Below are 57,671 nucleotides of genomic sequence, written 5' to 3'. Positions count from 1 at the left end.
TTGGCTAAAACCAATCATTTTATACACCAGCCTAAGTTCTAAACGAAGAAATAAATAGCCACTTCACTAACACTAAAGATATGCTAATTTTAGTTCAATAACGACACTTGACAAATAAATTATAATTCCATACTTTCACCGCTGAATATTAACTTTATTTAAAAATTAAAAACACAAACATGAAAAAAATATTATTTGTAATTGTCATAATGACTATGGTTTCGACAGTCTCTTTTGGACAAAACGAAAACATCCACTACGGTGGTGGACTAACACTGGGAACTGATTGGTCCATAGATGGAGGCATGGGCGTTGGCATAAATCTGCGGGGAGAATATGAGATTAACGAAGATTGGTCGATAACACCCGGATTTACCTTTGTATTCCCAAGTTCAGAGGCTGATTATAAATTAACACAATGGCAACTCAACGCTGATGCCCATTATTATTTTCACGAAGAAGGCGAATTTAAGATTTATGGCCTGGCAGGATTAAACTACTCCCACACCAAACTTAAATATGATGGTACAAATAGCAACTATGTTCTTTGGGGAGAGATCAACGATAGCGAAGTAGGTATAGACCTTGGTGTTGGTACCAACTACAATATGTTTTTTGGTGAATTAAAATATGATACAGCATTTGAACAACTGGGCATCACTGTAGGTGTACGTTTTTAATAAAATAGAACAATCAGAAAAAAATGAGAGGCTAGCTTACACAAAGCCAGCCTCTTTTAATAAAAACTTAATGATCCATTAGAACTTCATAATGCGTGATAAAAGTTCCATCAAACATATGTTGAAATTGATCATAGACCACTATGAAGCAATTAAACAAGTTATTACCCAATTCACCAACTAAAAGAACTTGGCAAGCCATTTCATTTTTAGTTATCATTTTACTTCCCAAACATCACCGGAGTTCACTAGTTCCTCGAAAGTATGTATACTGGTTTTCTCCTGAACATCCTCCACTTGTTTTTTAACGCTCTCATCATAGCTAAGTCCTTCGGCAGATCGAATAACACCCAAAGCCACGGGCAATTCCGGGTAATCCATATTCGCTAATTTACGATGCATTGAAACATGCTGCGTTTGAGCATCATGCACTAAGATATCATCCATAGTATAGCCATCCTGTCCAATGGTAACAGCCTTTATATCCATACCATCCATTACCAATCCCTTATCGCCATTGGTACCAAAGATCATTTTTTCACCATGCTTTAATATGATGGTTCTATCTAACTTATGCTTTTTATCCGTGATAGCCTCATGCGTTCGATCATTATATATAACACAATTTTGTAAGACCTCAACAATAGAAGTACCTTTATGCTTAGCTGCTTCCTCCATGACCTCAACCGAAAGCTTCAATTCTTTATCCACTGTTCTCGCAAAGAATTGTCCACGGGCACCCAGCGCCAATTCACCTGGACGAAATGGATCTTCCACCGTACCAAAAGGAGAGGTTTTAGATATAAAGCCTCTTTTGGATGTAGGAGAATATTGCCCTTTGGTTAGTCCATAGATCTGATTATTAAACAAAATAACATTGATATCTATATTCCTACGGATAAGATGTATAAAATGATTTCCACCGATGGCCAATGCATCTCCATCACCCGTTATCTCCCATACATGCAAATCGGGATTGGCCACCTTCACACCCGAAGCCACAGCTGCTGCTCGACCATGAATAGTATGAAAGCCATAGGTATTCATATAATACGGAAAACGTGACGAACAACCGATTCCAGAAATAACAGCCACATCATGTGGTTTCACCTTTAAATTAGCCATGGCTTTTTGTACCGAATTAAGAATGGCATGGTCACCACAGCCAGGACACCACCTTACACTTAAATCACTTTTATAGTCGCTAAATTTTAATTCACATTGTTCACTCATGATGCTAGTCCTCCAATAATTTTTTAAACTGCTCTTTTAATTCCAAAACGGTAAAAGGTAAGCCCTGTACCTTATTATACTGACGATATAAGATATCAGGAAAATTCATACGCAAATGATTGGCAAACTGTCCCATATTGAGTTCACAGACCAATATTTTTTTATATCTTTTAAGCACATCGTGTGTATTTTTAGGCATTGGATTTATGTAATTAAAATGTGCCAATGCCACGCCCTTACCTTCATTCTGGAGTTCCTCTACCGCAGTAAATAGATGACCAAAGGTACCACCCCAGCCAATCACCAACACCTGACTATCTACATCCCCTAATATATCTTGTTCCGGGATACAATTTTCAATATTTTTTATTTTGTCACGGCGATAATTCACCATTTTCTGGTGATTTTCAGCATCATATGAAACACCACCCGTTTCTTCATCTTTTTCCAAACCTCCAATACGGTGCATCAGCCCCGGTGTTCCCACAGGCGCCCAACTACGAACCAACGATTCCGGATCGCGAACATAAGGCATCCAATTCTCTTTTTGCTCTTCCGGAACACGCTTGGCTACAATCTCCGGGTAGTCAGCTAAATCAGGGATTCTCCATGATTGTGTACCATTGGCTAGGAAACCATCCGTTAAGAGAATAACAGGTGTCATATGTTCTACAGCAATTTTTGCAGCATAAAAGGCATATTCAAAACAATTAATTGGCGATGATGCAGCCATAACCACACACGGACTCTCTCCATTTCTTCCATGTAAGGCCTGCATCAAGTCACTTTGTTCTGTTTTAGTTGGCAATCCTGTAGATGGACCACCACGCTGAACATTTACGATCACCAGTGGTAATTCAGCAATAACAGCCAATCCAATGGCCTCACCCTTTAATGCCAATCCTGGACCAGAAGTGGAAGTCACCGCCAAGTCACCGGCAAAACTAGCACCAATAGCTGTACATATACCCGCAATTTCATCCTCAGCCTGAAACACCTTCACTCCTAAATCTTTACGAGCCGACAATTCCTGCAGAATCTCAGTTGCAGGTGTAATAGGATAAGAACCCAAAAATAATTCCAGGTTGGCTTTTTGCGCTGCAGCAATCAGTCCCCAAGCCACTGCTATGTTACCATTTAAGTTTCTATATTTTCCTTTCTTAATGGATGCAGGATTAATATGATAAGAAGGCGTCACCGCCTGAATAATCACACCATAATCATAGCCCTCTTTGAGCACTTTTAGGTTGGCCTCTACCACCAAAGGGTTTTTGGCGAATTTTTTCTTAATAAACTCCGAGGTATGGGCCAATGGTCTATCAAACAACCAGTACACTAGACCTAGTGCATACATATTCTTGCTTCGCAGAATACTTTTATTATCCAAACCCATATCCTTCAGACTCTCTTTAGTCAAAGTGGTAATGGGAGCCTTTACAATATGATAATCCCCCAGCTTATCTTCTGTAATGGGATCATTCGTTTGATAACCAGCTTTTTGCAGATGCTTATCATCAAAACTATCCACATCCATAACAATCGTTCCACCGGGTTTCACCCACTTTGAATTTGCCCGCAGTGCAGCCGGATTCATAGCCACCAGCACATCGGCATAATCGCCTGGTGTGTAAACCTCTGTGTGGCCAAAATGAACTTGAAAACCAGAAACCCCACCAATGGTGCCCTGTGGAGCCCTAATTTCTGCCGGATAATCAGGAAATGTTGAAATATCGTTTCCAAAAACCGCGGAAGTGTTTGAAAACAAGGTTCCGGTTAACTGCATACCATCACCTGAGTCGCCCGAAAACCGAACAACCACCTCGTCCCTCTCGATTACTTTTGAACTTCTGCCCATCATTTTTATAAAACTTTTATCAGGATTTTTCAATAAAGCCGTAAGGTCTGCAAACAAAACAATCTCCGCTCTATTTACGAGTGAAGATTTACTTTTTTGAAATACACAACATTACAAACTTGTTAGCTTTAAACTACCAGTAAAGGTAATCGGTATATCATAACAAAAGCTTGACAGACGTCAGTATTTAAGGTGAATACCAATATTTTAAATTCTTTTTTCCTTGCAACAAATACCAATCCAAACATGTTTATTCAAAGATAACTAAAGCAATATATACAGATTATGCGAGCTATTGATAATATAACAAATGCTTAGCAACATATTATTTGCTGGCAAAAAGCGTAAATTTGCATCCTGCTAAGTAAAAACAATAACCATTAAAATAAATACAATGGCACTAATAAAAGAAGTAAGAGGATTTAGCCCCAAAATGGGTGAGAATGTATTTTTGGCCGAAAATGCCACGATTGTTGGAGACGTTGAAATGGGTAACGACTGCAGTGTTTGGTTTAATGCTGTACTCAGAGGGGATGTAAACTCTATCCGAATAGGCAACAAGGTTAACATTCAGGATGGTTCTGTTTTACACACCTTATATCAAAAATCAACCATCGAAATAGGAGATAATGTATCCATAGGTCACAATGTCACCATTCATGGTGCTAAGATAGAGAATAATGTACTGGTAGGAATGGGTGCTACTATACTTGATGATGCAGTTATCGGAGAAAACTCGATTATTGCAGCCAACTCATTAATATTAAGCAAAACAAAGGTAGAACCTAACAGCATCTATGCCGGTGTCCCTGCAAAAAAAGTAAAAGATATTGAACCAGAACAAACCAAGGAGATGATTCATAAAATAGCCAATAACTATTTAATGTACTCCAGTTGGTATAAAGAGTAGTACACAAAAGGCTCATAAACACCTAACAGGTTTCCCCGGCATCAAGATTCGGGGAAACCTCATATACACAATCACTTCTCAATACTTTTATCACTCTTTCAACCCATTTACAATCCTGCTAAAAGAAAAGCCCTCCCCTAGCCGAACCGTCCTACTTCAAAGTTGTATATGATGTACTTCAATGTCTTCCTGCAAAAAGTAACCTGCCGTTTGTTTAAACTTATCCACATTTTCTGTGGTATAAAATAAAGTCTCTCCTGACTTGGAACATTGGGCATCCATTTGTGGATGACGCTTCAAATAATCTTCCAAACTACGGGCTACAATATCACCCTGAGCCAAGATCGTACAAGAATGTGGCAGATACTGCTTTATTTTATTCATCAATAAAGGATAATGAGTACAACCTAAAATCACCGTATCAATATCCTTATCCATTGCCAGCAATCGATCCACATGTTTTCTTATAAAAAAATCGGCACCGTCCGATTCGGCCTCTCCATTTTCCACCAGCGGAACCCACATAGGACAAGCCTCTTGATAAACCTTCAATTTTTTTGATTGCTTTTCCAGTTCCATCCGATAAGAATCAGACTGCACGGTTCCAAGCGTTCCCAACACCCCTATTTTGTTTGTCAATGTATACTTGGGTATTACCTCTACACTTGGTCTGATAACACCTAAAACACGCCTATTTGGGTCAATTCTTGGGAGGTCATTTTGTTGTATCGTTCGCAAGGCTTTAGCCGAAGCCGTATTACAAGCCAGAATAACCAAATGTACACCCATTGAAAATAGTTTTTCGACGGCCTCCAGGGTATATTCATATACCACATCAAAAGAACGGGTTCCATAAGGCGATCTGGCATTGTCGCCCAGATATAAGAAGTCATATTGAGGCATCCGCTTACGCAACTTTTCCAATACGGTAAGTCCTCCATATCCCGAATCAAAAACAGCAATTGGCCCTGATAAAGTATCCATATTATTAAATAAAAAAAAGGATGGCTGTAACAAACAACCATCCTTCAAATATATAATATTATATCTTTTCTTAGTTTGCAGAAACAGCTAATTTAGCTTTCACCAATTCTTCCACATCAGTACTCTGCTCTGAGTGATAAATAACAACCCTTGAACTCACATCAAAGATATAAATAAACCCATTTTCTGCACCTACTTCATCAATCGCTTTCTGAACTTTTTCGATGATAGGTTGCAGCATTTGCTGCTCTTGTGTTTGTAGGTTTTGCTGTGCTAACATTTTAAAGTTTTGCAAACGTTGCTGCAATTCCTGAATCTCTTTTTCTTTGGTAGCAACAATAAGCTCCGGTAAAGTATCTCTCTTCTCCATGTAATCGTTGTACTTAGCCTCCAACTCTTCATTCATCACCTTCAGGTTTTCCTCTAACTTTTGGGCTTCGCTCTGCAATTTCTTATCGGCAGCTTGTTTCTCTGGTAGTTCAGTAACTAACTTTTGAATATTAACATGTCCGAATTTTAACTCTTGAGCAATTGCGCTTGAGCTAAACACAATGGCCACAACAACTAATAGTAATTTTATCGATTTCATATATTTATTTTTTTTATTCTTAGATTTATTATCTAATCGACTATTGTTTTTATTGAATTCCTAGTTTCTTTTTTACCAAGTCTGATACATCCATACTTTTTTCAGACTTATAAACGGCCAGTCCACCTGCTTCCTCAAAGATATATAGAAAACCATTTTCAGCTCCCACTTCCTGAATAGCATTACTGACCTTATCATAAATAGGCTTTTTCAGTTCCTGTTCTTTCTGCTGCAGCGACTGCTGCGATGTCTGATAAAAGTTTTGAACCTTGGCATTTGTTTCCTGCAACTGCGTTTCCAGATTAGCTCTTTCTTCTGGAGCCATGGTTCCTGCCTGTAATTTTGTAAGATAATCCGTTTGAAGTTTTTTCAAATCTTCCTGCATGGTAGTCAATTGTCCTTCCAGCGTTTCGTATTCGCTTTTTAACTGCTGGTCAATTGTTTGCAATTCAGACATGGTTGACAATAGTGCATTTGTATTGACATGTCCGAATTTAAAATTGGATTGTGCCGACACCATGGTAGTACTACCCATCAGAGCCAATCCAATAAAAAGTTGTTTAATCAGTTTCATAAATTAAGTATTAATATAACATACACTCCAATGCGCCTATGTCACTTTCTATTTTTTATATCCCAGTTTTTCTAAAACATCGTCGCTAATATCGTATTTTGAATCGGAAAATAAAACAACACCGCCCGATGCTTTATCAAATATTGCCGCATATCCATCCTCTTCTACCATCTCACGTATGGAATTATAGATCTCATCTTGGATCGGTTTAATAAGCGCTTCGCGTTTCTTTCCTAGTTCACCCTCTGGTCCAAAGTACTTTGTTTGCAGCTGACGCGCTTCTTTTTCTTTGGCAACAATTTCTTCTTCTTTTTTAATTTTCATCTCATTCGACAAAAACACACTCTCAGTTTGATAGTTCTGATACATGGTTTCCACCTCTGCATAAATGGCTTCTATTTCTTTCTGCCAGCCCTGCGAAGTCTGGTTCAATTGTTCATTAGCTGCCTCAAATGCTGGTATATTCTTTAATATATACTCAGTATCCACAAAAGCATATTTTTGCGCTTGTAGCGCAAAGCTCATTCCAAGTATTATCGCAATAAAAACTATTTTCTTCATGTCTATAATTATTGGTTAAACACTACATCTAGTTTTTTGTATCTCAAAAATCAATCCACAATTAAAATTGCTGTCCAATCACAAAGTGGAATTGACTTCCATTGGAACCTTGAACTTGTGCTTCATCAAATCCGTAACCCCAATCTATCCCCATCAAACCAAAGATAGGAAGAAAGATACGCACACCAACACCAGCAGAACGTTTTAGGTCGAAAGGATTATAATCTTGAAAATCGCTCCAAGCATTACCGGCCTCGAGAAATCCCAATGCATACACCTGTGCTGATGGCTGTAAGGTCAATGGATATCTCATTTCAAAGGTGAGTTTATTATAGATGTTACCATCATAACTACCATATCTGTTTCTGGGCGTTAAGGATGAATTTTCATACCCTCTTAAACCTACAGTTTGGCTACCATACATACTATAGCCCGACATTCCATCTCCTCCCAGCATAAATTTTTCATACGGAGAGCGAACATATTCGTTGTAATACCCTAAAAATCCCATCTCGTATTTTCCCATCAATACTAACTTTTCAGATTTATCAAGAGGGGTAAAGATAGATCCTTGGGTGGTCCACTTATGATATTCGATATAATCGTATAATTCTTCCTGAGCATCAGCTCTCTCATCCGTATCCCCAGAGATAGTCGTATTATACAGACTCTTATAATTCTTATCAATCCAGGCCGAATAAGGAGGTGTAAATTCTACGCCGAAAGAAAAATTAGATCCTCTACGTGTATACAATGGATTATCAATAGAGTTACGTGAAAAAATAAATTTAAAATGTAAATTCTGTGACACTCCATTTTGCATGATAAAATACTGCCAATCCAGTAGGTCATAGTGTTGATAACTCACTTCGGCGTATAAAGAGAACCAGTCATCAGGCCATGTCAAACGTTTTCCAAAACCAACTGATATTCCAAATATTTTCATATGCTGATCAAAATCAGAAGCGTCATATTGTGAATATCCATAAGTATTACCGTAGCCCCCATATGAACCGCTGCTAAAGTAACTGTTATAATTACTATAATAACTATCCGAAACACTCGATTGAATAGAGCGGTAAGCCGAAACGGTTAAGGAATTTGGTCTTTTCCCTCCCAACCAAGGCTCGGTAAACGAAAAGCTATATGATTGGTAATATTTTCCATTCGTCTGCGCCCTTAAGGACAATGTTTGACCATCACCTGTAGGTAAAGGACGCCAAGACTCTTTGTTAAATATATTACGAACAGAGAAGTTAGAAAACTTAAGACCTAGAGATCCCACAAACATACCTGCTCCCCAACCTCCTGAAAGTTCTATCTGGTCGTTGGCTTTCTCTTCGAGGTTATATACTAGGTCAACAGTACCATCCTCAGGATTCGGTTGTACATCAGGTTGGATATTTTCCGGATTAAAATGCCCCAATTGTGATAGCTCACGTATGGTACGAATCAATTCTGATTTACTAAATAACTGTCCCGGTTTGGTACGCACTTCACGACGAACCACATGTTCATGCGTTTTGGTATTACCATTAATAACAATATTATTTATAGTAGCTTGTTTTCCTTCATACACTCTCATCTCTAAATCGATGGTATCACCATACACATTTACTTCAACAGGTTGAATATTCGAAAACAGGTAACCATTATTCATGTATAAATTATGCACCGCATCATCATCCTGAAACAAGCGCTCATCCAATAATTTTTGGTTAAAAACATCTCCTTTTTTCAAACGCAGCATAGCACTCAGATACTCCCCAGGGTAAATACTATTTCCAATCCATGAAATATCCCCTAAGTAATACTTAGCTCCTTCTTCAACCTTAATTTTAATATCTACTGTATTATCATCATTTTTAGCAATGGAGTCATAATCGATAATCATATCACGATAACCAAACTCATTGTATTTATCTATTACAGCCACAAGGTCTTCCTGATAAGTTTCGTTGATAAACTTTTTGGTACGAAAGAAATTCTTTATTTTTCCTTTAGCATTGGTCTTCTTCATGGTTCGGTTCAACTTACTATCTGAAAATACAGTATTACCTAAAAACTCAAGAGAACGAACCTTTACTTTCTCTTTTTTATCTACGGTAATATCCAGATAGACATGGTTTACTTGGGTGGTATCATCCTTTTGTACTACACGAACCTCAGTATTATAAAAGCCTTTGGCCACAAAATAATCAGTAATATATTTCTCAGATCGTGTAATCAAATAAGGAGTTACTTGACTTCCTTTCATCATGGCTACTTTTTCAGAAACAGTTTCAACTTCCGATTTTTTCAGGCCATAATAATTGATATCTGACAAACGAGGTCGCTCCAACAGTTGAATTTCGAGCCATATTTTTCCGGATTCAATTTTAGTGGCTACAATTTTCACATCCGAAAAAAGTCCATGTTCCCAATATTTTCGAATAGCTTCCGATATTTCTTCACCTGGAACATTCAGTTTTTGTCCAACCCGAAGTCCTGAAAGGTTCACGAGGATTTTTGGATCATAATTTTGGATACCTGTGACGTTAATTTCAGCTATCTCGTATTTACGGGGAGTTGCCGAATAGCTTATAACGGGCACATTATCCTGATTTTGAGCAAATGATAAAGTGGGGAGTATAGTGAGAATGATAAAGAAAAGTGTAAAATGTTTCAGCATTATATATTGAATCTAAATATTTCTATTTTGTTAATTGTTCGCTTATTTTTCCAAATCTTCTTTCCCTGCCTTGATAATCATTCAAAGCCTCATAAAAATCTTCCTTCTGAAAGTCGGGCCAGAGCGTATCACAAAAATAAAGTTCGGCATAAGCCAACTGCCAAAGCAAAAAGTTACTTATGCGTAATTCACCACTTGTTCTGATCATTAGTTCAGGATCGGGTATATTGGCAGTAGTTAAGTTATTGGAAATTATCTCGGCATTTACATCATCAGGTTCTAATTCATTATCTTTAACCATCCGTGCTATCTTACGAACTGCATCGGTAATCTCCCAACGAGAACTATAACTCAAGGCTAAATTTAAGGTGAGACCATTGTTTTGTGACGTTTTTTCCATGCACTCCATCAACTTACGATGCACATCTTTGGGTAAGGTATCCACACAACCAATTACACCTAACTTTACATTGTTTTCCATCAATGTTTTTGTTTCGGAGCTAATGGTAGAAACCAACAACGACATCAAGGCATCCACTTCGCGTTTGGGACGGTTCCAGTTTTCGGTGGAAAAAGCATATAATGTAACATACCCAATACCCAATTCTGCGGCAGCTTCTGTTACTGCCCGAACGGCTTTGACGCCATTCTTATGCCCAAAAACCCTTGAGTTTCCTCTCTTTTTTGCCCAACGTCCATTGCCATCCATGATGATGGCCACATGCTTGGGCAATCTTTCCTTTATCAGTTTATCCTTTACTGACATATTATAATTTGTCTTTGCCTTTTTTTTAAAAACCACTATTACACTGTGCCTTTCTTCTAAATAAACTAAACGTCAGATGCACACTCGCAACCGAGTAAATATCATTATTATGTATTTTTCCTTCATTATCGAATCCATACGGATCCGCTGTATTTACTGGCAAATCTGAACCAACCACATCTAAATCGTCAACAAAAGTTTTTCTGAAACTCCACTCCGCTCCAACCCTTATCCACCTGTTTATTTTATACTTGGCACCAATACCGAAAGGCAAAGATAATATAAAAACCGTTTGTTGTGAATTATTTCCAGTTTCTGTCGAAAATCTTTTATAAACACTTGTACCAAAGCCCAATGAAATATACGGTGTAAAAGTAGTTGTACTCACAAAAGGATGATCGTACGACTTAAAATTAAATTCCATCTGTACCGTTCCATCGGCCACCTTCCTTTCAAAAGAATAAGGCACTTCACCTTCGGGAAACAATACATTATTATTTGGGTAACTTCCTTTTAAACCTGCTATTCCAAGGGTGCCTTTTACCGCATATCTATCATTGAGTACATAACGTGCTATCCCTCCAAATGACAAACTGGGTTGGTAAAATTGTTTTTGAGGATTCAGATCACCCATATAATAGGATGTGCCCATATACCCTCCCACCTCAAATTTATCCTGCGCTCTGCTAAAAGTAATAGCAACAAACAGTCCCACAAAAACATATGCTATCTTTAACCTAAGTTTAACTTTATATCTTGACTTTAAATACATGCTTTAAACACGCTTGTGATTTAGTAATTCAACATCCCCTCTATAGGCAAAAGTAATATTTAATTGTTTGAGACAATTGTTTTTTAGACAAAAGGCATCATTGTTCAATCAAACAATCACCTGGCTTCATTCTATCTCCATCAATCAAACGTATTTTTTTTAAATTATTGTGACAAAAACACAGGCTGATCGTATAAATACAGTAAATAATTTTCCTTCGTGAATATACATAGTGACTGCAAGAAAACGACCGTTTTTTCTGTCTTTGATAAGAAAGCTTCAAAGACAAGACTTTCAATAGAACAGACGAAAATCTTCGTTCATCTGTTTGCTTTTTTACTTGCATTACCTTGCACAAATCATTTTTTTAGCCGCCTGAACTTTCTAATTTTGAACAAACTTTAATATCAAATACTATGTACGGAGATTTCAAAGATCACCTTATTCAGGAACTTGATCAAATCAAAGAATCGGGTTTATATAAAAATGAAAGAATTATTACCACGGCTCAAGGTGCAGACATTCAAGTGAGCACTGGCGAACATGTATTGAATTTCTGCGCCAACAACTACCTGGGACTCTCATCGCATCCCCGAGTGATAAAAGCGGCGCAGGATGTGATGAATACCCACGGTTACGGGATGTCGTCGGTCCGTTTTATCTGTGGCACACAAGATATTCATAAAACACTGGAACAAAAGATCGCTAAATTTCTTGGCACAGAAGACACCATATTATATGCGGCATGCTTTGATGCCAACGGTGGTGTCTTTGAACCATTATTAGGTGCTGAAGATGCCATTATCTCTGACGAACTAAACCACGCTTCTATTATTGATGGAGTTCGCTTGTGTAAAGCAGCTCGTTACAGATACAAGCACGCCAACATGGCCGATCTGGAGGAGCAACTTAAAAAATCTCAAAAACAACGCTACAGAATCATCGTTACCGACGGCGTTTTCTCAATGGACGGCGATATTGCTAAATTAAATGAAATTTGTGATTTGGCCGAAAAATACAACAGCATGGTGATGGTAGACGACAGTCATGCCTCGGGTTTTATTGGCACAAAAGGCCGTGGAACTCACGAGTACCACAATGTAATGGATCGTGTTGATATTATCACCAGTACTCTGGGTAAAGCACTGGGTGGTGCTTTAGGCGGGTTCACCAGTGGCAAAAAAGAAATTATTGATATGCTTCGTCAACGTTCTCGTCCTTATTTATTTTCTAACTCCTTGGCTCCAGCCATTGTAGGGGCCGCATCTGAAGTGTTTGATATGCTCACCGAATCTACGGAGTATCGCGACAAAGTAGTTGAAAATGCTGCTTATTTTAAAGAAAGGATACAGGCAGCTGGCTTCGATATCAAACCCACAAATTCTGCCATTGTAGCTTTGATGCTTTACGATGCAAAATTATCGCAAGAATTCGCTGAAAAACTATTGGCAGAGGGTATCTATGTTATTGGATTCTATTATCCGGTAGTACCCAAAGGACAAGCACGAATTAGAATTCAGATTTCAGCAGCACACGAGAAAAAACATTTAGACAAGGCCATTGATGCCTTTGTTAAAATAGGAAAAGAATTAAAGGTGATCTAATAAACACATGTGCTAGTAAAAAAAGCCCCATTTTTGAAATGAGGCTTTTTTTTTACTAAAACATATCTTTCATTCTACTAAAAAAATTCTTTTCATGCGATGATGGTTTCGGAGTAAAACTATCCGACTCAGCCATTTTTTCCAGCGCTTTTTTCTCATCACGAGAAAGGTCTTTAGGAATCCACACATTTATTTTCACCAACAAATCCCCTCTTCCATATGCGTTCACCTCTGGCAATCCCTTACCTCTAAGTCGTAACACTTTACCCGGCTGTGTACCAGCTTCAATCTTAACTTTTACACGACCTTCCAGTGTTGGTATTTCTACTGGCGCACCTAAGGTAGCATCTGGGATACTAACAAAAAGGTTGTATAACAAGTCTCTTCCATCACGAACCAACTCCGGATGTTCTTCCTCATGTATAAGCACTAACAAATCACCATTGATTCCACCCCGACGTGCGGCATTACCTTTACCAGATACCGACAACTGCATACCCTCTTCGACTCCAGCAGGTATATTAATAGGAATTACCTCCTCATCCTTCTCGATACCTTCTCCTGCACAATATTTACACTTATTGGTAATTATTTTACCTTCTCCTCCACAAGTAGGACAAGTAGATGCGGTTTGCATCTGTCCCAGTATGGTATTTGATATTCGGGTTACCTGCCCAGAGCCATTACACGTAGTACAAGTACTGTGCGAAGCACCACCATCAGCACCAGAACCTTTACAGTGCTTACAAGGCACATATTTCTTTACTTTAATTTTCTTTTCAACCCCATTTAGTATCTCATCCAGGGTAAGAGTCACTTTCACGCGCAGGTTAGATCCTTTATTAACACGCTGACGACCACCGCCACCATTAAAACCACCAAAACCACTAAATCCACCGAATCCACCACCTCCGAATATATCGCCGAAGTGCGAGAAAATATCGTCCATAGACATACCTCCTCCGCCATAACCACCGCCGGAAGCTCCACCAACACCTGCATGACCATACTGATCGTAACGTGATTTCTTTTGTTGATCGCTCAACACCTCATAAGCTTCGGCAGCCTCTTTAAATTTTTCTTCTGCTGCTTTGTCACCTGGGTTCTTATCTGGGTGAAATTGGATGGCTTTTTTCCGATAGGCCTTTTTAATTTCCTCCGCTGTGGCGTTCTTAGATACTCCTAGTACTTCGTAATAATCTCTTTTCGACATAACTTAATTATCAGATCCTGTTTATTCTCCTACAACAACTTTTGAAAAGCGCATCACTTTATCATTCAACATATAACCTTTCTCAACGCAGTCCATCACTTTTCCTTTCATCTCCTCTGTAGGAGCGGGAATTTTGGTAATCGCCTCATGCAAATCTGTATCAAAATCTTTTTCTTTGGCTTCAATCTCAACCACACCATTCTGTTTTAAAAACTCCTGAAATTTATTGTAGATCAAATCTATGCCTTCTTTTACAGCTTCCAAATCAGAGGCTTCGTCTAAATGCAAAATTGCCCTGTCAAAATCATCCACCACGGGTAAAAGACCTTTCAACAGTCCTTCTCCGGCAGTCTTCATTAACTCCATACGTTCCTTCAAAGTACGTTTACGGTAATTATCATACTCTGCCGTTAAACGCAGATACCGATCGTTTAATTCAGAAACTTTTAATGACAGTTCCTCTATTTTCTTTTCTTCTTCACTCATTTCTTCCTCGCTTTGATCTGACAGCTCTTCTGTGTTTTCTTCATTCTCATCCTTATCTACACCCTCCTCTACCGTTTCTTCTACTTGCTCCTCTTGTGCATCAGTATCATTAGCGGTTACCTTCTCTTCTATTTCTTCCTCCTTCTGATGTTTTTTTGATCCTTTGTTTGCCATTATATTATTTTATTATTATTTCGTTTATTTGGCTTTGGCTTAACAATAATTTTGCCATCGCTGCTTTTTTGGACAAATTGACAGCGTTTTAAGATGTTTTTACTAAAATGTCATACATACAACTAACAATGGCAGTACATACTCTCGATGCACTGCCATATATTTGTGTAAGATAAAAGATATCTCTATTTCTCAAGCTTCTTAAGAGCAGCACCTAAATATGGGCCTCTTAATCTTTTTGCCACAATAATTCCATCACCATCAATCAAAAAATTATCAGGTATTCCTCTCACTCCATATACCTTGGCTGCTTTAGAACCCCAACCTAAAAGGTCACTTACATGGTTGGTCCAGGTGAGCTTATCGTCTTCAATGGCTTTAACCCAACGCTCCTTTGACTTATCAAGAGAAACACTGTAAACCGTAAATCCTTTGCCATTGACAAATTTCTTGTCTTTATAATCATTATACACCCCTACTACGTTAGGATTTTCATGACGACAAGGTCCACACCATGATGCCCAGAAATCAATTAAAACCATTTTTCCCTTGAGAGACGAAAGAGCAATCACCTCACCTTCGGGCGATAACAATTTAATATCTGGGGCCTTATCCCCTATCTCAAGCCCCACCTTAACATTATCCTTTGCACTCATTTGAATGCTAAATAAGAACAATGCCATCAGTGCAATGCCGTACTTTCTTAACTTCATATTCTTCATATCTATATTTATTTAATTGCTAAATAAAACATACATCAAACAGCTGTACTGTTGTAAATGTTTAAGGCTTATTACAAACTTAAGTTCATCACTAACAAGAATCTTGCCTAAAATTTAAAGGAAATGATTTAAGGATGCAAATCACCCCCAACCAAATCCTTAAGCAAACTTAGTTATTTGTATATTTTTAAAAAAAATATTGAAAGAAGAAAATTAATTTCTGTGAAGGTACTCCAGTGACTCAGCCACTTTGTTAATACTTGAGCCACGCGCCACCAAACGGCCGTCTCCATCAATCAGGTAATTGACTGGCTCCTTTACTTCAAAGCTTTTTGCGATAGAAGATTCCGCTCCTTGATAGTCGCAGATATGCAGGGCATTGATTAGCCCATCTTCCTTAATAGCTTTGGCCAAAGGCGATTTAAATCTGTCGAGAGAGATTGAAACAACAACAAAACCCTCTCCATTGTAAAATTTACTATTCGCAAATTTCTTTTGAAGCATCATCTTTTGATGATTATCTACGCGAGACTCTCCATCGAACGAAGCCCAAAAATCAATTAAAACCATCTTTCCTTGTAACGATTTTAAATCAAAGTCGGAACCGTTCAGTAACGTAGTTCTTAACTCAGGTACCTTATCTCCTATCCCTAAACCTATTGAAGGCTCTGGTATTCCATTGATAAATGATAAAAATCCTGGTCCTGCTAAAACAACTAATAACAATAGTTTTAGCTTTCTCATACACACATAATTTTGGTTTATACTCACCCTGCAAAGTTTAAAAAATTTGCAGTACCTTTAATCTTAAATTAGATTAACGTATCCCTTTTCATGACAAATGTTAGGAAAACGATTGGCGAAAGTATTTGCAAAATCATTACAATCCAAGAAAAATCACTTGTAATTAATTTTTTATTGATTATCTTTAACGTTTTGCCCTTTATATCGGCGTCTATTTCTGTCCATCTAAAAGACAATATATTGCTAATACACAAGCACATGCCCACGATTATATTTTACAGAAAGCAGACCATCATTTGTATTTGTTAAATATAGTTAACCGGTGTCGTTATTAATTCAACAACCACAAAAAAAAGAGATCCCACATTTATTCTGCCATAAAGTAGCTCTGTGTAACAAAGTTTACTTTGACTATGCTGAATGTAACAATAACTATGGCGTATAGATCCAAATATAAAGTCAATGGTATTACATATGATGGACGATATTCCGTAAATATGCGGTCTGCTACATATTGCAAAGTAAAAAAATGCTCCAATCCGGATGTCGATTTGAGCGTTGGAATTCTCTAAGTTTTACTGGAATCTTTTGGAATTAATCGAAATTAGTGGGTGTTTTTTGGAATATTCTGACAACTATTAGACTTTTTCCAATTATGCGGCAAAAGATCAGCCAAGTCTAAATCATAATTGCTGCATTTTCTGCGGCATCATGGTTACTACAAAAAAGAAGGCTTTTCTGAGACGAGCCATAGCAACTACTATGGTGAGTTGAAGAAAAGTAACGTAGTGACTTCTTTTGAAGCCATTTAAAGACGTAATAGATTTTCTAATGCATTTTCCGCGTTACAGCTCTCGCCGCCGACCACGGCTATTGTTCTGGCCAACCCTGCGCTCGTTAACCTGATAGTTGAGCTTTCAAATGAGAATCACTCATTGATTGAAAATTATCGTCATGTCCTTTTTGTCATTGCCACAAAAAGGACCAAAAAAGTCTAGAACAATAGATCGCTATCAACCCGCACCGAGCTCCAATTCCATCCTGCACTCTCTTCTTTCGCGCTAGGCCAGCCACACGACCTCCTCGAGTGCGCCCTTGAAGCTCTCTCGCCAACGCCGGCCCCGGGGCTATTGTTCTGGCCTGCCCTGCGGTCGTTTTATTGATAGTTTAATATTCAGTAAATATGCGGTCTGCTACATATTGCAAAGTAAAAAAATGCTCCAATCCGGATGTCGATTGGAGCGTTGGAATTCTCTAAGTTTTACTGGAATCTTTTGGAATTAATCGAAATTAGTGGGTGTTTTTTGGAATATTCTGACAACTATTAGACTTTTTCCAATTGTGCGGCAAAAGATCAGCCAAGTCTAAATCATAATTGCTGCATTTTCTGCGGCATCATGGTTGCCACAAAACAGATAGCCTTTTCTTCCAACTGCTAACGGCCTAATTGCATTTTTAGCTCCGTTGTTGTCTGGCAGATATCGGCCATCAAGATGATAGCGAGACAGGCGTAGGAAAAGATTGTATGTATAAGCCAGCGCCTTACTCATCTTTCCTCCTTGTAGCGCTTTGGGGTAATAGCCTTCTATCCATTTTTCAAAAGCACGCATGATTGGACTACTACTTAATACACATTTATTTATCAAAGCTTATTCCTTTCGGTGCTCATGATTTCTCTTCGTTCAATTCTGCTATCCTTACGGAATCACCCATTGGATTATCTGCCATCCCGCTAGCGGGCTTTGGATGGGTGGGAATTACACCCACTGAATATCTATAGCCAATTTCATCTCTCGATTCCCAAGGCTCTCGACTTATGAAGAGATTTACTTATAATCGCCTCTCTTCTCTCGGCGTACACGGTAAATTGTATGAGTAGTGGCAGGTTGCGTGGTTGTTTCCTGTCAAACTACTATTTTGTTTGAGCGGGCTACAAACCTTGATATTTAACACTTTGCCTGCCATTACGTTTACAAAATGTTGTGCTCTGGCATTGCTATATTTTTACAAATTCTCTAAAATTATTCCTGTCAATCACGTGCCCCTCAGCTTCATATGTAGCTATAAAATTCTGAGGAAATCTAGTCTTTTTATTATTCCACTTAAATTCAAATCCAGTAATTTGTCCATTACTCTCTTCTACAAAATCAATTTCCTGTTGTTGTTTTGTTCTCCAGAAATACATTTTTGCAAAAGTATCTTTGTACATATTTTGTTTTCTCCTTTCTGACACGAGAAAATTTTCCCATAAAGCGCCTTTATCAACTCTCAAATCTAATTGGTTAAAGTTCCCAATAATCATATTTCGGATACCATTGTCATAAAAATAGATTTTCCGATTCTGCTTAATTCTACTTTAACAGATTAAAATGATCACTGAAAAAACGATAATTTAGTATTGTTTTTCTTTCGTAATAAACAGTAAATTAGTATATTGCAATTGAAACAAAGAACAAAACTCAAGTTTGCAATGGGTAACGGGCGAAAAACTTAAAAAAATATACGAATAATGGTAAAACACTGCTAGCGGTCAACAACCGACTTGAAGTGTATTTATCTGAATTTCAGCACCATTTTAAAAATAGAACAAAATCCAACTTCGACAAAGCTACTCAATACGTCGAAGGTCTAGCTTTAAGCGATTTGAAAAACATCGAACGCATCACTGAGACATTAAACGCAGACTACCATAAGATGCAGCATTTTATCACCGAATCCAATTGGGATGCAAGAGCTGTCATCGACCAAATAGCAAATCAGGTAGACCAATCACTCCCAAACCAAAAATTAAAAGGATTACTCATAGACGAAAGCGGATGGGTGAAAAAAGGTGACAAAAGCATTGGTGTTGATCACCAGTATTGCGGGAACGTTGGGAAGACTGCAAACTCGCAGGTTGCAGTTTTTGGTTGCTTGTGCACGGACAAATATGCAGCGTTGGTCGACACGAGACTGTACCTTCCAAGGTCATGGTGTACTAACAACGCCAGGTGTGAAACTGCTGGCATCCCCAAAGAGGACAGGGTTTTCAAGACAAAACCGGAGCTGGCTACAGATATTGTGAAGCACCAACTGGAAATGGGTATCGAGTTCGATTACGTTGGGGGGGGATGGACTTTATGGCAATGACCTTGCGTTTACCCGTTCGGTTGAGGATATGGGTTTGGTGTACATGCTTGACATTCATAGCGATCAAAAAATCCACCTTGAAAAACCAGAACTACATATTCCAGAGCGAAAGAGCAATCGTGGGCGCCCACCCAAAAGGCCGAAGGCAAGCACCCCATCGGTAAACGCTAACGAATATATAGAAACGCTTACAAACAAGGACTGGAAAAAGCTTGACATTCGTGATTCTGCCAAGGGAAAGCTGAAGGGATTGTTCCATTTTAAGACAGTTTACATTTGGGATAAGGTTCAGAACATTGTTGAGAAACGGTTGCTGGTCATTTCGAAAAGAAAGACAAAGCAGGGAGTAGAAATAAAATATTCGTTCACTAACGCAGAACTTGCTCAATACACGCATCAGGCGCTGGCATACATGCAGGCACAACGCTTTTTCATTGAGCATAGCTTCAAAGAGCAAAAACAGATAGTAGGCTTGGATCAGTTCCAAACCCGCAAATGGCTGTCATGGCATCACCAAGTAGCCCTCAACTTAATGGTGGGCAGCTTTATGCTGAAAGAAAAACTATTGAATCAAGACGAAGTCCCATTGTTGTCGGCAAGAGACATTATGGATTTTATGGTATACAAATTTTATCGTGAAATGACCGATGAACGGATGCTGGAAAAACTGCAGCAGCGACATGAAAAGCGACAGCGTGACATAGACCTCTGTTATTCAAAGCAATAAATCTGTTAAAGTAGAATTAATTTCATTTCTAATATTTCGGCTAAAGCTATTAAGTTTAAAAACAATATATCCTTTTTCTAGGATGTCAATGTATTTTTGAACTGTAATTTTATTAATTCCAATCAGTTGAGATATTTCATTATAATTCACCTCGCTTCCCATTTGTAAAGCCAAAGCTTGTAATAGTTTATCAAGGACTTCAGGTTTTCTGATATCTGAAAATGCTAAAATATCACGATACAAATAGCTATTTACAAGATTTTTCAAAGTCTCCCGCTCTTTACCTTGATTATTAATAACCTCGGGATAAAGCCCATAGAGTAATCTGTTTTCTATTTGCTGTTCTGATTTTATGAATCCGATTTTATTTTCGTATTCTTCCCAAGATATTGGAAACAATTCATATTCCCATTTTCTGCCCGTCAATGGCTCATTCAATTCATTTCCTAAATCAAATGATGAAGAACCACTTACAAATAACTGAACTTTTTTGAATTGGTCAGTAATGATTTTTAAAGTCAAACCGATTCCTGCTATTCTTTGAGCTTCGTCAAGAAATATGTATTTGTAATCGCCAATAAATGTGCGAATTTGTTCTGTCGTTGGGCTTTGTAATAGATTTCTTGTTGCAGGGTCATCAGCGTCAAGGAATAAATAATCTTTGTCTTTTAGAATCTCGTTTAGTAAAGTTGTTTTTCCTACTTGTCGTGCACCAACAACAACGATAGCTTTCCCACTGTTGATTTTTTCCTTTATTGTGTTTTCAATTGTTCTATCAAACATCTTTTTATTTCAAAGATACGATTAAATATCATAATGACCAATAGTCATGTCTTTAGGTCATCCAAATGTCGAAATGTCGTTTCTTTTGCTTGTGCAGTAGAGTAGAGCCTGATAGCTTACTCCCATTATTACTTCTAAAAGTAGCAATAATAAGTAAACTATCAGCGCCCCCTTCATCAAACCGTACGTGAAGTTTTCCCTCATACGGCTTACCGATAGAGTTCTTCATTGAGCTTTCGCAAGGGTTTTCAAGCGTGCATACTTTTCCAAGTCTAACAGCCTTTTGCTTTGTACAAAAGTACTGTATGGTCGCTGGCGAAGCGACTTGTGCGCTTTACGTCCTTTGCTTTTGAGCCATTTAAATAGTTTATAATCCAAGTGTTTGATGATAACCTTTATGGTTTCCCAAATGTGCGTTACCTTACTTATAGAGAAATAATTAAGCCAACCTATTAATAATGAGTTGAGCTTGTAAAGCAAAGGTTCAATCTTCCAATGCCTACGTTTTGCTAAAAGCTCACGAATGTTGGCAAAGAGTTTACTCCTTGATTTCATACTCGGGCGGACGTTGGTATAGTTCTTCCTGTTCCAAGCGAATTTGGAGCGGATTACCCTGAACTCAAACCCCAAAAAGAATAGGCTTTTCTTATGCACATGCAAAATAGTTGTCTTTTCCTTATTGATGGCAAGCCCCATCCGTGTCATTAATGAATCGATATGTGCTAATATTTCTCTGCTGTAATAGTAAGTTCCCATAAGCACAAAGTCATCGGCATAACGCACAATTCGTATGTTTGCTTTGGAGAATTTACTCTTTGAATTATTGACTATTCGGTCAAAAGCATGTAGGTAAATATTCGATAACAATGGACTAATAACCCCTCCTTGCGGCGTACCTGCTGTACTCGACAACAACTTTCCGTTCTTTAATTGTTTTGGGGCTGTTAACCACTGTTCGATAATATCCAGAATTCCTTTGTCACTGATGCGTTCTTTAAGCAGTACAAACAGTTTATCGTGAGGAATGGTATCGAAGTATTTCGATAAATCTGCATCATAGATGAAATGATGTCCATCGTAGATATTCTGTTTGATTTGCTTGATTGCATCCTGTGCCCCCCGTTTGGGTCTAAATCCATATGAAGTAGTAATAAAGTCGGCTTCCCAAAGTGGCTCAATCAGCATCTTAACAGCCATTTGTGCTACTCTGTCTTTTATGGTGGGAATACCCAACATGCGAAACTCACCTTTCTTCTCCTTCGGGATTTCTACCTGACGAACAGCCTGACTTCGGTAGGTATTGGTACGAAGTTCTGTTTGCAACTCCTTGAGGAATTTGGATACACCATATTTCTCAATATCTGCAAACGACATCTTGTCAACTCCTGTGCCTTTGGAATAATTCTGTTTTACTCTTGTAAATAGAAACTTTGTACCATCAAATTTTCGCAATTGAAAATCATCATTTGTAAAGATAAAAAATAGCCTTCATCTTTAAGTTGCAAAACAGAAACGAAGAAGGCTATGAATAAAAACCAAAAAGTTTTTATGTGGTACAAAGTTAAAGAATTATCATCACAAGGACTAAACCAAAGTCAAATCAAATTAGAGTTAGGTATCGACAGGGGAACTGTACGTAAATACCTTTCCATGAGCGAAGCACAATTTCTAGCATGGATTAGTACTCCACGGCGAATGCCAAAAAAACTAAATGAGTATTATAATTTTGTCAAAGAATTACTGGAGAGAGGCCCCTATTTATCAGCAGCTCAGATTGAAGATAGATTAAAAGAACATTATTCTGATCTGCCGAATGTAAGTAGTAAAACAGTCTATAATTTTGTTCAAACAGTAAGAAAGGAACAAAATATACCCAAACATAAAGAGAAACTTCCACGCCAATACGAGAAGCTTCCCGAAACAGAATATGGAGAAGAGGCACAAGTAGATTTTGGATCATACCGAATGCTTAGTAGTGGAAGTGGCAGAATTAAGATTTACTTTTTTACAATGGTACTTTCCCGTTCCCGACAAAAGTTTGTTTACTGTCAACGAATACCATTTACTACAGAGACAGCAAATTATGCACATGAACTGGCATTCGAATATTTTGAGGGAATCCCCCGTCGAATAATCTACGATCAGGATCGTGTTTTTGTAAAAGATGAAAATCTTGGCGATGTTCTTCTTACTGATGGATTTATGCAGTTTACAAATGCACATCCCTTTAAGGTAATATTTTGCAGAAAAGCTGACCCTGAAAGCAAAGGAAAAGTTGAAAATGTAGTAAAATACGTAAAACACAATTATCTGAAAGGAAGAGTATTCCAAGATATTGACAGGTTGCAAAAAGAAGTTTTACAATGGCTTGATCGCACTGGAAATGCGAAGATACATGGTACAACCAGGCGTATTCCAAAGCAAGAGTGGGAAAAAGAAAAGCAATACCTGCTGACTTATAGTGGAAAACCGGAAAAACCATTTTTAAACTTGCCGATATATCCTGTGAGAAAAGATAACACGGTACTTTATCGAAGTAATTACTACAGCTTGCCTTTGGGTACATATCAAGACAGGGGTGCCAATGTTTTACTGGAAGAAAAAGAAATGAAGCGTTTCTTTTATACGATTGATAACCAGTTGCTGGCCACACATGAGCTGTCTTTAGATACAGGTCGGATTATTAAAAATAATGACCATGCAAGGGAAAAGTCAAAGACTCTGCAAAAAACCTATAAGCTGGTTTTTGAAAGCTTAAGATATATTCCTCAAGCCGAACAATATTTGGCAGCAATAGAGAAAGATAAACCCCGGTATTTTCATGATAATCTCCGAGTTATACAAAAGAACATTGAAAGTTCATCTCAGGAAATAATCAACTTAGCCCTGCTTTACTGTTATGAAAATCAGATACTAAATGCCAATCGTTTCGCCGAAGTTCTGAATTATTTTGAAAATGAGCAAGCTCTAAAGAATGTAAAACACAATGTTTGTATAGAAACCGGCAATCTGAATAAGCAACAAAATGCTGATATGCAACCTCAGAAAAGTGATATCAATGAATATGAATCAATAATGAATTAGAAAATGAAGCTATTAGATCAAATTAAAAACTATGCCGATATTTTACGGCTAACAAAGATGAAAAACGAACCAGAAGCAGTGCTTCATCAGGCACAGATAGATAAACCATCTTATCAGGAATTTGCATTACAGCTCTTGCAAAGAGAGGTGCAGCACAGAAAGAAAACAGATCTTGACAGGAGAATGAAATTAGCCCGATTACCCAAAGATCACAACCTGGACAAGTATGACTTTAACATGGCAAATGGTATGACTGTGCCTCAACTGAAACAATTACGGGAATTATTATGCATGGAACAAAATTATAACCTGATACTAATGGGCCCCTCAGGAACAGGAAAAACGTATGTGGCGGCAGGACTGATTAACGATGCTGTAAAATCTGGTCATAAAGCTTACTTTATCACAATGGAGGAACTAATAACGGTGTTAAAAATGAAAGAAATGATATCTGGTGCGCTTAACACTTATAATCGTCTTTTAAAGGCTCATTTAGTGGCTATAGACGATATAATGCTTTTTCCTATTAAGAAACATGAAGCAGTTGCATTTTTCAACCTGATAAATCATCTGCACGAACAAACGTCTGTAATAATCACAACAAACAAATCCCCTCAGCAATGGGCAGAAATGCTCGATGATGAAGTCTTGGCAACTGCTTTGTTAGATAGATTATTGTTTAAATGTGAAGTTGTAAAACTCGAAGGTAAAAGTTACAGAATGGAAAACAGAAAAACAATCTTCGAGCAGCAATCAACCCTCTGATTGCCTCAGTCGCTAAGCTCCCTCAACAATCAGAGGGTTGATTAATATATTTTTTATTGTAGAATGATGGTTTACTGTTACGAAAAATTGATGGTTTTAAATTTGCTATTTTCATTCTAGTGGAACAAAGCTATCTGGCTCATGTGCTAATGCCTCTTCCAATTTGTTTCGCCAATAGTAAAAAGTGGAAGGAGCCAAATCTTGGTTGGTACAGAAATCTTTTATGTTCAAACCTGATTCCTGGTAATCCTTATACAAAGTAAATATGCGGTCTGCTACATATTGCAAAGTAAAAAAATGCTCCAATCCGGATGTCGATTGGAGCGTTGGAAATCTCTAAGTTTTACTGGAATCTTTTGGAATTAATCGAAATTAGTGGGTGTTTTTTGGAATATTCTGACAACTATTAGACTTTTTCCAATTGTGCGGCAAAAGATCAGCCAAGTCTAAATCATAATTGCTGTTGTATAACGCAATCTTAGAAAATACATCTGTAAGCCATTCGCGAGGATTTACATCACTGGCTTTGCAGCATCCCAGTAGTGAGTACATAATTGCTGCATTTTCTGCGGCATCATGGTTGCCACAAAACAGATAGCCTCTTCTTCCAACAGCTACCGGCCTAATTGCATTTTCAGCTCCGTTGTTGTCAGGCAGATATCGGCCATCAAGATGATAGCGAGACAGACGTAAGAAAAGATTGTATGTATAAGCCAGCGCCTTACTCATCTTTCCTCCTTGTAGCGCTTTGGGGTAATAGCCTTCGATCCATTTTCAAAAGCACGCATGATTGGATAAGCCAAGCGCTTTCGTAGTTCAGCTCTTTGCTTGTAATTCATGTTCTGATCGGTGGCCATTTGCTCAACTTGATAGATTTTAGCAATTTGTGCCAATGCGTATTCAGCCCCCGTTTTGTCTTCTTTTAGACTTTCGGAGAATTTCCTGCGCGCATGAGCCCAACAACCCAGAAGTAAAACACCTTTCTTTTGCTCATAGATTGAATATGCCTGATATCCATCGGTTTGAAGAGCTCCCTGAAAATCCTTTAATAAAGGAAGTATCACTTTTTGTGCTCGGGAGCCTTTGTCGTAGTGAAAGAAAACCAAGTTATTCATTACTGATCGAGCCATCCACAGATAAGCCTTTTGTGCTTTGTGCTTTTCGTTGCTAATAACAGGAATGGTACTTTCGTCAACCTGAATATAATCAGATTTTAGAACGATTTCTTTTAAACGTGCATAAAGAGCTCTTAGTAAATCACAGCTTCCTTGAAACCAACCATTAATGGTGGATGCAGGTAATTTTATACCAATCATTTTGAACATGGCCATTTGGCGATTAAAAGGCTGGTGGAAATAATATTTATTCATCATCAGCTCGCTCAATAAAGAAGGCCCTGCATTGCTGCGTGGCAAAGGCAATAATGGCATTGAACCAATACGGATAGCTGATGCTTCTTCGGTGTTTTGATCTGTAGCAATATCCGGTGATACTGATTCTTGCTTTACTGCATATTTAGGACGTTCTATACGACGTACATATACCTCTCCGGGCTTGTGTTCGAGTATTTCTGTTACTTCTTCGCCAATACGCACCCAGTTATCTTGTTTACCTTCCGGTTCAATAACTTCTACCTCTCGTCTAAGGTGGTCAGGAAGTGGTTGACGAACTGGCCTCTGCTTGTTTTTTACAGGCTTGCGGCGCTCATATTCGATAAGCTCTTTTTCTGCGTTTTCAATGATAGCTTTCTCTTCTGCAACGACCTCCAGTCCGTCCCAATCGATCTTTCGTTGATCGGGATCTTCGGCAATATGCTTTTCACTAGAATTGCCAAAAAACTTATGGCGAAACCAAGCGAGCTGGTCGATCAGCTTTTTAATTTGCTGCTCTTTTTTAGCGACTATAGCCTCTAATTTTTTGTTTTTAGCTTCCAAAGTGTCCAGAACCCTATTGTCATTTTTTCGCAAGCGGGAAAGCTCCTGAAACATCTCGTCACGTTCCTGGAGAAGCTCCTGTATTAACACATCTTTATTGCTTGAAAAATCGCTCATTTATCACTGCTTGATTACGAGCTTAAAGATAGTAAAATCAAGGCTTATAGCCAATTTTATCAATCTAAAAATCCTAAAAAAATGCTTCTTTTTGTCACCTCTTTAAGAGCCTTTTTTTAGGCTTCACATTCTTTACAATCAACATTAAATCGTGCCAACTTATAATGTGAGATGTGAGGCTTTCATCAAATGCAGGAAGTTTGAAAACACCACTATCGAGCTTCTTATGGTAAATTACCAACCCGCCGTGTTCTAGATGAAGTATTTTCATGGTGGTCAGCCTACGGTTAACAAATATAAAAACTTCACCGTCCTGAACATTACGCTTCATCAAGGAGCTTACAATGCCGCTGAGTGTGTAAAAGCTTTTACGCATATCCACTGGTGCCGGATATAGAAAGTATTTAAGTTTATCGTGTAAATGAAACATCAGACTTAATCAAATAAGTGAACAATTGTTTTTAATACTTGCGTGTTTATATTATCCCTTAGTAGCATCTTGGTGCCATTGGGAAATACGAATTCAATGGGAGCATCATTATTTAAAGTAGGCTTACTCTTGATGATAGATGGACTCGATTGATTGTTCGTCGCTAACGGATTACTGTCAAATTCTAGTGGAACAAAGCTATCTGGCTCATGTGCTAGTGCCTCTTCCAATTTGTTTCGCCAGTAATAAAAAGTGGAAGGAGCCAAATCTTGGTTGGTACAGAAATCTTTTATGTTCAAATCTGATTCCTGGTAATCCTTATACAAACGCTTAAATGTTGTTAATGTCATTCTCATTTTTTGCCATCAAAGAAACAGCGCTAGTATGAAGGTCGCAATATGTGAAAGACCGAAGACTTACGGTAGTTTCTAATTGAGAAATTAATGCTCCGTTCCATTTATCACATGCCTTTGTAGCTGCATCAGTATAATAGGGTATAGGCAAAAATTGACCACATAGCATAGCAATGCTGGCGGTTCCGTGACATAGACAAGGATCATCATAGTTTTCAATCGATATTGAATAGTTAATTATATTCTTAGCAAGCTTTCTTGGTTCAAAACAACTCAATGAATCCGAGCACAATTCGTAACTTTTTTCTAAAGCAAGACAGATCGGAAGCATACCTTTGCTCCAGGAAGTCGTTCGAATTTTGTGGCCAGTTCGAGATTGGAAGATATTGTTTTCATCCTGAACCTTTCGAAGCACCATTTTTTGCATATCATTAAAGAAATCATAATATGCACTTTTGACTTTGTGGTTCTTTTGGGCAATTTTTAACGAAAGAAGAAATGCACTGCCCCAACCATGTGCAACCCCGGGGTTGTTATCTATTATAAAATTTTTAGATTTAAAATCAGCAAATAACTGATTCATAAAAAGACCTTGCTGAGGTTTACTCTCTCGAAGGTAAAAATATAACCCAATTGTAGATAATCCAGAGAAGAAATCATATTTATTTCTTTTCGAAGAATTGAGAACGTGCTTTTCTAATGTAACATCAATTGCATGTAGAATTTTTTCTATGTTATTATCTTCTCTAAATTCAATTTGCATTATTTGAAGCGCTATTCCTAGTTGAATAATTAATAATATTTTATCGCTATCAATTACCCTAACTAAACACTTCGGTTAAAACAATATTTTCAACACTCTCATATAGGGTCAATTCTTTGCTATATAATTCTGCATAATATCTACAAAAGAGCAAATCCCCAAGCATTCCAGAATACAAACCAGGCTTGTTAATTTGGTTTTTTTGCAGCTTCTCTATAATTAGCTTATTTGTTGATTCTAAAAATGAATCAATAATAATCTTCTCATTTGAGCAACAACGCTCTTTCCCAAATTGAATCACCTTTAAAATTTAAGTAGAGTTAAAATAATTCCTGTGGAGCCAGAAAGTAAATTTGCATTTCCTAAGCTAATGTCTTGTTGTTTTAATCTAGAAACTATTTCTGCAATCATTTGTAGAGAATATAATGAATAGTCAGGTTTATGTTTTAAAATAAAATAATAAAGAGCCCCAGTAAAACCATGACAAAAAAACGGATTTGTGTAGTTGTTTAGGTTTATACTATTGTATATGAACTCATCTATCTGGACAATTTCCTTATTTAATGAGATAATATTGATGTGTTCATTAATTCGTTTAAGTCCAAAGTATATTCCTATTTCGCTCATACAATAAGTAATATTGGATCGGGTATCATTAAATCTATTACTATTGCTTAGGTCAATGGCGATTGGAAAATAATTGCCTTTAGTTGCATATCTAGTTGACATTAAAAACTTTAAACCTCGACTAGTTAAATCATCGATCTTAACTACGTACTTCAAACTAAGATACCTTCTGGCAATGGATAAAAAAGTTAAAATTGAAGTTAATCCATGCAATTGTCCAATACATATGCTTAAGCCATTTTGATTTTGCAAATAGTATTTCCAGAATACACCATCTTCTTTTTTATTGCAACTATCTATAAGCCAATCAGTAATTTTAATTAATATGTTTCTCGAGTCAATCTTATTGTTTAGACATTCTATTGCATATATTCCCAGCCCTATTGCCCCTTGTTGTAAGTCATAATTCTTTTGTTTGAATAAGTTATTAAGGTATTCGTCAGCAAGTGACAAATGCTTTATTTTTAGTTCTCTGTCAATCTTTATTACTTTTTCTCTGTTTAAAGACAGCAAAACAAAGAGCACTCCAAATACACCACTGCCAAATGATAAATCAGAGTAATCATTTATATTCTCCTTAATATCATCAGCAAAGATCTGTATATTATTCAGATTTTGCTGATTAGATTTTAACCTATATAATTCAAATAATATTAGAAGTTTTGACGAATTTCCTTTGAATAAAGAATTATCTTCTACAATTGAAAAATCATACTGATCCAATAATGTTCCTAAATAAGATAAAACATCATTTCTAACTGAGTTGTAATTCATTAGGTTAATGTTGTAAGAATGAACTTTACTGTGCACTAATGCCCCCTTTTATATCTTTATTGACTATTTTCTTTCCACTCTTTCTACTTTTTATTTTATTGTCATTAAATGAATACATAACTGAAATTGAAAATGTTCTACCTAAAATATATTTGTCTGTTTGCATATGAAAGAAATCTGAATCAATAGTCTTACTATACTTTCTATTTTCCCAGAATGGGTGCTCCATTGTAAAACTAACGTTCAATCTGTCATCAAAGAAAACTTTGGTGGCTTTAGCTCTAAAAGAATAATAATTGTAACTAATCCCTTGAGCTAATATTCTAGGAAACCTATACATCCCATTTAAGTTAATATTGTATGCTCTTGGAAGTTTGAAATAGGCACTTGCATATACCATACCCGTAAAGCCTGAATTAGATTCATTTTGTGTACTGATATTGACGTAATCTAGACTGCCATTTAGTCGTGAGTTAAGCCATGATGTAAATCGAGCGCTAAGGTTTATAAATAGACTGAATTCTTTGAATTTACCATCATTAGTATAAGTGGTGTAATATGTGTCATCTTCTATGTAAGAATAGTTTTGGATAGTGTTATTTGATAAAGAATATGAAAATTGAATAAAATGTTTTATCAGGTGCAAGTTATTATTGTAATCAACACTGATAGTGCTTAGATATTCTGAGGTTAATTTCGGGTTTCCAAAATAGATACTATTTGCATCAATGACATATAAAGAAGGATTTAATGCTTGAATACTTGGTCTATTAATCTTTGAGTTGTATGCGCTACTTATAATGATACCCGAGGAAGTTTTCTTAGATATTAGTATATGCGGTAATAGATTGGTATAACTTGAAGAAAATTCTTCAGAACTGTTAAAGTTTGCGTCAATATTTGTTGTTTCAAAACGTAAACCAGTATGCCATTTATATTTCTTCGGTAGATTAAATGAGTATTCTGAGTACAATGATAATATTCGTTGGCTATTATCAAAAGTAATATCTTCCTCTACGGCATCTGCATCATTTTCCCAAACTCTACTGCTATTAGAATTGTTGTCACGAAAAACAAATTTTGATCCAAGATTAAGCTTATTTGAATTGTAAAGATTCCGGACAAAATCAATTTGTAAAGAATTTTCATCTGACTCCTCATCAAGAATAGTTAAATAGTGAATATTCTGATAGTTTTCCCCTTCCAAAACAACTTGATCCTGGATCCGATTTATGTATTCATTATCCTTTAATAAAGATAGATTAAACACATTTTTCTTATTTCTTGATATACTTTTGTAATTGAATGATAAATCATAGTTCCTCCAAATGCTCTTGTGCTTTTCATCTAGGTTGTAGGAATATATTAGGTCGTCATTTATGTTACTCATTTCATTGAATTGAGCAGTATTATTATTCATTCTATTGTGGTAATAACTTGTTGTAAATGACAACAAATTTAATGAATCCAGATCGTAACTAGTTTCTAAAGAATATCTGTTTACGATCTCAAAATCTTGTTTGGTTTCACCACTTTGGACTAAGTTATGGAATTCAGCATCTTGCTTATTTAGTCTTTCTAAAAATTCATTAGAGTTAAAATTTTTTCCATTTCCATAGCCTACACTAGCATTTAGAATAATTTTTTTGTGCTTAAAACCAAAATCGAGTGATGAAACGTATCCCGTGATACTATTCAATTGGCTTCCAACCGATAGTGATTTATTGTCCTGTTTTTTGTATACTATATTAATAACCCCACAATTTGCATCTGAGTTAAATTTTGAACCAGCTAAAGTAATTACTTCAACTTTTGAAACTCGAGAAGCAGGCATACTACTTAAATAGAAAATTGGATTTTTATTAACCGCTTTTGACTCCCTTCCATTTATTAAAATTAACGGTGTGCAATTATTTAGCAGTACTCCAACTTCGGGGTCAACATTTATAAGAGGTACTTTTTCTGTAATTGACAATAAATCTGAACTTAAAGACATAACATCATCAGAAACATTATATACCATCATATCTGGATGAACTTCGACTAAGGGTTTTGAACCGATAACATTTACCACCCCAATTTCAGCGTTGCTATCCTCCATTTTAATGTCCCCTAGATCAGTGAAATTATCAGTTGTTATATCCGCTCTAATGATCTTACTCTGTTTACCAACACATGAAAATGATAATTGATATTTTCCAGAATGTTCAAGGTTTATTTGAAACATTCCTACACTATCAGATATACATGAGTATATTGGTATAGTAGTTAGGCTATCTTTAAATACTTGGATGGTAACAAAAGGTATTGGCTTTTCATTATTAGCTTCCTTTACTGATCCAACTAATTCAAAAGAACTAATTCTTGCATAAACAGGAATGAAAAGTACACTCAGATATACAAGGAACAAACTCCTCTTTCTATTATTCATGTTATAATATAATGATCCTTATTGTAAAATATTGGCTGCCATATATAATGACAGCCTCATAGTTTGATTTAACTACTAACAGCAGTTGCGATGTTCTGTAAACTCTGTGTTAATGCTATCATCTCCGCCAGTTTCAGCAACAGGTGCATTTTTACCACCTCTTAAATTATTGGCTTCTTTTTTTTCAATTTTCGCTACGAAATTTTCAATTAGCTCCAGTTTTGCCTCGCTTTTAGCATTCTTTTTGATAAGATTTTTCATTTTGTAATAATAAATTTGTTAATAAAATTTGCAATTACTTAATAGTGTGATTAGCTAATTCACCTAATGTTGCCCTTGCAAGTTGACAACCTTTATATTCTATAGTCTATAAATTAAAACACTACAATGAAGAATTATGCTGGTTAGCATATTTAATGTTCCGTCATTGTTTAAATGAAATTAGAATCCCGAGAATTAAATTGCACTATCATATGCAACAAGCTCAATTAGTTTATATTGATTCAATACCTCTCGAAACGCTGAACTGTATTTATTAAATGTAATTTGGATGTTCAGCGGTTTTAACTGCCTTTAGATAAGGTGTATATTAAATTCAAAAATGATATATAGAACAGCTGATATACTTATAGTACTGTTTAATGAAATGCTTAAATAATTAAGTTGGCTTTGCTATCATTGTTTATCTTTTGTAAATTAGATTAGATTTTATGTCGTTGCAAATATAATACATTGTCAATAAAAAAAATTATTGACAATGAATATAATTATTAACTACATATTAATTACTCTGTTGTACTGATATATAGTCTCGGCAAGAAAACTTATGTTTTCAAAAATAGGCGAGTAGAATATCGCCAAACGTGAACTTTATTTTTGTTGATGATGGTGATTTTATGTGTCAAAGCTGAGTTTTATAGCAAAACACGCCCCTGCGTATAATATTTTGCCAATTTTGTTGACTATTGGGCATAACTCTTCCATTTGTGTTACGTAAAACACATATATTCAGAACATTACTAGGCTGCCAATTTGTTCTGCTCGTCTGTATTGGAACTATTCCGTGCTCGATAGATTAATTCGGCACCAATCTTTCTTAGATTGTAGGCGCAAACGGCCAAGCCAACATACCTTTTGAAGTTGTGGTATCCGCGATCCGGACAGCGATCTAGTCCCCTGTGCTCCGACTCGTTAATGTTTGATTCGATGGCGCTATGTTTGTTGCGCAGCTTCTTGAAAACGGTTTGACGCTCCTGCTCTGCTTCTTCTTGGTTACATTTGCCTTTCTTGGGAAGCACAAGGTTCTTAACCGATCCCAACAATAATGTTTTATTGTTTTTGTTCCAATATCCCTTATCGAAACTCCAACTTTCTATTGTAAACTGTTTCGATAGTCTTTTTGTTAACTGCGGAACAATCTCTGAATCAGATTCATGATCCATTATCTGGTAATCGACAATTAAATTAAACTGGTCGGTGGTTATTCCTGCTTTTTTGCCCAGTTCGATATTCAGACGCATTTTACCTTTGGTCACCCATTCGGTATATTCTTCGAATATGGAAAACATTTTCTCGCTATGGGGTATGGCTTCCCCTTTTATAGTCCGCCTTTCAAGCAAGTTGATATGCTTAACCAATAGCGACATGAAATGTTCGAGCTCTATCACTGTTACCTGATCTGCAATATCTTCGTGTGGAAAGCTGTCTTTTGAATTTTCTAATTTGTTCAGCAAAGCTTTAGCTTTTGCAAGGTACATTCGCGCTGCGGTTTTTATTCTCTCTTGTTTCCCTTTTCCGCCCGATGCGCTTGCCCGACCTAGTGCCCGCATTTTGTTCTTCAAGTCTTTACGCCAGTCATACACCTTGCGCCATCCATGCAGATCGTGATTTTTCTGAAGCTTGTTGACCACGTCGATGCATTTTCGCGCACAGTCCCATAGCAGGTTGTAGTCAGTAGGGAAGTGAACATTGCTTTCTACAACAAAACTATCGGTTTTTAAGGACAATGCTGCCGCCTCTTTTTTTTTAAATACCTCGTGGCCAAATGCCACAATAACATTGTTGAGTTCTTTTACTATTTCGTCCGTTAGTAGACCGACATTGTCAATAATACACTGATATCCAATCTTTTGTTTTTCATACCCAAAGCTGCTCTCGATGCCCATTATTTGGCGTATCAATGTATGGTGATTGGCCATGTCGTGTAGATTGTCATAGCTAATATTTTGACAAAGACGCACTTGTGACAAAACAAAGATTTGCCACAGGTCCATTCCGGGACGACCTGTATGTTTCTTTTCCGAGCGTATCGCCTTGTCCAATATCTCAAAGACCTTCTCGTTCCAGTTTGGGTTGGCAAATATTTCTTTTAACGCAGCACATAGTCCGGGTAGAGCCCCACTTCTTTTTGCTGTCGGTATGATCGTTTCTTGAATTGGAAGACTTCCCAGTTTCAATTGTTGTTCGAATCTTTTTCTCATGCTTGAACCTCTTTGTGCTTTAGCTCCGAAATAACCAAATCTAAAACCATTAATAGGTTGAATATCTGCAAAATAACCCAACTACACAAGCTATATTCGCTAAAGATTCAAACAAGTTTTCAACATCAAGAACCAGATTTACAATTGATTATACGTTTTCTTGCAAGGACTATTTATCAAAGTTCCAGAACTCCATGAGTTTGAGGAAGTCCCCATAATGAATAATTTAACGGTAGAACTAATAACTCCACTGCGAATAGGAATATTTTCATAGTTTGGGTCATTCGCATTTATATGACAATCTTCTGCTAAGCCCCATCTTTGTGAATAAAGGATGGATAGATTTGAGAAAAAAATTAGTGATAGGATAAAATATTTTTTCATAATTTCGTTAGTATAGTTTTTCAATAAGGAATGATGACATTTCGTATAATCTACCATTTACTTTGTAACTAGCTAATCTTATATAATTATCTGAGGTTAAAAAACAATCATTGCATTTCTCTGATATAGTAGATATTTCAGTAATCTCATAAGTCAAATCCAAACGATGAAAGAAGAGTTTATAGTCAAACTCAGAATTAAATACAATCGGAACTGTTATAATTAAATCATCATCTATATTACCTGAGTAAGTGCGAGATTTAGTAAATGCACTATCAATAGCTTTTGTAAAACCGCTCCCTTTTGAATACGAACATATTGATATATCACTAGTTTCGTCTAAGGAAAAGCCATCCAGTTGAATTTCTTTTGAATCAAATGCACTTGCGCATTCTTTCTGAGTACAACAAGAGTACCCTAGAATTGATATTATTATTAATAATAGTGGGAATCGGATATCCATTTTAGTCAAGGTTTACAGAATTAAAAAAGCTGTCCTTTGTTCCACCTGCGCTTTTTAAATTTGTTTCGATTCCAGTCCAAGTAAAAGAAATAAAATTTCCATCCATCATATAATAGCGGACAAATGTATGATATGGAATTTCAGTTTGAAGCGATTTATAGGTAATCCCTATTTCCAAACCTCTAACTCCATTGGTAGTAATCTCTTGTATAGCTGTTAATTCACTATCTGATGCCAAGAGCATTAATCTTTCTATAGCTCTTAAGGTATCATTGTTTTCTTGTGCTAGAGCTTCATTAAACACAGGGTCTGAATTTGTAATATCTGCATTCCTGAAAATATGCACTTGCACCGCCTCGGTTGAATCTATTTCACCACCATATAATGTCGTATATAGGGAATCAAAACGGGCTGTATTCTCAGGAGATGAAAATTCTATACCAGTTTCAGGGTCTGTAATTACAGTCCAATTAGGTGATTGGCTCATCCCTTTTATTGAGATTAATCCAAAAATCAAATAAATTAAAATTTTTCGTTTCATATGTATGATGTTGTTGATTATAATTTTTGCGTAGAGTAGAGCCTGATAGCTTACTCCCATTATTACTTCTAAAAGTAGCAATAATAAGTAAACTATCAGCGCCCCCTTCATCAAACCGTACGTGAAGTTTTCCCTCATACGGCTTACCGATAGAGTTCTTCATTGAGCTTTCGCAAGGGTTTTCAAGCGTGCATACTTTTCCAAGTCTAACAGCCTTTTGCTTTGTACAAAAGTACTGTATGGTCGCTGGCGAAGCGACTTGTGCGCTTTACGTCCTTTGCTTTTGAGCCATTTAAATAGTTTATAATCCAAGTGTTTGATGATAACCTTTATGGTTTCCCAAATGTGCGTTACCTTACTTATAGAGAAATAATTAAGCCAACCTATTAATAATGAGTTGAGCTTGTAAAGCAAAGGTTCAATCTTCCAATGCCTACGTTTTGCTAAAAGCTCACGAATGTTGGCAAAGAGTTTACTCCTTGATTTCATACTCGGGCGGACGTTGGTATAGTTCTTCCTGTTCCAAGCGAATTTGGAGCGGATTACCCTGAACTCAAACCCCAAAAGAATAGGCTTTTCTTATGCACATGCAAAATAGTTGTCTTTTCCTTATTGATGGTAAGCCCCATCCGTGTCATTAATGAATCGATATGTGCTAATATTTCTCTGCTGTAATAGTAAGTTCCCATAAGCACAAAGTCATCGGCATAACGCACAATTCGTATGTTTGCTTTGGAGAATTTACTCTTTGAATTATTGACTATTCGGTCAAAAGCATGTAGGTAAATATTCGATAACAATGGACTAATAACCCCTCCTTGCGGCGTACCTGCTGTACTAGACAACAACTTTCCGTTCTTTAATTGTTTTGGGGCTGTTAACCACTGTTCGATAATATCCAGAATTCCTTTGTCACTGATGCGTTCTTTAAGCAGTACAAACAGTTTATCGTGAGGAATGGTATCGAAGTATTTCGATAAATCTGCATCATAGATGAAATGATGTCCATCGTAGATATTCTGTTTGATTTGCTTGATTGCATCCTGTGCCCCCCGTTTGGGTCTAAATCCATATGAAGTTGTAATAAAGTCGGCTTCCCAAAGTGGCTCAATCAGCATCTTAACAGCCATTTGTGCTACTCTGTCTTTTATGGTGGGAATACCCAACATGCGAAACTCACCTTTCTTCTCCTTCGGGATTTCTACCTGACGAACAGCCTGACTTCGGTAGGTATTGGTACGAAGTTCTGTTTGCAACTCCTTGAGGAATTTGGATACACCATATTTCTCAATATCTGCAAACGACATCTTGTCAACTCCTGTGCCTTTGGAATAATTCTGTTTTACTCTACGATAGGATTCCTCTATCACATAGTCTAAGCTCATCTTGTCGCTTAAACTATAAGCTTTAAATTCCTTGTCTTGCTTGGCTCTAACGTATAGCTTCCTTTGGAATTCACGAACTCTTTCATCGGTCAGAAATGACGATGGACTTACTAATAGACTTGCGTCAATATAGGTCGTTCTGTTTTCCATATAAGCTTCTCTAAAGTAGAGCCCCTTCCCTATGCAGCGTTTTGTTGTCGCTACAGTCTGTGGTACTATGGGCTCCTCCGACTTCTCTTGTTTCCTTGCTGAATTTCGCTATGCTTATATCAGCCTGTTTAAGATTGCCAAACTTTAAAACAAGAGACCTCCCACGTTCCGTAATAATCCATCTATAACCACGCCATCCCTATGACTCCGGTAGACCGTTGTATTTCAAATTGCTGTTAATTCATACAACGTAACAGGGTTCGAAGACCGTCAAAACTCTCCCCATCTACTGATACACTTCTCGAAGCTACCACGGGTTCACGCTTGCGCATTACGGCTTGGTCATTTGAACATACCGAGCTTCAGCGAAGACCCTCACGGGCTTAACTGTCGGCAGCTCTTCTAAATGAACAGCAATTATTGCCATAAGCGAACGCAGAGCCAAGTTTACTTGGGCTATGCTGAGCGAAGCAATAATCTTTTAACAAAATTATTTAGGTAGGATTTACACCTACTGGATTACCACAGCTTCGTGGCACACAAACGGTTTTGTGTATGAGCAGTAGCGGACTTTGGTCTACTACTTTTCAGCTAACAATATACTTTAATTTATACAAAAACGATTCAAATTTAAACCTGAACCGCTATTGCTTATACACGGTGTTGTACAGCGTTTTTATTCGATTGGTATGCAAAAGTCAACTATAGCTTTACTTTCGGGATGCTCATTAAAATTGTTATGATAAATCTCAAAAGGTTCCCTATCAGCTTTTTTATATCCGTTTTCGTTCATCCATAAAAATAAACCCGTCCAAGACTTCTCAAATTCATTTAATCCAATTTCAAAATTGCCAACTATGCACTTTCCGTTTTCTATTGAGGTCGTTCCAATTTCGCCTTTGGTTTCGGTAGGTTTGTTCAACAAAATACAGGCACTCATTCTTACTTTATCCGCTTGGGTAACTTTAAAACTGTCGTGGTAAATTGTTACCATTTTAGTTTGGTCATTCATCAGACCTTTTAGTGTTGCCCATTGCATTAGCTTTCCATAAGCTTTTTCAAGATTTTGAGGTCCAATACTCGACACATAAGCCAATTCCATTTTAGGCATTTCTTTGATTTCGATGTTTGCATTCATTTTTATCCAATTTTTGAGATTTTCAATGATGCAAATGTATTTCTCGTATTCAGGATAGTCTTGTCCGTTCTTGCTTTCAAGTTGACGTATCTTGCTATGTCTGTTCGGATTTTGCTTTTTGAATTCGGTCGGGCTAATTCCGAAATATTTTTTGAAGGTTCGAGAAAAGGAAGAATTATCACTAAATCCAAATCTATGTGCTAATTCTGTTGTAGTTATTTTCTTGTGCAACAAGTCCAAAGATGATTTCTCGATTTTTCGTCTTGTTACATATTCATTTAGGGTTTCGCCTGTTACAAGTTTGAAAACTCTATGAAAATGAAAAGGTGAGAAAAAAGCAATTTTGGAAACAGTCTTTAACGATAAGTCCGCATCCAAGTTTTCATCAATAAACTTAAAAACTCGGTTGATACGATTTCGATAATCTGCTTGTATTTGTTCTTCTGTTTCGGTCATTTGTCAAATGCTGTACAACTTATAAGGATTTTATCCTTTGTTCGACCAAGATAAGTAAAAAGTTGAACATTGATAAATATCCAAAATTATGATTGCTAATATTTATTAGTCATGAAGGATAAAATTACGTTGAACGAAGGCGGCCTAACCTATGCACATTTCATTTAGTTCTTTTTCTTTGTAAACGCTCTGATCCTAATATTTCTCTGTTATTTATACAACATTCTTTCATCAGCATGTTAATTTCGTTTGGTTTAAGGCATAACAATCCCGTTACACCCACATGAACGGTTGTTTTATTTGCATCCATGAAACAAAGAACGTTTTATCTGCTTAATGTCATTCTAGTTGGTGCAATATCCTTGTGCGAACCATTATGCCTTTATTGCATTTGGGGCATATGCAAGGATCCTTTCCTATTAATGCTCTTAACACTTCATATGAGGTAAGGCCTTCGAGGTTTGACAACCACATATTTTCACCCACTAGTGCAATTACCTGTTCTCGTTTACCATGTATATGTACCGTTGCAAGTATGCCAACATATCTGATTTTAAAGAATCCGCTAGGTAAGACGTGATGTATAAAACGCCTCACAAATTCAAGTTGATTTAAGGTCATTTGTTTTTGCTTGCTATTTTGTCTGTAATCTTTATAGGTAAAGCTCACTTGCTTGTCCGATAAAGATGTTAGCCTATTATTAGATATAGCTACCCGATGGGTGTATCTGCCCAAGTATTGTAATACACTGTTGATACCCCCAAACGCCTTTTTACAGTATACATTCCATCGTTTACTGTACAGTTCTGATTTCAACATTTGAGCTCCTTCAAACTCCTTAGGTAACCTCAGTTTTTCCTTGATCAGTAGTTTTTCGAGTTGCTTAACTAGTATACCTCTAAACATGCCAGACAATGCCTTTACGGGCACAAAGAACTTCTTGGGCGAAGCAACCCATTCCATACCATCCGTAGACAGGCCGCCAGCGGGAACCAGCATATGAATATGGGGATGATACATTAATGTTTGCCCCCAGGTATGCAGTACACATAGTGCTCCAACATCAGCACCTAAAAATGAAGGATTGCGTCCTGCATTTTGTAAAGCTTGGGAGGCAGAACGAAACAGTAAGTCATAACATGCTTGTTGGTTGATGTAAAACAATGGATGTAGCTCCCTTGGTATGGTAAATACAATATGAAAGTAGCGTCCGGGCATTAATCGACTAGTGAGCTTATTGACCCATTGCTGCTGCTTTAAATACTGACACTTGGGGCAATGTCTATTGCGACAAGAGTTATAGGACTGTTGACTGTAACTACAGCTGCTGTTATTACAATACGCAATATGACCGCCTGCTTCTGATGTACGGCACCTTGTTATAGCTTCAATAGCTTTTTGTTGTTCTTTGTTCAACCTTAACTTGGTAGCAATATCATCTTGACAGCTCCTCACAACATCGGCCACTTCTATTTTCTGTTTACTATTTTCGGTGTGACTCATGGCTGTGCCTGTTTTATTGGAATTAACAAATTGGGAACTTCGCCAAGGTAAGGGTGAGCCAAATGAAGATAACCTGAGGTTGTTTTTAGTGAACTGTGTCCCATCAGTAACTGCAACCGTTCCAAATTGATACCTCTTTCAAGCATATGAGTAGCAAAACAATGTCGTAACACATGAGGCGATACGCCCTTATTTATACCTACTGATAAGGCAGCACGTGATACTATCTTACGAAAACTTGTTGCGGAATATTTCTTCCCTTTTTAAAGCCCTCAAAAAGATACTTCGAAGGACGATACTGTTTAAAATAAATTCTGAGTTGTTCTAATATATCCTCTGGAAGTGGTACTTCTCGGCTTTTATTACCCTTGCCCTTTATGCGTACAACCAAACGTGCCGAATCTATTTGCTCAGGCAACAAACTTAGAGCTTCTTCGCACCGCATGCCCGTTGCATAAGTCAACATCATTAATGTACGATGTTTGACATTATATGAACTTGTCACCAAACGATAGGCATCTGACTGAGACAAAACCGTGGGTAGTTTCTTCGCTACTCTTGGACGCTTTATCTTAATGCCATCCCACTTGTTCCCAAGTATATCCACCCAAAATATTTTCCAGGCACTAATCATTTGGTTGATGGTACTGTTCGAAAGCTTTTTTTCTTGAAGAAGATAATAGCAGAAATCTTTTACTTCCTGATGACTAAGTGTTGACGGAGACCTCCTGTAATACTTTGCCAAAATCGAGAGCATAGATACATAAGTATCTACAGTTCTCTCACTGTAACCGCGTAAGCGCATTTCTTGAATGACCTGCGCGCGTAATGTTTTTTTTTCATCTTATAAAGTATTAATGAATAATACTTTAAGTTACCACTTTTCTAATTAGCGACGAAGGAGCTTTCGTTCAACGTATGTGTAAATGCATATTGTGTTTATATCTATTATGTCGACATTTGTTTAATTATCAGTTATTGAGTTATTTATGTTCTGTAATTTGGTCTAAAGGGCTTTTTATATTTGCAAGAGATCGTTTGCTTACGTGTGTGTAAATTTCTGTTGTGGTACTCGATACATGACCTAAAAACGTTTGAATGTATCTAAGGTCGACACCATGTTCTAATAAATGAGTTGCAAATGAGTAGCGTAGCATATGTGGAGTCACCTTTTTGTTTATTCCTATTTTTACAACATCCATCTTCCGGTGTTGTGCTAAAGAGAGGATTATTTTGGGCTTTACAGGCATCAAATCATGTTTTTATATATACAAATATATAAAATCTGTTTATATGCAAGTGTTTGTAAATTCTATTTTTGTGGGGTGATGAAGTTAATCTCTGTCGTCAATTTGGAAAAAATGGTCTATACCCACCCTGTGAAAACGGCCATACCCGTTCACTTTTTTAAATCAGCTATGAATTTACAAAAAATTATTAATTCTGTTATTTACGCCTTGTATCTCCTTTAAGATCGAAGCGGTATGCGGTATGTACGATTCTACCCATAATGGCAAATTAATTAAACCTAAATCCAGAGGGTCAGCATGCTCCGTTTTTCGAAAAGCATTTGTTCGCGAGAGGGGTCAACATGCTCCGTTTTTTTTGATCACCGAGCAATATTATTCCTTCAAAAACATTTTAAGGGGTCAACATCCGCCGGAATGTCATGCTGAAAACATAACTTTAACCAACGTTTGGCAAGTAGGTCAGCTTGCTCCGGAATATCCAAGGTACAACCATTACGGTGGAAAGACTCCAAAAACGAGATTACATTCCCTTAGCTTCTATGTACAATGAAATAACTTCTTCTTTACCTTCAAGGGATAATTCGCTATTGGCTCCGCCGATCTTCGATTCCCCATGATGTAAGGAACCGCCGTATATGCTCGAATAAATTAAAATAGTATTTTAATTTATGAAGAGGAATAACGAAGTTACCCGTACTTACTTTTTATGGAGTAAAAAGTCGTGCTGTGAGAGCTTCTCCGCTAGGCTATGCGCCTAGCGGCTGGCTACTCGACTATAGGGCGTTATTCATTATTTGCCAGTTTTCTCAATCTTCTTTCTGTAAACTGTCCCCACGATGGTCGTTCTGCATTATAATCCAACAGCTGACCTTTCTTGTCAAAAATCATATAAGTTGGTACTCCATTAATTTCCATAAAATCTAACATCTTTGAACGAAATTCATTCTTAAAAACATAATGGTTTTCTTTAGTCAAGGTTGTTTTGAATACTTCGTTCCACTTTTTACTGTCTGATGCTTCAACCGATATAAATACAAAAGCAATTGGTTCATCTTTTAATTTTTCTTTCAATTTCTTGGAATAAGGCATTTCAGCAACACATGGACGACACCTTGTTGACCACAAGTCTAAATAAACGATTTTCCCCTTGTGTTCTTTCATCATCTCACTAAATGTAAGTTCTTGATTCATCGTGTCAAGTAAAATCGTATTTGCAAACTCTGGATGGAGAGGTGTTTTTATTAATCTTTGTTTTTCAACATGTTTATCCATTACTCTGTTAAATTCATCAGTTGACGGTTTATCTGAATTAAGAGTTTTAAATTTATCAACAACAAGGGTGTCATAACGACTTCCAAAATTCAAATCACTTCTAATGCTATTTAGTAATGCATAAGCCTGTGTTTGTCCTGATAAGGAATCAAACAAAATAATATGTTCGGCATCTTTGAATTTTAATGTCTCATCTATTTTGCCTAATTCTTTTGCTTTAATTCTTATCAAATAATCAATCATGTTATGGTATTCCCTTGTAGATAATTTTGAATCATCTATCATATTGGATAGTTGAGTAAATTTTTCATATTCTTTCGGTAATACAAAGTTTTCGTTCTTTTGTTTGTATCGGTTTGGATACATAACAAGCATGAGATTGAGTGTGTTCTCAGAATGCAGCTTGTAAAAATTGATAAATTCATCACTTAACTTAGAATCGTAACTTTTTAGTAATTGAATTCGTTTTTCTTTCATTCGATTCATCTCTGTGAAAAAACGTTGGGGATTTATTTTTCGTTTATTTAGTCTTGAATAGTATGCACTTTCATTGACACCATTTTTCTCAGCGTAAAATAAAAAATTATTTTTTTCGGCTCCTTCTCCGCTATAATAGATAGTATCTCCTAAAGGCTTATCAAGCTCTATTCTGTCTGAAGGCTGTAAACAAAAATCATAGTTGAAATTTCCAATACTAATTCTTCCAAAACGAATTCCTTTTATCGGTATTTCAAATGAGAATTCCGAATCTCCATCAAGTTCGGTAACATAAGTATTGCTCCTTGCTTGTGGAGGAACATTATACAATACAATCTCAATTCTATTATGTGTATTGGAATTTACTTTTCCTGTAACAATGGCAACTTCGCCTTTCTTAAGGTTTGTACAAGAAGCTAAAAGAAAGAATAAGCTAATAATAAAAAAATCTTTTTTCATTTCTATTTTATTTTTGAGTAGTTGAGTTTTTTTAATGCCTAACCGGGTAGCTTACGCCCCCTAAGAACCGTGCGTGCCAGTTTCCAAGCACACGGCTCAAGCACTTTAAAGGCTTCTCGGCGAAGAGTCACCCAGCTGTTTTTTGTTTAACATTATTACTACTTACGAATGTAGTCTTTTGTTTACATTTTTTTGCAAGATCTTCTCTCCATTTAGTCCGCTGATAAAAATACTTATCGTATTCTGACAAGTAAGGATTGGCTTTACTCTTCACTTTCACATGATACACGATCGGTATTTTGGATTTTTCTGCAGACAGGGTAAGACCTCTCTCTTTTAGAAATTCAATGACGAAGGGTTTTATTTCTTCTTCAATGATTTCTTTACTTTTGGCAGTAATTACAAAATCATCGGCATATCTCACGAAGTTTACCTTCTTGGCGTGCCATCTTGGAAACTACTTAATGATAGCTGATTCCATAGAGTTCAGTACCATATTCATCAATAGGGGTGAAATCGTGCCTCCTTATGGTGTACCTTTATGTGTTGGAAACAATTGTTTCTTTTCGATAAATTCACATCCTCCTTCATTTGCTTTCTTTCATAAGCAGGTTCCACAATATATTTTGCCATAAAGTACCAGATGGAGGTGGGCAGGCTTTAACCCGTGGTGATGTTGCCTAAGCGCAACCACTATTCAACCCATTACAGGAAGACATTCGCTTGTTCCATCCTCTCTGTCCGACATTTCCTGATGCCTTGCGGTTACGGTTTTATCCACCAATGGTGGAGAGAGTGTCGGGCTTACACGTTCCGTGTAAATGACAAATACTGTGGATTTAGGTTCATCCTGTCTGCCGGCTGATCTACATTTCCGTATGGCCTGCAGAATAAATGAGACTTAATAATGTTTTGTGTTTTCTGATAAATATTTAATATAGAATGTTTTGTGTGTATTACTCCACTTTACACCTAGTAGCTTCTTTAAGTGAATCCTTATTTCATCATTATATCCAAATTTAATAGCAACCTGTTTCTCATTCCTATAATCAAAAGAAATTAGCTTGACTTCTTTCATAAATGTAATTTGATTCTTTTAAACTATAAATTATTTTCTATTTATCTAAAAATATAAATTTTAATTAGTATTCGTTTGATGTTTGCTTTGGAAACTAAATTGTAGAGCAGGAGGCTAACACGCTGCGCGATGTAACGTTTTCTTGTTCCTCTGGAGCACCGCTAAAATATAGAGCTTTGAAAGGCTGTAATTTTTTGTACTTTATTTACAGTGTTGGTTTTTTAGAAAAAAGGCATGAAAAAAAGACCTTGAAAGATGGCTTCATGTAATGAAAAAAGGTGAAAAAAACCTCTGAAACAGCTGAATTTACCGACTTTTATAATTTTCAAATTGGTTAAAATTCAGCACGTTGAGTCATCAAAACAACTGTCCATCGTAAAGCTCTCTCGCCTACGCCGGCCCCGGGCTATTGTTCTGGCCAACCCTGCGGTCTCTTTATTGGTAATTGGGTATTTAAATGAGAATTACTCATTTATTGAGAATTACGAAATATGGTTATGGATAAATTGTAAAGACTTTCGTTATACTTGAAATTGTTACTAACAATTGAAAATATTGTTTCTTTATAGAGAGGATAACTTGATTCTTTTGATACATACCCTGCTTTTGCTGCTTATCGATATGTCCTTTTTACTCGGGAAAGTATATATTAAAAGGCCCTCATGAATAAGCTTCGCTAATTTACTCGGGAAGGCTTGTTTTCAAAGGCCCTCATGATAACTTCATTATAGTCATTGCCATAAAAAGGACCAAAAAGGTCTAGAACAATAGATCACTACCTCCCCTGCATCAACCTCCAATTCCGTCCGGCGCACACTTCCTTCCCTTCAAAACCAGCCGCACTATCACCATCACCTCAAGTGCGCCCAGAAACCCGGATGATGTATTAGAACTTCGTTATGAGCGTTGAAATGGCAATAAAAGAAGACTTTTCTGAGACGAGGCATAGCACCAGCTATGGTGAGTTGAAGAAAAGTAACGAAGTGACTTCTTTTGAAGCCATTTAAAGGCGTAATAGATTTTCTAATGCATTTTCCGGGTTATAACTTCTCGCCAACGCCGGCCCCGGGCTATTGTTCTGGCCAACCCTGCGGTCTCTTTATTGGTAATTGGGTATTTAAATGAGAATTACTCATTTATTGAGAATTACGAAATATGGTTATGGATAAATTGTAAAGACTTTCGTTATACTTGAAATTATTATTAAAATCTAATATCAACATATTTAATTACAAACTATTAGCTTCAAAGTGTCAGTGCCAAAAGTTGGGTGTAAATGTTGTTTATAGTTGTCATGCAAATATTTTTGTTAATATGAATAAAAAGAACTTTACATCAACAACACCTCTGAATTGCCTTCTGAAATCCTTTACTTTTGCATTGAAAGATTCTGCTGCAGCATTGGTACTTCTGTTATCGAAGAAATTAATGATGTTCTGAACATGAAAACGGTCGATTACCCTGATAGCCTTTGAAAAACAATTTTCAACAATTTGGTTCATGTTATTTACCATATCTAAGGTCACTTCCTTAAGCATACGTCGTTGCTCGTCAGTGAAATTTTCTTTAATCAATTTGATAATATCCGCTGCATGCGTTCCTTTAAAGATCCCCACTATGAATCCCTTTTTTCCTCTCTAGGCTTTATTGCTAAGGATTGTATATCATTCTCCATTGGATAGCGCTGTTTCGTCTATTGATAAAGAATAGCCTATATTTTGGGGATATACCAGACCATCTTCGTCATGCTCCAGTTGGTTCCAATCATTATAAGCACTCAGCTTATTCTTGTACTGGCGCTAAAAGTTACGACCATTCACGCCCAGATAAACTTCAAGACTCTGACAGCTTATGGCATTAGAATCGACTAATTTCTTTTAATTTTAGCCCCCAACTTGCGAAGTCTTTCATCAATATTTTGATACCCCCGATCTATTTGCGCAATATTTTGTATCGTGCTCTTTCCATTGGCAGACAAAGCAGCTATCAACAAGGCTACCCCAGCTCTAATATCAGGCGATGTCAATGTGGTTCCCCTCAAAGGAGTTTCTTTATTTAAGCCAATTACAGTAGCCCTATGTGGATCACATAAAATAATACGTGCGCCCATATCAATTAGTTTATCCACAAAAAACAACCTACTCTCAAACATTTTCTGATGAATCAACACACTACCTTTGGCTTGGGTTGCAATCACCAAAAAAACACTTAACAAGTCTGGTGTCAGACCCGGCCATGGCGCATCCGCAATCGTCATGATTGAACCATCAATAAAGGTTTCTATCTCATACTCATCCTGTTCTGGAATATAGATATCATCCCCTCTGCGCTCCAACTGAATACCCATTTTTCGGAATGCATCAGGTATAACACCCAATTCATCATAGGCCGTATCCTTAATAGTTATTTCAGAACCAGTCATAGCGGCCATACCTATAAAACTACCGATCTCAATCATATCGGGCAAGATACGATGTTCACACCCGCCTAAGGACTCCACCCCTTCAATATTCAAAAGATTAGAACCAATTCCTGAAATCTTAGCGCCCATACTCACTAACATCTTACACAACTGTTGCACATAAGGTTCACAGGCCGCATTATAAATTGTTGTTTTTCCTTGAGCAAGTACGGCAGCCAAAACAATATTCGCAGTACCTGTCACAGAGGCCTCATCTAACAACATATAAGTACCCTTCAAGTGTTCAGCCTCCACACTATAAAATATCTCACTGGGATTATAGTGGAATTGTGCGCCTAACTTTTCAAAGCCAATAAAGTGGGTATCTAATCTACGGCGTCCAATTTTATCTCCGCCCGGCTTTGGAAAATAAGCTTTACCAAAACGTGCTAACAGGGGTCCCATAATCATAACGGATCCCCTCAACGAAGAAGCTTTCGTTCTGAATTCCTGACTCTGAAGGTAATCCATATTAATATTTTCGGCTATAAAGGAACAGCTAGCTTTTCCAAGCCTTTTTACTATCACCCCTATATCACCCAATAAGTTTATCAAATTATTTACATCAACAATATCTGGTATATTGTTGATAATAATTTCTTCTTTCGACAGGAGAGTGGCACATATAACCTGTAGCGCCTCATTCTTGGCCCCTTGCGGGGTAATTTCACCGGAAAGCTTGTGCCCTCCTTCAATTTCGAAACAGTGCATTCATTTAGGATTAAATAATTAGCTTTTTTGTAGAACTACATTCTGTTAGCTTTGTCCACACAAATTACAAAGCAACAACATTAGGTTTTAGTTTCTTCTATCGTCGTGACGTTTAAAAGGACGCTTTTTCTTATTTCGGCTTTGAGGTTGATATCCTTGGTTCTCTTTCTGTTCAGGTATCTTCATATCGTCACTAATCTCCAGTTTCCCATCCGACATTTTCCTCATATCATTAAAAATACGCTCATCACCAGGAAAGTCCTTATTCCAAGTAATCAATGACTTCTTCATATTATTGGCAATCAACATAATTAGATGCTGCTTATGCTCACCGTCCTCCATTTCTCCTGCCTTATCAATCATATGTTCGATGGTACGTCCGTAATGACGGTATCTAATACGCTGATTATTATAGGGCATTTTCTTGGGTTTCTCATATAAAGTTTCCTTCTCAGGAAGTGCAAAAGGTGTTTCAATCTCCAATTTAAACTCTGACATAATAGCCAAATGATCCCACAATTTATGTTTAAAATCATTTACATCACGCAAATGAGGAAACATATTTCCCATATTTCCAATGATGGAGTGTGCACACTTTGTTCTTTCTTCTTTATCCTGAATGGAAACACAATGATCCACCATTTTTTGAATATGACGCCCATATTCAGGTAAAAGTAACTTTTTCCTATTCGAGTTATAATCCATAATTAATAAAAAAATCTCTTCTCTAAAATGTATATTTTGAGATGTTATTTAAAACCCTTCCTATCTAATAAGTACAAATTCTTAAATTAAATCAGTCCGGATTTTGGGGGTATTCATTCTTAATAGTGCAGTAAACATGTCAATATCATGCAGTACCATGGGCACAAATCTAACCCAAAATTTTAAATTTGGCAAATTTTAAAAGTAATTGTTTAAGTCCCGCATTTTCAAAGTCTACCGTAGCTTTTGCATTTGGCATTTGCCCTTCAACACTAACCACCTTACCTTTACCAAAGCGAACATGTTCTACGGTTACTCCCGGCTGAAGGTTACCGTTGCCTGTTCCTTTAAAGGCGGCCGACTTAGGAGCGGCTTGTTGCTCTCCAACTTTCTTAAAATTATATCCGGGTTTTTGAATCTGTTGCGATCGTCCTAATGATCTTCTCTCGGGCTGTTTAGGTGCAAATTTACCAGGTTGATCCACTATTTTAATTTGCTCCCCGGAGAACTCCACAAAAGCCTCATCTATCTCTCCTATAAAACGACTGGGTCGGCAAAAAGCTGATTCTCCATATTTATAACGTGTACGTGCAAAAGAAATGGTGGCATTATCTTCTGCTCTGGTCACTGCCACATAAAAAAGCCTGCGTTCTTCTTCGATACCCTGCTGACTATCTTTCGTCATGTTAGATGGAAAAAGTCCTTCTTCAACCCCGACAATATAAACATTCTTAAATTCCAATCCTTTGCTGGAGTGTATCGTCATCAAGGTGACTTTATTTATATCATCTTCCGATTCATTATCTTGGTCGGTCAATAAAGAAACTTCCTCCAAGAAATGAACCAGTCCTGTTTCGCCACCTTCCTCCAGTCGATTATTGGTAAACTCCTGTATTCCATTTAACAGCTCCTGGATATTTTCCTGACGAGCAATCGCTTCCGGTGTTCGGTCATGATATAATTCTTTCATCATTCCACTCTGGGTGGCAATCTCCATGACCAGGTCATAGGCCGATTGCTGATTCATAGCGGCTGAAAAACCATTAATAAGCCCCACAAATGAGTTCAGTTTTTTTTGTGTACCCGCATTAAAAAGCTGAGCCGTTTGTTCCAATGACACCATCACTTCCCACATGCTCTTACCGCTAGCTGAAGCTGCCATCTCAATTTTTTCCAATGTTGTTTTTCCGATTCCTCGGGCTGGATAATTAATGATACGCTTCAATGCCTCTTGGTCTGCGGTATTCACTGTGAGACGACAATAGGCCAGTAAATCTTTTATTTCCTTCCGCTGATAAAAACTCAGTCCCCCATAAATTTTATAAGGCATATTACCTTTTCTTAAGGCCTCCTCAAAAATACGTGATTGAGCATTGGTGCGATAAAGAATCGCAAAATCCTGAAATTCATAATGCTGCTTAAGCCTTTTATCCTTAATATCATTTATCACAATATATCCCTCTTCAATATCAGAATAGGCATTATGAATTTTGATTTTATTACCGATATCATTCTCCGAGAAAACAGCTTTTTTAATTTGCTTTGTATTTTTCTTTATAATACTATTGGCTGCATTCACAATATTTTTAGTGGAACGGTAATTTTGCTCCAACTTAAAAAGTTTATAACCAGGATAGTCATTTCTAAAATTCAAGATATTCTCGATTTTTGCCCCCCTAAAGCTATAAATACTTTGGGCATCATCACCGACAACACAAATATTACCATGTTTTTCGGCCAATTTTTTGATGATGATATATTGAGAATAGTTGGTATCCTGATACTCATCCACCATAATATACTGAAACCAGTTTTGATACTTTTGTAAAACTTCGGGATAATCGCGAAACAGGATATTCGTATTCAGCAGCAAATCGTCAAAATCCATCACACCCGATTTATAACACTGGCGCATATACCTGGCATATATCTCATATACCATACCTTTTTTTGAGGCCTGGTCCTCCATCATACGATGCTGGTCGCGTGCATAAGCGGCAGGTGTCACCAAATCATTTTTTGCAGCAGATATTCTGCCCAATACGGCTCCCACCTTATACTCCTTATCATTGAGTTTCATCCCTTTGATAATAGATTTTAACAGGCTCTTTGAATCAGCAGTGTCATAGATGGTAAACGACGAAGGGTACCCTAGTTTACTAGCCTCACTACGAAGTATTCGCGCAAAAATTGAGTGAAAGGTACCCATCCATAAGTTTCGGGCAACATCGCCCCCAACGATGGCAGCAATACGTTCCTTCATCTCCTTAGCCGCTTTATTTGTAAAGGTCAAGGCCAAAATACGATGAGGTGCTACATCTTGCGTAAGCAGATGAGCGATCCTAAATGTTAACACACGGGTTTTTCCGGAACCGGCTCCTGCAATCACCAAAGACGGACCTTTGGTTGTTACAACAGCCTCTTGCTGTGCCGGATTTAATTGCTCAAGATAATTTTGCACTAATCGTTCTTTTTTTTTAGGTATACAAAGATAACGAAAATGGTATTTGAAATGGGTACAGCAGCCATAATAATTCACCCGCCGGTATGATGATTGAATAAGATACATTTCCCAAGAGGTCATTTATGTCCCGCAAGAAATTCTACACTTCATCATCACGCATTATTTTAAAGGCCCACCAAACTTCCACAAAACATTGATATTTAAACAGTAACAACAAGCTCAAACAACCTGCCTCCCGCTATTATAAAAATTGTATTAAATACGAAGCCATACACCATGACAATTTATTTTCCCGAAAACCGTTTAATTAAATATCTTTGAAAAACATTTCTTAAAATGAAATATTATTATCCACCAATAGGAATAAATTTCGATGAACAAATTTTATAAATATCTAATTTTATCGTTGTTTTTCACAACTCTACCCATCACCGCTCAAATCATTTCAAATGGACATGGCTTCAGCCAGCAAGCGGAATATTCATCAAGCGACCTATTGTTCTTTTATACCAACATAAGCACCGCATCATTAAGCGCGACTCCTCCAAGCGGAGGAAGTAACATTACCTATACATGGGAAGCATACGAAAGCAACAGCTGGAACGAGATCAGCACAAGCAACAATCCTGATTTTTTAAATATTACAGATGGAGGCGCATACCGACTCACTGTAAAAGACAATGGTTCACCCCTTGGGCAATACGTATGTTGGACCTTTCAGCCCGAGATACTTGAAATAACCATTGATACTGTTTATAGCAATTGTAACCATCTTCAATTAAATGCAGAAACAAGCACAAAAGCACTCCTATATAGCAACCCTTCATCAGGCGAAACCTACTCAGTAAACTATCCGATAGACTACACCTGGACCTCTGATCCGGCAAGCGATCCGGCAGAAACATCAGGACAGAAACCACTGATGGATGCACCTGCCGAAGTAACAACCTATACAGTAGTTGCTTCGGCCTTTAATGGCACACACACCCTAGAAGCTGCCTATGACTTTACCGATCCAATTGCCGTTATTGCAGATTTCTCCTACAATGTGATGGATCGCGAAAACGAAAACGAATTACCCGGTAATGACAAGTATACTAATTTAACAGGTGACTTTACTGGCTCTGCCCAAGTAGTAGTATTAATCAACGACTCCTCAAAAGGGTTTAACAAAAGTTACACAGTAGACTTTGAACTATTACAAGACGATGGTGAAGAAAAACCAAGCGAAGACGGCTTGATTGAGATTATATTTGACAAGGTAGGAACCTATGCCATGACCGTTACAGTGAAGAATGACATAAGCGGTTGTTCTGACTTTGTTACGCTGGGTGATATTAAAATTGAAGAAATTGAATTACAAGCGCCCAATGTATTTACCCCCGACGGGGATGGCATAAATGATGAATTTAGAGCTGTATACCGTTCAGTAAAAGACTTCAAAATGGTCATTTTTAATCGTTGGGGTAGAAAGGTATTTCAAACCACGAACCCGGGAGAAGGATGGGATGGTAAAATTGCAGGTAAAGATGCTGCCGAAGGAGTCTACTTTTACGTGATCACCGCTACGGGCTATAACAAGGGAGAACACAGAGAACTAGAAGATGCCCTTCATTTATTTCGAGGAAATTAATACAAAAACATCCGATACAGATGCGTATCGGATGTCCTAAAAAATTAAACTAAAGAAGACTTGTTAAGTAAAAAATCACTATACCTCTTCCAATTCTCTTTCATATTCAGCCAATAGTTGTTCCTGCACATCGTGCGGAACAATTTCGTACTGAGCGAACTTCAATGTAAACATGGCTCTTCCTCCAGTGATAGAGCTGAGCGAAGTGGAATATTTATCCATCTCTTTCAATGGCACCTTGGCTTTGATCACCTCAAAACCTTTTTCACTACTCATCCCTTCAATAAGGGCTCTTCGTCCTTGCAAATCACTCATCACATCACCCATTCTGTCTGAAGGTACCTTTACCTCCACATTATACACAGGTTCCAATATTTTAGGTCCAGCATTTTTAAATGCTTCACTAAAAGCATTACGCCCGGCTAACTTAAACGATATCTCATTTGAATCTACGGCATGCATCTTACCATCATACACACATACGCGTATATCACGTGCATAAGAGCCTGTCAGTGGCCCCTCCTCCATTTTCTCCATAATACCTTTTAGTATAGCTGGTAAGAAACGAGCATCGATAGCCCCACCCACAATACAGTTATAAAACATCAGCTTACCTCCCCAAGGCAGTTTAACCTCTTCAGTAGCTCTCACATTCATTTTAAATTCCTGTCCGTTAAACCGATAACTTGTAGGTTGCGGCATACCCTCCTCGTAAGGTTCAATGACCATATGCACCTCACCAAACTGTCCGGATCCCCCGGATTGCTTTTTATGCCTATAATCAGCTCGTGCCGCTTTGGTAATTGTTTCACAATAAGGGATTTTAGGACGAATAAATTTAAGTGCTATTTTATCATTGTTCTCAATCCGCCATTTCATGGTATTCAAATGAAATTCTCCCTGACCATTCACAATGATCTGCTTCAATTCCTTGGAATATTCAACCACCAATGTGGGGTCTTCCTCATGCATACGTTGCAACACTTCTCCCAACTTCTCATCATCATGCTCATCAAGAGGCGCTATGGCTGTTCTGTATTTATGGTCCGGATACTGAATAGCTTCATACCTATAGTCACATCCCTTTTCATTTAAGGTATCACTGGTCTTGGTTTCTTTTAGCTTTACAGTAGCACCAATATCTCCGGCCACCAATTCAGCCACCTTAGTCCGGGTATTACCAGCCACACAATAAAGTTGCGAAACACGCTCTTTGGCTCCTTTACTCATATTTATTAGGTCAACACCCTCACTTAGCTTACCCGACATCACCTTAAAAAAAGACACCTCGCCCAGGTGAGGTTCAATACTGGTTTTAAAAACAAAAACAGATGCAGGTCCCTCGGAAGAACAAGTCACTTCCTGACCATCCTTGGTACGTGGCTTAGGCATCTCTGAAACAAAAGGAACAATATTACTCAGGAACTCCATTAAACGTCGCACCCCCATATCTTTACGAGCGGCCACACAAAACACAGGAAATACATCTCTGACGATTAAACCTTTGTGTATACCTGCTCTCATCTGGTCTTCATCCAGGGTACCCTTATCAAAGAACAGTTCCATTAGATCCTCATCATTTTCGGCTGCAGCTTCCACTAAGATATTATGCAGCTCGTCTGCTTTTTCTTTTTCTTCGGCAGGAATTTCAAGCACCTCAGGCTCACCACCGTCCGGTCCCCATTTATACATTTTCATTTTAAGCACATCCACAAGAGCGTTGAAACCAGCCCCTGCATTAACAGGGTATTGAATAACAACAACCTTGTTTCCAAAACTATCCTTTGCCTGCTCAATCGTTTGTTCAAAATTTGACTTTTCATGATCAAGTTGATTGGCTATAAAAATAACAGGTTTGTTATATTTTTCGGTATATCTAAAAATATTTTGTGTTCCGACCTCCACGCCCTGTGTAGTATTCAAAAGCATCAAGGCAGTATCTGTAACATTCAGCGAAGTAATGGCGCCGGTAATAAAATCATCCGACCCCGGGGTATCAATAAAGTTAATCTTTTTATCGAGCCATTCGGTATACATCACAGATGAAAATACCGAGTACCCATACTCATGTTCTACCTTATGATAATCTGAGACAGTACTCCGATTTTCTATATCGCCTCTGCGGCTGATAACACCACCCTCAAATAACATAGCCTCGGCGAGGGTGGTTTTACCCGAGCCCGAACTTCCAAGAAGGGCTATGTTCTTAATTTGATTTGCTTGATATACCTTCATAAAACATTAGAATTGCGGCTAAATCAGAAAATCAATTTTTATAGAACGTTCATTACACAGCCGCCATCGGCCGTTAAAATCACCGTAACTTCATAAATATTCGATATTGAGATTTAACCATGTTAATAATTAAGGGATTGTAGAATGTGCTTATCCTCCTTTTTCCGCTTACAGAAAAAATAAAAGTCAAATACTTAAAAAAGGATACACTCTCAAAATTAATAATATTTAAATAAGATTCAAGAAATCGGCTATTAAACTTGCCTGCCCATCCCCTCTTTTTTTTCTTTCCGTCAAGAATGAAACATTTTATCATTTTATGTTGATAGTATGCTTTATTAGTTGTAATTTGAATCGACTAAATATTTATAAATCACACAACAAATAAGATGAATTATGCTATTAGAGGGGAAAGCAAAAAAACTTAAAATAATAATCAAGGAAACAGAGAAAGTATATCAACGCACCCTGTACGAAGCCATCGTATTTGCGGCCAAAAAATATACCTTGGCCGGAACAACCATCAGCAGGGGCGTTATGGGCTACGGAGCCAATGGTTTAAGTAGCTCATCCAAAACCTTTGAGTTATCGGAAGACTCTCCTATTATAATTGAGATTATTGATCGCCAGGAACGAATCGAAGATTTTTCTAAAGTGGTGTCCGGACTTATAGACAAAGCCAATGGAGCCGGTATTATTTACATAGAAGATGTGGATATTGTTTCGTATCGCAAACATGAAGAGATAAAATCATAGTCGTAACCTTCAATCAGTAATGCTTTTACCTCGATTCAACAAAACATTGTAAAATCATTTTAAGCGCTTCCCCAAAACTATAAAAATAAAATACGCACAGACACACGCATAATATTTGAGAAATTGCCTATTGCTCATTACTTTTGGGCTGTTTAAAATTCATCAGTTCAAATGAAGTTACCGCTTATTATTGTTACCTATATATTTGTGTTCTCTCTGTCTTATGGACAAAATAACCAAGGCAGTCAAGTGCCCCGTCTGGTTATATTTTTAAATATAGACGAGCTTCGTACCGAACATCTGATCTCTTTAAGAGACAAATTTAGCCATTACGGGTTTAACCAATTGGTAAACAAAGGCACCTTTTACCATAAAGGCAATTACAATACAAACTCCTCGTTCCACGGCATCAAACGCGCTAACATGCATACCGGAAGTTACCCAAACACCCATGGTATTATTGGAGATTCCTGGTATAGCACCCGTACAGACACAGAAGAAAAATCGAGTCGTTTTATAACTGCTGACGAAGCAGTTCGACCAGACTCTGGGCATATCCAATTTGCCACACTGCACAGCACAACTATCACCGACGAGCTAAATTTATATTACAAGGGTCAATCAAAGGTAGCTTCCATTTCCTTATCGCCCCTCAACATGGCCTACCAAGGCTTCAGCGATAAAAAACTAACCTTTTGGTTTAACCGCACAACTGGCAAAATGACTTCAGCTGACACTATTGAACGACCCTGGGTAGAGAAATTCAACAGCATGAAATTTGCTGACACCTACACGCAAAGACAATGGGGACCACTTAGAGACTTAAAGAAATACCAGGAATATATTTCAAAAGAGACGGAAAACCCCAGGCACTTCATGTACGAAATGAAGACCAAAGCCAACAAAGGCCTACCCTATCAAAAAATCATCGGTTCGCCATACGGTAATGTATTAATACGCGACTTCATGGCCTCCCTTATTATTAATGAACAAATGGGAAAAGATGCCTATCCGGATATTCTGAGCATAAACCTATCATGCAAACCCTTTACACAAGGCCCCCACGAAATATTCGATGCTGAAATAGAGGACCTGCTCCTTCGCATGGATCTACAAATAGAATCCATCATTCAGTTAATCAAAGACAATGTTGGTTTAGAGCGAACCTTACTCGTCTTAAGCGCCACCCCGACCACTGGATGGCTGCCTCAGACC

At 37.3% G+C, this 57,671-nt stretch carries 50 protein-coding genes and 4 pseudogenes (1 of these 54 running past the window's edge); 9 read left to right on the top strand and 45 right to left on the bottom strand.

Annotation, left to right across the window (positions count from 1 at the left end):
* Nucleotides 1–179: 179 nt before the first annotated feature.
* A complete protein-coding gene (locus tag CYTFE_RS0119085; RefSeq protein ID WP_027473124.1) occupies nt 180–680 on the top strand; it encodes an outer membrane beta-barrel protein in 501 nt (166 codons plus the stop codon).
* A 216-nt stretch (nt 681–896) separates the two neighbouring features.
* Here the strand turns inward: CYTFE_RS0119085 and CYTFE_RS0119075 are convergent, their stop codons facing one another.
* Together CYTFE_RS0119075 and CYTFE_RS0119070 are read right to left on the bottom strand one after the other, a co-directional pair.
* The gene (locus CYTFE_RS0119075; RefSeq protein ID WP_044214105.1) at nt 897–1,913 is read right to left on the bottom strand and encodes a 2-oxoacid:ferredoxin oxidoreductase subunit beta; all 1,017 of its coding nucleotides are present in this window, start codon (nt 1,911–1,913) and stop codon (nt 897–899) included.
* A gap of 4 nt (nt 1,914–1,917) precedes the next feature.
* Complete coding sequence (locus tag CYTFE_RS0119070) at nt 1,918–3,771, bottom strand: 2-oxoacid:acceptor oxidoreductase subunit alpha (protein ID WP_235208323.1); 1,854 nt, start codon at nt 3,769–3,771, stop codon at nt 1,918–1,920.
* A 391-nt stretch (nt 3,772–4,162) separates the two neighbouring features.
* Between CYTFE_RS0119070 and CYTFE_RS0119065 the strand changes: the two genes are divergently transcribed.
* On the top strand, nt 4,163–4,678 hold the full coding sequence (locus CYTFE_RS0119065; RefSeq protein WP_027473121.1) for a gamma carbonic anhydrase family protein: 516 nt from the start codon (nt 4,163–4,165) through the stop codon (nt 4,676–4,678).
* A gap of 156 nt (nt 4,679–4,834) precedes the next feature.
* Here the strand turns inward: CYTFE_RS0119065 and murI are convergent, their stop codons facing one another.
* The 7 genes from murI to porG form a co-directional block, all read right to left on the bottom strand.
* On the bottom strand, nt 4,835–5,662 hold the full coding sequence (gene murI / locus CYTFE_RS0119060; RefSeq protein ID WP_027473120.1) for a glutamate racemase: 828 nt from the start codon (nt 5,660–5,662) through the stop codon (nt 4,835–4,837).
* 70 nt (nt 5,663–5,732) lie between these two features.
* Nucleotides 5,733–6,251: an OmpH family outer membrane protein gene (locus CYTFE_RS0119055; protein ID WP_027473119.1), complete on the bottom strand. Its 519-nt coding sequence runs from the start codon at nt 6,249–6,251 to the stop codon at nt 5,733–5,735.
* A gap of 49 nt (nt 6,252–6,300) precedes the next feature.
* Nucleotides 6,301–6,825 (bottom strand): OmpH family outer membrane protein, encoded by a 525-nt coding sequence (locus CYTFE_RS0119050; RefSeq protein WP_027473118.1) that lies wholly within the window; start codon nt 6,823–6,825, stop codon nt 6,301–6,303.
* A 48-nt stretch (nt 6,826–6,873) separates the two neighbouring features.
* Nucleotides 6,874–7,386: an OmpH family outer membrane protein gene (locus CYTFE_RS0119045; RefSeq protein WP_027473117.1), complete on the bottom strand. Its 513-nt coding sequence runs from the start codon at nt 7,384–7,386 to the stop codon at nt 6,874–6,876.
* Between the two features lie 61 nt (nt 7,387–7,447).
* On the bottom strand, nt 7,448–10,057 hold the full coding sequence (locus CYTFE_RS0119040) for a BamA/OMP85 family outer membrane protein (protein WP_027473116.1): 2,610 nt from the start codon (nt 10,055–10,057) through the stop codon (nt 7,448–7,450).
* Nucleotides 10,058–10,079: 22 nt separating this feature from the next.
* A complete protein-coding gene (locus CYTFE_RS0119035; protein WP_262505166.1) occupies nt 10,080–10,859 on the bottom strand; it encodes an isoprenyl transferase in 780 nt (259 codons plus the stop codon).
* Nucleotides 10,849–11,595 (bottom strand): type IX secretion system protein PorG, encoded by a 747-nt coding sequence (gene porG / locus CYTFE_RS0119030; RefSeq protein ID WP_052343307.1) that lies wholly within the window; start codon nt 11,593–11,595, stop codon nt 10,849–10,851. The genes CYTFE_RS0119035 and porG overlap by 11 nt, the downstream gene beginning before the upstream one ends.
* A gap of 416 nt (nt 11,596–12,011) precedes the next feature.
* Between porG and kbl the strand changes: the two genes are divergently transcribed.
* Nucleotides 12,012–13,199, top strand: coding sequence for a glycine C-acetyltransferase (gene kbl / locus CYTFE_RS0119025; RefSeq protein WP_027473113.1), 1,188 nt, complete (start codon nt 12,012–12,014; stop codon nt 13,197–13,199).
* Between the two features lie 55 nt (nt 13,200–13,254).
* Here the strand turns inward: kbl and dnaJ are convergent, their stop codons facing one another.
* The 6 genes and pseudogenes from dnaJ to CYTFE_RS0118995 form a co-directional block, all read right to left on the bottom strand.
* Nucleotides 13,255–14,412 carry a molecular chaperone DnaJ gene (dnaJ, locus tag CYTFE_RS0119020; protein ID WP_027473112.1) on the bottom strand — a complete coding sequence of 386 codons (1,158 nt, stop codon included), beginning with the start codon at nt 14,410–14,412 and terminating at the stop codon, nt 13,255–13,257.
* Between the two features lie 21 nt (nt 14,413–14,433).
* Nucleotides 14,434–15,072, bottom strand: coding sequence for a nucleotide exchange factor GrpE (locus CYTFE_RS0119015; protein WP_044214104.1), 639 nt, complete (start codon nt 15,070–15,072; stop codon nt 14,434–14,436).
* Between the two features lie 185 nt (nt 15,073–15,257).
* A complete protein-coding gene (locus CYTFE_RS0119010; RefSeq protein ID WP_200871437.1) occupies nt 15,258–15,794 on the bottom strand; it encodes a peroxiredoxin family protein in 537 nt (178 codons plus the stop codon).
* A gap of 213 nt (nt 15,795–16,007) precedes the next feature.
* Nucleotides 16,008–16,538: a TlpA disulfide reductase family protein gene (locus CYTFE_RS0119005; protein ID WP_027473109.1), complete on the bottom strand. Its 531-nt coding sequence runs from the start codon at nt 16,536–16,538 to the stop codon at nt 16,008–16,010.
* A gap of 1,370 nt (nt 16,539–17,908) precedes the next feature.
* Nucleotides 17,909–18,154: pseudogene (locus CYTFE_RS31290) on the bottom strand (IS66 family transposase); the annotation flags it as partial.
* Nucleotides 18,155–18,534: 380 nt separating this feature from the next.
* The gene (locus CYTFE_RS0118995; RefSeq protein ID WP_081736039.1) at nt 18,535–18,888 is read right to left on the bottom strand and encodes a DUF4143 domain-containing protein; all 354 of its coding nucleotides are present in this window, start codon (nt 18,886–18,888) and stop codon (nt 18,535–18,537) included.
* A 115-nt stretch (nt 18,889–19,003) separates the two neighbouring features.
* Here CYTFE_RS0118995 and CYTFE_RS32185 point away from each other — a divergent pair.
* A pseudogene (locus tag CYTFE_RS32185) lies at nt 19,004–20,394 on the top strand (IS701 family transposase).
* On the opposite strand, the gene CYTFE_RS27285 reads toward CYTFE_RS32185, so the two are convergent.
* The 3 genes from CYTFE_RS27285 to ltrA (CYTFE_RS27280) are packed head-to-tail and all read right to left on the bottom strand — an operon-like array spanning nt 20,383 to nt 22,629.
* Nucleotides 20,383–21,177: an ATP-binding protein gene (locus CYTFE_RS27285; protein WP_052343304.1), complete on the bottom strand. Its 795-nt coding sequence runs from the start codon at nt 21,175–21,177 to the stop codon at nt 20,383–20,385. The pseudogene CYTFE_RS32185 and the gene CYTFE_RS27285 sit on opposite strands and share 12 nt — an antisense overlap.
* 52 nt (nt 21,178–21,229) lie before the next feature.
* Entirely contained in the window at nt 21,230–21,406 is a 177-nt protein-coding gene (locus tag CYTFE_RS30140; protein WP_154665699.1) for a hypothetical protein, read from the bottom strand.
* Entirely contained in the window at nt 21,403–22,629 is a 1,227-nt protein-coding gene (gene ltrA, locus CYTFE_RS27280; protein WP_211238193.1) for a group II intron reverse transcriptase/maturase, read from the bottom strand. The genes CYTFE_RS30140 and ltrA (CYTFE_RS27280) overlap by 4 nt, the downstream gene beginning before the upstream one ends.
* 96 nt (nt 22,630–22,725) lie before the next feature.
* On the opposite strand from ltrA (CYTFE_RS27280), the gene istA reads away from it, so the two are divergent.
* Together istA and istB are read left to right on the top strand one after the other, a co-directional pair.
* A complete protein-coding gene (gene istA / locus CYTFE_RS0118970) occupies nt 22,726–24,261 on the top strand; it encodes an IS21 family transposase (protein ID WP_044263233.1) in 1,536 nt (511 codons plus the stop codon).
* Between the two features lie 3 nt (nt 24,262–24,264).
* Nucleotides 24,265–25,026 carry an IS21-like element helper ATPase IstB gene (gene istB, locus CYTFE_RS0118965; RefSeq protein ID WP_027473105.1) on the top strand — a complete coding sequence of 254 codons (762 nt, stop codon included), beginning with the start codon at nt 24,265–24,267 and terminating at the stop codon, nt 25,024–25,026.
* Nucleotides 25,027–25,137: 111 nt separating this feature from the next.
* Here the strand turns inward: istB and tnpA (CYTFE_RS31575) are convergent, their stop codons facing one another.
* From tnpA (CYTFE_RS31575) to CYTFE_RS0118825, 26 genes and pseudogenes are all read right to left on the bottom strand, one after another.
* Nucleotides 25,138–25,284, bottom strand: coding sequence for an IS66 family insertion sequence element accessory protein TnpA (tnpA, locus tag CYTFE_RS31575; RefSeq protein ID WP_262505590.1), 147 nt, complete (start codon nt 25,282–25,284; stop codon nt 25,138–25,140).
* Nucleotides 25,285–25,398: 114 nt separating this feature from the next.
* Nucleotides 25,399–25,578 carry a transposase domain-containing protein gene (locus CYTFE_RS31280; protein WP_027470731.1) on the bottom strand — a complete coding sequence of 60 codons (180 nt, stop codon included), beginning with the start codon at nt 25,576–25,578 and terminating at the stop codon, nt 25,399–25,401.
* 72 nt (nt 25,579–25,650) lie between these two features.
* Nucleotides 25,651–27,014 (bottom strand): annotated as a pseudogene (tnpC, locus tag CYTFE_RS27270) (IS66 family transposase); the annotation flags it as partial.
* Nucleotides 27,015–27,171: 157 nt separating this feature from the next.
* A complete protein-coding gene (gene tnpB / locus CYTFE_RS0118950) occupies nt 27,172–27,507 on the bottom strand; it encodes an IS66 family insertion sequence element accessory protein TnpB (RefSeq protein WP_027470460.1) in 336 nt (111 codons plus the stop codon).
* A 5-nt stretch (nt 27,508–27,512) separates the two neighbouring features.
* On the bottom strand, nt 27,513–27,863 hold the full coding sequence (gene tnpA / locus CYTFE_RS0118945; RefSeq protein WP_044262614.1) for an IS66 family insertion sequence element accessory protein TnpA: 351 nt from the start codon (nt 27,861–27,863) through the stop codon (nt 27,513–27,515).
* The gene (locus tag CYTFE_RS0118940) at nt 27,838–28,623 is read right to left on the bottom strand and encodes a lanthionine synthetase LanC family protein (RefSeq protein WP_027473104.1); all 786 of its coding nucleotides are present in this window, start codon (nt 28,621–28,623) and stop codon (nt 27,838–27,840) included. Before CYTFE_RS0118940 ends, tnpA (CYTFE_RS0118945) begins: the two co-directional genes overlap by 26 nt.
* A gap of 58 nt (nt 28,624–28,681) precedes the next feature.
* Entirely contained in the window at nt 28,682–28,924 is a 243-nt protein-coding gene (locus CYTFE_RS0118935; RefSeq protein WP_027473103.1) for a hypothetical protein, read from the bottom strand.
* Nucleotides 28,925–28,926: 2 nt separating this feature from the next.
* Nucleotides 28,927–30,024 (bottom strand): lanthionine synthetase LanC family protein, encoded by a 1,098-nt coding sequence (locus CYTFE_RS0118930; RefSeq protein WP_027473102.1) that lies wholly within the window; start codon nt 30,022–30,024, stop codon nt 28,927–28,929.
* Between the two features lie 25 nt (nt 30,025–30,049).
* Nucleotides 30,050–32,455: an outer membrane beta-barrel family protein gene (locus CYTFE_RS0118925; protein WP_027473101.1), complete on the bottom strand. Its 2,406-nt coding sequence runs from the start codon at nt 32,453–32,455 to the stop codon at nt 30,050–30,052.
* A 75-nt stretch (nt 32,456–32,530) separates the two neighbouring features.
* On the bottom strand, nt 32,531–32,716 hold the full coding sequence (locus CYTFE_RS0118920; RefSeq protein ID WP_027473100.1) for a hypothetical protein: 186 nt from the start codon (nt 32,714–32,716) through the stop codon (nt 32,531–32,533).
* Between the two features lie 758 nt (nt 32,717–33,474).
* Nucleotides 33,475–34,935, bottom strand: a complete 1,461-nt coding sequence (locus CYTFE_RS27265) for an ISNCY family transposase (RefSeq protein ID WP_154665698.1) — start codon at nt 34,933–34,935, stop codon at nt 33,475–33,477.
* Between the two features lie 391 nt (nt 34,936–35,326).
* Complete coding sequence (locus tag CYTFE_RS0118910; protein ID WP_027473099.1) at nt 35,327–35,782, bottom strand: hypothetical protein; 456 nt, start codon at nt 35,780–35,782, stop codon at nt 35,327–35,329.
* A 1-nt stretch (nt 35,783) separates the two neighbouring features.
* Entirely contained in the window at nt 35,784–36,323 is a 540-nt protein-coding gene (locus CYTFE_RS0118905; RefSeq protein ID WP_152541937.1) for a hypothetical protein, read from the bottom strand.
* Between the two features lie 159 nt (nt 36,324–36,482).
* Complete coding sequence (locus CYTFE_RS30905; protein WP_211238192.1) at nt 36,483–36,812, bottom strand: group II intron maturase-specific domain-containing protein; 330 nt, start codon at nt 36,810–36,812, stop codon at nt 36,483–36,485.
* A gap of 53 nt (nt 36,813–36,865) precedes the next feature.
* Entirely contained in the window at nt 36,866–37,858 is a 993-nt protein-coding gene (gene ltrA, locus CYTFE_RS27260; RefSeq protein ID WP_211238191.1) for a group II intron reverse transcriptase/maturase, read from the bottom strand.
* A 676-nt stretch (nt 37,859–38,534) separates the two neighbouring features.
* Nucleotides 38,535–39,452, bottom strand: coding sequence for an AraC family transcriptional regulator (locus tag CYTFE_RS0118890; protein WP_027473096.1), 918 nt, complete (start codon nt 39,450–39,452; stop codon nt 38,535–38,537).
* Between the two features lie 339 nt (nt 39,453–39,791).
* Nucleotides 39,792–40,955 (bottom strand): IS91 family transposase, encoded by a 1,164-nt coding sequence (locus CYTFE_RS0118880; RefSeq protein WP_027470237.1) that lies wholly within the window; start codon nt 40,953–40,955, stop codon nt 39,792–39,794.
* Nucleotides 40,952–41,182, bottom strand: a complete 231-nt coding sequence (locus CYTFE_RS32035) for a tyrosine-type recombinase/integrase (RefSeq protein WP_081736036.1) — start codon at nt 41,180–41,182, stop codon at nt 40,952–40,954. Before CYTFE_RS32035 ends, CYTFE_RS0118880 begins: the two co-directional genes overlap by 4 nt.
* A pseudogene (locus tag CYTFE_RS32030) lies at nt 41,179–41,772 on the bottom strand (tyrosine-type recombinase/integrase); the annotation flags it as partial. The pseudogene CYTFE_RS32030 and the gene CYTFE_RS32035, both read right to left, overlap by 4 nt.
* A 166-nt stretch (nt 41,773–41,938) precedes the next feature.
* Nucleotides 41,939–42,157, bottom strand: coding sequence for a tyrosine-type recombinase/integrase (locus tag CYTFE_RS27250; protein ID WP_052343455.1), 219 nt, complete (start codon nt 42,155–42,157; stop codon nt 41,939–41,941).
* A gap of 831 nt (nt 42,158–42,988) precedes the next feature.
* Nucleotides 42,989–44,413 carry a TlpA family protein disulfide reductase gene (locus CYTFE_RS29000; RefSeq protein WP_052343301.1) on the bottom strand — a complete coding sequence of 475 codons (1,425 nt, stop codon included), beginning with the start codon at nt 44,411–44,413 and terminating at the stop codon, nt 42,989–42,991.
* A 127-nt stretch (nt 44,414–44,540) separates the two neighbouring features.
* Nucleotides 44,541–44,837 (bottom strand): hypothetical protein, encoded by a 297-nt coding sequence (locus tag CYTFE_RS32180; protein ID WP_044214419.1) that lies wholly within the window; start codon nt 44,835–44,837, stop codon nt 44,541–44,543.
* 1,946 nt (nt 44,838–46,783) lie between these two features.
* Nucleotides 46,784–47,107, bottom strand: coding sequence for a transposase (locus tag CYTFE_RS31275; RefSeq protein ID WP_027473093.1), 324 nt, complete (start codon nt 47,105–47,107; stop codon nt 46,784–46,786).
* A 251-nt stretch (nt 47,108–47,358) separates the two neighbouring features.
* On the bottom strand, nt 47,359–48,663 hold the full coding sequence (gene murA / locus CYTFE_RS0118835; protein ID WP_027473092.1) for a UDP-N-acetylglucosamine 1-carboxyvinyltransferase: 1,305 nt from the start codon (nt 48,661–48,663) through the stop codon (nt 47,359–47,361).
* Nucleotides 48,664–48,750: 87 nt separating this feature from the next.
* Nucleotides 48,751–49,368, bottom strand: coding sequence for a DUF4290 domain-containing protein (locus tag CYTFE_RS27235; RefSeq protein WP_044213893.1), 618 nt, complete (start codon nt 49,366–49,368; stop codon nt 48,751–48,753).
* A gap of 169 nt (nt 49,369–49,537) precedes the next feature.
* Nucleotides 49,538–51,829, bottom strand: a complete 2,292-nt coding sequence (locus tag CYTFE_RS0118825; protein WP_027473091.1) for an ATP-dependent helicase — start codon at nt 51,827–51,829, stop codon at nt 49,538–49,540.
* Nucleotides 51,830–52,205: 376 nt separating this feature from the next.
* Between CYTFE_RS0118825 and CYTFE_RS30900 the strand changes: the two genes are divergently transcribed.
* Nucleotides 52,206–53,465 (top strand): T9SS type B sorting domain-containing protein, encoded by a 1,260-nt coding sequence (locus tag CYTFE_RS30900; protein ID WP_027473090.1) that lies wholly within the window; start codon nt 52,206–52,208, stop codon nt 53,463–53,465.
* 78 nt (nt 53,466–53,543) lie between these two features.
* Here the strand turns inward: CYTFE_RS30900 and CYTFE_RS0118815 are convergent, their stop codons facing one another.
* Nucleotides 53,544–55,700 (bottom strand): elongation factor G, encoded by a 2,157-nt coding sequence (locus CYTFE_RS0118815; RefSeq protein ID WP_027473089.1) that lies wholly within the window; start codon nt 55,698–55,700, stop codon nt 53,544–53,546.
* A gap of 396 nt (nt 55,701–56,096) precedes the next feature.
* On the opposite strand from CYTFE_RS0118815, the gene CYTFE_RS0118810 reads away from it, so the two are divergent.
* Together CYTFE_RS0118810 and CYTFE_RS0118805 are read left to right on the top strand one after the other, a co-directional pair.
* Nucleotides 56,097–56,456 carry a DUF190 domain-containing protein gene (locus tag CYTFE_RS0118810; protein WP_027473088.1) on the top strand — a complete coding sequence of 120 codons (360 nt, stop codon included), beginning with the start codon at nt 56,097–56,099 and terminating at the stop codon, nt 56,454–56,456.
* Between the two features lie 171 nt (nt 56,457–56,627).
* Nucleotides 56,628–57,671, top strand: the 5' portion of a protein-coding gene (locus CYTFE_RS0118805) for an alkaline phosphatase family protein (protein WP_027473087.1). Its footprint extends 564 nt past the window's final position; 1,044 of the gene's 1,608 nt are visible here — the first part of the coding sequence; its start codon is at nt 56,628–56,630; its stop codon lies off the right edge, out of view.

Origin of the sequence: Saccharicrinis fermentans DSM 9555 = JCM 21142, assembly GCF_000517085.1 — a bacterium.
In the GTDB taxonomy this organism is placed as follows: domain Bacteria; phylum Bacteroidota; class Bacteroidia; order Bacteroidales; family Marinilabiliaceae; genus Saccharicrinis; species Saccharicrinis fermentans.
This window is presented reverse-complemented; position numbering and strand designations above follow the sequence as displayed.

Coding starts and splice junctions, on each gene's coding strand:
- CYTFE_RS0119085 (WP_027473124.1), top strand. CDS start 180: ATGAAAAAAATATTATTTGTAATTGTCATAATGACTATGGTTTCGACA.
- CYTFE_RS0119010 (WP_200871437.1), bottom strand. CDS start 15,794: ATGAAGAATATGAAGTTAAGAAAGTACGGCATTGCACTGATGGCATTG.
- CYTFE_RS0119040 (WP_027473116.1), bottom strand. CDS start 10,057: ATGCTGAAACATTTTACACTTTTCTTTATCATTCTCACTATACTCCCC.
- porG (WP_052343307.1), bottom strand. CDS start 11,595: ATGTATTTAAAGTCAAGATATAAAGTTAAACTTAGGTTAAAGATAGCA.
- CYTFE_RS27265 (WP_154665698.1), bottom strand. CDS start 34,935: ATGAGAAAAAGATTCGAACAACAATTGAAACTGGGAAGTCTTCCAATT.
- CYTFE_RS0119045 (WP_027473117.1), bottom strand. CDS start 7,386: ATGAAGAAAATAGTTTTTATTGCGATAATACTTGGAATGAGCTTTGCG.
- CYTFE_RS0119005 (WP_027473109.1), bottom strand. CDS start 16,538: ATGAGAAAGCTAAAACTATTGTTATTAGTTGTTTTAGCAGGACCAGGA.
- CYTFE_RS0119050 (WP_027473118.1), bottom strand. CDS start 6,825: ATGAAACTGATTAAACAACTTTTTATTGGATTGGCTCTGATGGGTAGT.
- CYTFE_RS0119065 (WP_027473121.1), top strand. CDS start 4,163: ATGGCACTAATAAAAGAAGTAAGAGGATTTAGCCCCAAAATGGGTGAG.
- CYTFE_RS0118930 (WP_027473102.1), bottom strand. CDS start 30,024: ATGAATTACAACTCAGTTAGAAATGATGTTTTATCTTATTTAGGAACA.
- CYTFE_RS0118890 (WP_027473096.1), bottom strand. CDS start 39,452: ATGACCGAAACAGAAGAACAAATACAAGCAGATTATCGAAATCGTATC.
- tnpB (WP_027470460.1), bottom strand. CDS start 27,507: ATGTTTCATTTACACGATAAACTTAAATACTTTCTATATCCGGCACCA.
- CYTFE_RS27235 (WP_044213893.1), bottom strand. CDS start 49,368: ATGGATTATAACTCGAATAGGAAAAAGTTACTTTTACCTGAATATGGG.
- CYTFE_RS30900 (WP_027473090.1), top strand. CDS start 52,206: ATGAACAAATTTTATAAATATCTAATTTTATCGTTGTTTTTCACAACT.
- CYTFE_RS0119055 (WP_027473119.1), bottom strand. CDS start 6,251: ATGAAATCGATAAAATTACTATTAGTTGTTGTGGCCATTGTGTTTAGC.
- CYTFE_RS31280 (WP_027470731.1), bottom strand. CDS start 25,578: ATGTACTCACTACTGGGATGCTGCAAAGCCAGTGATGTAAATCCTCGC.
- CYTFE_RS0118880 (WP_027470237.1), bottom strand. CDS start 40,955: ATGAGTCACACCGAAAATAGTAAACAGAAAATAGAAGTGGCCGATGTT.
- CYTFE_RS0118810 (WP_027473088.1), top strand. CDS start 56,097: ATGCTATTAGAGGGGAAAGCAAAAAAACTTAAAATAATAATCAAGGAA.
- dnaJ (WP_027473112.1), bottom strand. CDS start 14,412: ATGTCGAAAAGAGATTATTACGAAGTACTAGGAGTATCTAAGAACGCC.
- CYTFE_RS30905 (WP_211238192.1), bottom strand. CDS start 36,812: ATGAAATCAAGGAGTAAACTCTTTGCCAACATTCGTGAGCTTTTAGCA.
- CYTFE_RS0118925 (WP_027473101.1), bottom strand. CDS start 32,455: ATGAATAATAGAAAGAGGAGTTTGTTCCTTGTATATCTGAGTGTACTT.
- tnpA (WP_044262614.1), bottom strand. CDS start 27,863: ATGAGAATGACATTAACAACATTTAAGCGTTTGTATAAGGATTACCAG.
- CYTFE_RS0119070 (WP_235208323.1), bottom strand. CDS start 3,771: ATGATGGGCAGAAGTTCAAAAGTAATCGAGAGGGACGAGGTGGTTGTT.
- CYTFE_RS27285 (WP_052343304.1), bottom strand. CDS start 21,177: ATGTTTGATAGAACAATTGAAAACACAATAAAGGAAAAAATCAACAGT.
- kbl (WP_027473113.1), top strand. CDS start 12,012: ATGTACGGAGATTTCAAAGATCACCTTATTCAGGAACTTGATCAAATC.
- CYTFE_RS0118940 (WP_027473104.1), bottom strand. CDS start 28,623: ATGCAAATTGAATTTAGAGAAGATAATAACATAGAAAAAATTCTACAT.
- CYTFE_RS0118905 (WP_152541937.1), bottom strand. CDS start 36,323: ATGAAACGAAAAATTTTAATTTATTTGATTTTTGGATTAATCTCAATA.
- CYTFE_RS0119015 (WP_044214104.1), bottom strand. CDS start 15,072: ATGGCAAACAAAGGATCAAAAAAACATCAGAAGGAGGAAGAAATAGAA.
- CYTFE_RS27250 (WP_052343455.1), bottom strand. CDS start 42,157: ATGGATGTTGTAAAAATAGGAATAAACAAAAAGGTGACTCCACATATG.
- CYTFE_RS0119075 (WP_044214105.1), bottom strand. CDS start 1,913: ATGAGTGAACAATGTGAATTAAAATTTAGCGACTATAAAAGTGATTTA.
- murA (WP_027473092.1), bottom strand. CDS start 48,663: ATGCACTGTTTCGAAATTGAAGGAGGGCACAAGCTTTCCGGTGAAATT.
- CYTFE_RS0118920 (WP_027473100.1), bottom strand. CDS start 32,716: ATGAAAAATCTTATCAAAAAGAATGCTAAAAGCGAGGCAAAACTGGAG.
- murI (WP_027473120.1), bottom strand. CDS start 5,662: ATGGATACTTTATCAGGGCCAATTGCTGTTTTTGATTCGGGATATGGA.
- CYTFE_RS30140 (WP_154665699.1), bottom strand. CDS start 21,406: ATGAAGAACTCTATCGGTAAGCCGTATGAGGGAAAACTTCACGTACGG.
- istB (WP_027473105.1), top strand. CDS start 24,265: ATGAAGCTATTAGATCAAATTAAAAACTATGCCGATATTTTACGGCTA.
- CYTFE_RS29000 (WP_052343301.1), bottom strand. CDS start 44,413: ATGAAAAAAGATTTTTTTATTATTAGCTTATTCTTTCTTTTAGCTTCT.
- ltrA (WP_211238191.1), bottom strand. CDS start 37,858: ATGGAAAACAGAACGACCTATATTGACGCAAGTCTATTAGTAAGTCCA.
- CYTFE_RS0118910 (WP_027473099.1), bottom strand. CDS start 35,782: ATGGATATCCGATTCCCACTATTATTAATAATAATATCAATTCTAGGG.
- CYTFE_RS0118815 (WP_027473089.1), bottom strand. CDS start 55,700: ATGAAGGTATATCAAGCAAATCAAATTAAGAACATAGCCCTTCTTGGA.
- istA (WP_044263233.1), top strand. CDS start 22,726: ATGTGGTACAAAGTTAAAGAATTATCATCACAAGGACTAAACCAAAGT.